At 53.7% G+C, this 57,671-nt stretch carries 53 protein-coding genes and 1 pseudogene (1 of these 54 running past the window's edge); 28 read left to right on the top strand and 26 right to left on the bottom strand.

Features of this window, described 5'->3' with window-relative positions; translation table 11 throughout:
- Positions 1-339: 339 nt before the first annotated feature.
- Both JKP81_RS19730 and JKP81_RS19735 read left to right on the top strand, forming a co-directional pair.
- Positions 340-615, top strand: a complete 276-nt coding sequence (locus tag JKP81_RS19730) for a flagellar transcriptional regulator FlhD (protein WP_200553059.1) — start codon at positions 340-342, stop codon at positions 613-615.
- A 496-nt stretch (positions 616-1,111) separates the two neighbouring features.
- On the top strand, positions 1,112-1,336 hold the full coding sequence (locus JKP81_RS19735; RefSeq protein WP_200553060.1) for a hypothetical protein: 225 nt from the start codon (positions 1,112-1,114) through the stop codon (positions 1,334-1,336).
- 230 nt (positions 1,337-1,566) lie between these two features.
- On the opposite strand, the gene JKP81_RS19740 is transcribed toward JKP81_RS19735, so the two are convergent.
- Positions 1,567-3,252 (bottom strand): aspartate:alanine antiporter, encoded by a 1,686-nt coding sequence (locus JKP81_RS19740; protein WP_017456129.1) that lies wholly within the window; start codon positions 3,250-3,252, stop codon positions 1,567-1,569.
- 281 nt (positions 3,253-3,533) lie between these two features.
- On the opposite strand from JKP81_RS19740, the gene ybjM reads away from it, so the two are divergent.
- The gene (ybjM, locus tag JKP81_RS19745; RefSeq protein ID WP_045506610.1) at positions 3,534-3,899 is read left to right on the top strand and encodes an inner membrane protein YbjM; all 366 of its coding nucleotides are present in this window, start codon (positions 3,534-3,536) and stop codon (positions 3,897-3,899) included.
- Positions 3,900-3,929: 30 nt separating this feature from the next.
- Here ybjM and JKP81_RS19750 read toward each other — a convergent pair whose 3' ends face one another.
- Complete coding sequence (locus JKP81_RS19750; protein WP_017456131.1) at positions 3,930-4,193, bottom strand: GrxA family glutaredoxin; 264 nt, start codon at positions 4,191-4,193, stop codon at positions 3,930-3,932.
- Positions 4,194-4,367: 174 nt separating this feature from the next.
- On the opposite strand from JKP81_RS19750, the gene nfsA reads away from it, so the two are divergent.
- From nfsA to JKP81_RS19805, 11 genes are all read left to right on the top strand, one after another.
- On the top strand, positions 4,368-5,090 hold the full coding sequence (gene nfsA / locus JKP81_RS19755) for an oxygen-insensitive NADPH nitroreductase (protein ID WP_200553061.1): 723 nt from the start codon (positions 4,368-4,370) through the stop codon (positions 5,088-5,090).
- 72 nt (positions 5,091-5,162) lie between these two features.
- Positions 5,163-6,065 (top strand): 30S ribosomal protein S6--L-glutamate ligase, encoded by a 903-nt coding sequence (rimK, locus tag JKP81_RS19760; protein WP_200553062.1) that lies wholly within the window; start codon positions 5,163-5,165, stop codon positions 6,063-6,065.
- Between the two features lie 85 nt (positions 6,066-6,150).
- Positions 6,151-6,630 (top strand): YbjN domain-containing protein, encoded by a 480-nt coding sequence (locus JKP81_RS19765; protein WP_200553063.1) that lies wholly within the window; start codon positions 6,151-6,153, stop codon positions 6,628-6,630.
- Positions 6,631-6,979: 349 nt separating this feature from the next.
- The gene (gene potF / locus JKP81_RS19770; protein ID WP_200553064.1) at positions 6,980-8,092 is read left to right on the top strand and encodes a spermidine/putrescine ABC transporter substrate-binding protein PotF; all 1,113 of its coding nucleotides are present in this window, start codon (positions 6,980-6,982) and stop codon (positions 8,090-8,092) included.
- A gap of 141 nt (positions 8,093-8,233) precedes the next feature.
- A complete protein-coding gene (gene potG / locus JKP81_RS19775; RefSeq protein WP_017456136.1) occupies positions 8,234-9,367 on the top strand; it encodes a putrescine ABC transporter ATP-binding subunit PotG in 1,134 nt (377 codons plus the stop codon).
- Positions 9,368-9,376: 9 nt separating this feature from the next.
- Positions 9,377-10,330, top strand: coding sequence for a putrescine ABC transporter permease PotH (gene potH, locus JKP81_RS19780; RefSeq protein WP_200553065.1), 954 nt, complete (start codon positions 9,377-9,379; stop codon positions 10,328-10,330).
- A complete protein-coding gene (gene potI / locus JKP81_RS19785) occupies positions 10,327-11,172 on the top strand; it encodes a putrescine ABC transporter permease PotI (protein WP_017456138.1) in 846 nt (281 codons plus the stop codon). Before potH ends, potI begins: the two co-directional genes overlap by 4 nt.
- A gap of 73 nt (positions 11,173-11,245) precedes the next feature.
- Positions 11,246-11,716 (top strand): YbjO family protein, encoded by a 471-nt coding sequence (locus JKP81_RS19790; RefSeq protein WP_200553066.1) that lies wholly within the window; start codon positions 11,246-11,248, stop codon positions 11,714-11,716.
- 41 nt (positions 11,717-11,757) lie between these two features.
- Entirely contained in the window at positions 11,758-12,888 is a 1,131-nt protein-coding gene (gene rlmC / locus JKP81_RS19795) for a 23S rRNA (uracil(747)-C(5))-methyltransferase RlmC (RefSeq protein ID WP_200553067.1), read from the top strand.
- Positions 12,889-12,969: 81 nt separating this feature from the next.
- Entirely contained in the window at positions 12,970-13,386 is a 417-nt protein-coding gene (locus JKP81_RS19800; RefSeq protein WP_200553068.1) for an Sbal_3080 family lipoprotein, read from the top strand.
- Positions 13,387-13,553: 167 nt separating this feature from the next.
- The gene (locus JKP81_RS19805; RefSeq protein ID WP_200553069.1) at positions 13,554-15,878 is read left to right on the top strand and encodes an FdhF/YdeP family oxidoreductase; all 2,325 of its coding nucleotides are present in this window, start codon (positions 13,554-13,556) and stop codon (positions 15,876-15,878) included.
- A 31-nt stretch (positions 15,879-15,909) separates the two neighbouring features.
- On the opposite strand, the gene artJ is transcribed toward JKP81_RS19805, so the two are convergent.
- The 6 genes from artJ to JKP81_RS19835 all read right to left on the bottom strand — a co-directional run bounded on the left by artJ (position 15,910) and on the right by JKP81_RS19835 (position 20,407).
- Positions 15,910-16,641: an arginine ABC transporter substrate-binding protein ArtJ gene (gene artJ / locus JKP81_RS19810; protein WP_200553070.1), complete on the bottom strand. Its 732-nt coding sequence runs from the start codon at positions 16,639-16,641 to the stop codon at positions 15,910-15,912.
- Positions 16,642-16,811: 170 nt separating this feature from the next.
- Complete coding sequence (artM, locus tag JKP81_RS19815; protein WP_017456142.1) at positions 16,812-17,480, bottom strand: arginine ABC transporter permease ArtM; 669 nt, start codon at positions 17,478-17,480, stop codon at positions 16,812-16,814.
- The gene (artQ, locus tag JKP81_RS19820) at positions 17,480-18,196 is read right to left on the bottom strand and encodes an arginine ABC transporter permease ArtQ (RefSeq protein ID WP_200553071.1); all 717 of its coding nucleotides are present in this window, start codon (positions 18,194-18,196) and stop codon (positions 17,480-17,482) included. The genes artM and artQ overlap by 1 nt, the downstream gene beginning before the upstream one ends.
- Positions 18,197-18,202: 6 nt before the next feature.
- Positions 18,203-18,934 carry an arginine ABC transporter substrate-binding protein ArtI gene (artI, locus tag JKP81_RS19825; protein WP_017456144.1) on the bottom strand — a complete coding sequence of 244 codons (732 nt, stop codon included), beginning with the start codon at positions 18,932-18,934 and terminating at the stop codon, positions 18,203-18,205.
- A gap of 19 nt (positions 18,935-18,953) precedes the next feature.
- Positions 18,954-19,682: an arginine ABC transporter ATP-binding protein ArtP gene (gene artP, locus JKP81_RS19830; RefSeq protein WP_200553072.1), complete on the bottom strand. Its 729-nt coding sequence runs from the start codon at positions 19,680-19,682 to the stop codon at positions 18,954-18,956.
- A 209-nt stretch (positions 19,683-19,891) separates the two neighbouring features.
- Complete coding sequence (locus JKP81_RS19835; RefSeq protein ID WP_200553073.1) at positions 19,892-20,407, bottom strand: lipoprotein; 516 nt, start codon at positions 20,405-20,407, stop codon at positions 19,892-19,894.
- A 102-nt stretch (positions 20,408-20,509) separates the two neighbouring features.
- Between JKP81_RS19835 and JKP81_RS19840 the strand changes: the two genes are divergently transcribed.
- Genes JKP81_RS19840 through JKP81_RS19850 form a run of 3 tightly spaced genes read left to right on the top strand, consistent with a single transcriptional unit; the run spans position 20,510 to position 22,261 of the window.
- Positions 20,510-20,833, top strand: coding sequence for a heavy metal-binding domain-containing protein (locus JKP81_RS19840; RefSeq protein ID WP_065368906.1), 324 nt, complete (start codon positions 20,510-20,512; stop codon positions 20,831-20,833).
- Positions 20,830-21,660, top strand: a complete 831-nt coding sequence (locus JKP81_RS19845; RefSeq protein WP_200553074.1) for an N-acetylmuramoyl-L-alanine amidase — start codon at positions 20,830-20,832, stop codon at positions 21,658-21,660. Before JKP81_RS19840 ends, JKP81_RS19845 begins: the two co-directional genes overlap by 4 nt.
- A gap of 34 nt (positions 21,661-21,694) precedes the next feature.
- Positions 21,695-22,261 carry a WG repeat-containing protein gene (locus JKP81_RS19850; RefSeq protein ID WP_234455732.1) on the top strand — a complete coding sequence of 189 codons (567 nt, stop codon included), beginning with the start codon at positions 21,695-21,697 and terminating at the stop codon, positions 22,259-22,261.
- 5 nt (positions 22,262-22,266) lie between these two features.
- On the opposite strand, the gene JKP81_RS19855 is transcribed toward JKP81_RS19850, so the two are convergent.
- From JKP81_RS19855 to poxB, 4 genes are all read right to left on the bottom strand, one after another.
- The gene (locus JKP81_RS19855; protein WP_200553075.1) at positions 22,267-23,280 is read right to left on the bottom strand and encodes an NAD(P)-dependent oxidoreductase; all 1,014 of its coding nucleotides are present in this window, start codon (positions 23,278-23,280) and stop codon (positions 22,267-22,269) included.
- Positions 23,281-23,374: 94 nt separating this feature from the next.
- Positions 23,375-24,811 carry an SDR family oxidoreductase gene (locus JKP81_RS19860; RefSeq protein ID WP_200553076.1) on the bottom strand — a complete coding sequence of 479 codons (1,437 nt, stop codon included), beginning with the start codon at positions 24,809-24,811 and terminating at the stop codon, positions 23,375-23,377.
- Positions 24,812-24,821: 10 nt separating this feature from the next.
- Positions 24,822-25,820: a low-specificity L-threonine aldolase gene (gene ltaE / locus JKP81_RS19865; protein WP_200553077.1), complete on the bottom strand. Its 999-nt coding sequence runs from the start codon at positions 25,818-25,820 to the stop codon at positions 24,822-24,824.
- A 38-nt stretch (positions 25,821-25,858) separates the two neighbouring features.
- Positions 25,859-27,577, bottom strand: coding sequence for a ubiquinone-dependent pyruvate dehydrogenase (poxB, locus tag JKP81_RS19870; protein WP_200553078.1), 1,719 nt, complete (start codon positions 27,575-27,577; stop codon positions 25,859-25,861).
- Between the two features lie 153 nt (positions 27,578-27,730).
- On the opposite strand from poxB, the gene JKP81_RS19875 reads away from it, so the two are divergent.
- Positions 27,731-28,159 (top strand): DoxX family protein, encoded by a 429-nt coding sequence (locus tag JKP81_RS19875; protein WP_017456154.1) that lies wholly within the window; start codon positions 27,731-27,733, stop codon positions 28,157-28,159.
- A 51-nt stretch (positions 28,160-28,210) separates the two neighbouring features.
- On the opposite strand, the gene hcr is transcribed toward JKP81_RS19875, so the two are convergent.
- From hcr to aqpZ, 4 genes are all read right to left on the bottom strand, one after another.
- Positions 28,211-29,179 carry an NADH oxidoreductase gene (gene hcr, locus JKP81_RS19880; protein WP_200553079.1) on the bottom strand — a complete coding sequence of 323 codons (969 nt, stop codon included), beginning with the start codon at positions 29,177-29,179 and terminating at the stop codon, positions 28,211-28,213.
- 10 nt (positions 29,180-29,189) lie between these two features.
- On the bottom strand, positions 29,190-30,842 hold the full coding sequence (gene hcp, locus JKP81_RS19885; RefSeq protein WP_200553080.1) for a hydroxylamine reductase: 1,653 nt from the start codon (positions 30,840-30,842) through the stop codon (positions 29,190-29,192).
- 147 nt (positions 30,843-30,989) lie between these two features.
- Positions 30,990-31,889 (bottom strand): lysine exporter LysO family protein, encoded by a 900-nt coding sequence (locus JKP81_RS19890; RefSeq protein ID WP_200553081.1) that lies wholly within the window; start codon positions 31,887-31,889, stop codon positions 30,990-30,992.
- A 126-nt stretch (positions 31,890-32,015) separates the two neighbouring features.
- Positions 32,016-32,711 carry an aquaporin Z gene (gene aqpZ / locus JKP81_RS19895; RefSeq protein WP_200553082.1) on the bottom strand — a complete coding sequence of 232 codons (696 nt, stop codon included), beginning with the start codon at positions 32,709-32,711 and terminating at the stop codon, positions 32,016-32,018.
- 372 nt (positions 32,712-33,083) lie between these two features.
- On the opposite strand from aqpZ, the gene JKP81_RS19900 reads away from it, so the two are divergent.
- Complete coding sequence (locus JKP81_RS19900) at positions 33,084-34,742, top strand: ATP-dependent endonuclease (protein ID WP_200553083.1); 1,659 nt, start codon at positions 33,084-33,086, stop codon at positions 34,740-34,742.
- On the opposite strand, the gene JKP81_RS19905 is transcribed toward JKP81_RS19900, so the two are convergent.
- On the bottom strand, positions 34,739-35,695 hold the full coding sequence (locus tag JKP81_RS19905) for a VirK/YbjX family protein (protein ID WP_200553084.1): 957 nt from the start codon (positions 35,693-35,695) through the stop codon (positions 34,739-34,741). The two genes, JKP81_RS19900 and JKP81_RS19905, sit on opposite strands and share 4 nt — an antisense overlap.
- A gap of 160 nt (positions 35,696-35,855) precedes the next feature.
- Here JKP81_RS19905 and macA point away from each other — a divergent pair, with 160 nt between their 5' ends.
- Positions 35,856-36,968 carry a macrolide transporter subunit MacA gene (gene macA, locus JKP81_RS19910; protein WP_200553085.1) on the top strand — a complete coding sequence of 371 codons (1,113 nt, stop codon included), beginning with the start codon at positions 35,856-35,858 and terminating at the stop codon, positions 36,966-36,968.
- Positions 36,965-38,911 (top strand): macrolide ABC transporter ATP-binding protein/permease MacB, encoded by a 1,947-nt coding sequence (gene macB / locus JKP81_RS19915; protein ID WP_200553086.1) that lies wholly within the window; start codon positions 36,965-36,967, stop codon positions 38,909-38,911. The genes macA and macB overlap by 4 nt, the downstream gene beginning before the upstream one ends.
- 64 nt (positions 38,912-38,975) lie before the next feature.
- Here the strand turns inward: macB and cspD are convergent, their stop codons facing one another.
- Positions 38,976-39,197, bottom strand: a complete 222-nt coding sequence (gene cspD / locus JKP81_RS19920) for a cold shock-like protein CspD (protein WP_007374119.1) — start codon at positions 39,195-39,197, stop codon at positions 38,976-38,978.
- Positions 39,198-39,525: 328 nt separating this feature from the next.
- Between cspD and clpS the strand changes: the two genes are divergently transcribed.
- Both clpS and clpA read left to right on the top strand, forming a co-directional pair.
- A complete protein-coding gene (gene clpS, locus JKP81_RS19925; protein ID WP_017456164.1) occupies positions 39,526-39,846 on the top strand; it encodes an ATP-dependent Clp protease adapter ClpS in 321 nt (106 codons plus the stop codon).
- A 30-nt stretch (positions 39,847-39,876) separates the two neighbouring features.
- Entirely contained in the window at positions 39,877-42,168 is a 2,292-nt protein-coding gene (gene clpA / locus JKP81_RS19930) for an ATP-dependent Clp protease ATP-binding subunit ClpA (RefSeq protein WP_017456165.1), read from the top strand.
- Positions 42,169-42,235: 67 nt separating this feature from the next.
- Here clpA and JKP81_RS19935 read toward each other — a convergent pair.
- From JKP81_RS19935 to trxB, 8 genes and pseudogenes are all read right to left on the bottom strand, one after another.
- Positions 42,236-42,792, bottom strand: a pseudogene (locus JKP81_RS19935) (GGDEF domain-containing protein); the annotation flags it as partial.
- Positions 42,793-42,799: 7 nt separating this feature from the next.
- Positions 42,800-43,264, bottom strand: a complete 465-nt coding sequence (locus JKP81_RS19940) for an RES domain-containing protein (RefSeq protein WP_200553087.1) — start codon at positions 43,262-43,264, stop codon at positions 42,800-42,802.
- On the bottom strand, positions 43,261-43,704 hold the full coding sequence (locus JKP81_RS19945; RefSeq protein ID WP_017456167.1) for an antitoxin Xre/MbcA/ParS toxin-binding domain-containing protein: 444 nt from the start codon (positions 43,702-43,704) through the stop codon (positions 43,261-43,263). The genes JKP81_RS19940 and JKP81_RS19945 overlap by 4 nt, the downstream gene beginning before the upstream one ends.
- A 156-nt stretch (positions 43,705-43,860) precedes the next feature.
- Positions 43,861-44,079 (bottom strand): translation initiation factor IF-1, encoded by a 219-nt coding sequence (gene infA, locus JKP81_RS19950; protein ID WP_001040187.1) that lies wholly within the window; start codon positions 44,077-44,079, stop codon positions 43,861-43,863.
- Positions 44,080-44,367: 288 nt separating this feature from the next.
- On the bottom strand, positions 44,368-45,069 hold the full coding sequence (gene aat / locus JKP81_RS19955) for a leucyl/phenylalanyl-tRNA--protein transferase (RefSeq protein WP_200553088.1): 702 nt from the start codon (positions 45,067-45,069) through the stop codon (positions 44,368-44,370).
- Positions 45,070-45,175: 106 nt separating this feature from the next.
- Complete coding sequence (gene cydC / locus JKP81_RS19960) at positions 45,176-46,897, bottom strand: cysteine/glutathione ABC transporter ATP-binding protein/permease CydC (protein ID WP_200553089.1); 1,722 nt, start codon at positions 46,895-46,897, stop codon at positions 45,176-45,178.
- Complete coding sequence (cydD, locus tag JKP81_RS19965) at positions 46,898-48,664, bottom strand: cysteine/glutathione ABC transporter permease/ATP-binding protein CydD (RefSeq protein WP_200553090.1); 1,767 nt, start codon at positions 48,662-48,664, stop codon at positions 46,898-46,900.
- Between the two features lie 115 nt (positions 48,665-48,779).
- Positions 48,780-49,745: a thioredoxin-disulfide reductase gene (trxB, locus tag JKP81_RS19970; RefSeq protein WP_200553091.1), complete on the bottom strand. Its 966-nt coding sequence runs from the start codon at positions 49,743-49,745 to the stop codon at positions 48,780-48,782.
- A gap of 552 nt (positions 49,746-50,297) precedes the next feature.
- On the opposite strand from trxB, the gene lrp reads away from it, so the two are divergent.
- The 5 genes from lrp to serS form a co-directional block, all read left to right on the top strand.
- Positions 50,298-50,792 carry a leucine-responsive transcriptional regulator Lrp gene (gene lrp, locus JKP81_RS19975; RefSeq protein WP_000228469.1) on the top strand — a complete coding sequence of 165 codons (495 nt, stop codon included), beginning with the start codon at positions 50,298-50,300 and terminating at the stop codon, positions 50,790-50,792.
- A 120-nt stretch (positions 50,793-50,912) separates the two neighbouring features.
- Positions 50,913-54,884 (top strand): DNA translocase FtsK, encoded by a 3,972-nt coding sequence (gene ftsK, locus JKP81_RS19980; protein WP_200553092.1) that lies wholly within the window; start codon positions 50,913-50,915, stop codon positions 54,882-54,884.
- A gap of 119 nt (positions 54,885-55,003) precedes the next feature.
- Complete coding sequence (lolA, locus tag JKP81_RS19985; RefSeq protein WP_200553093.1) at positions 55,004-55,615, top strand: outer membrane lipoprotein chaperone LolA; 612 nt, start codon at positions 55,004-55,006, stop codon at positions 55,613-55,615.
- A gap of 9 nt (positions 55,616-55,624) precedes the next feature.
- The gene (gene rarA, locus JKP81_RS19990; protein WP_200553094.1) at positions 55,625-56,968 is read left to right on the top strand and encodes a replication-associated recombination protein RarA; all 1,344 of its coding nucleotides are present in this window, start codon (positions 55,625-55,627) and stop codon (positions 56,966-56,968) included.
- A gap of 91 nt (positions 56,969-57,059) precedes the next feature.
- Positions 57,060-57,671, top strand: the start of a protein-coding gene (gene serS / locus JKP81_RS19995) for a serine--tRNA ligase (RefSeq protein WP_200553095.1). The gene runs 681 nt beyond the window's last position; only the first 612 of its 1,293 coding nucleotides appear in the window; its start codon is at positions 57,060-57,062; its stop codon lies off the right edge, out of view.

Below are 57,671 nucleotides of genomic sequence, written 5' to 3' on the forward strand. Positions count from 1 at the left end.
TCGAAATGTTTTATAACAGTAAGCGTCGGCATGGTTCTAGCGAACAGATGTCACCGACAGAATATGAAAACCAGTATTATCAACGGCTCGGAAGTGTCTAGATTATCCGTGGCGATTCAGCCGGAAAGGAAATAGTTATCATTTATAAGCGTAACTTGATAAAAATGATGGCATTTAAAATAAAAATGCAAGTTAATACTTTTTAATAAACTGAAATAACTTTACATTATTTTTGTGGATAAATGGTATTCTATATATATCATTGCTAGTAATGGAACATGCTGCCAAGGGAGGCGTAGATAATTTAGATATGTTAACGGGTATTCTCTGGTGCAAAAAATGATTGAACGCAACAACCTTCTTCATGAAATTTATCAACTTAATTTAGCATACCTTTTACTTGTTCAGCGGCTGGCAAACGAGTCAGATTGTGCCAGCAAATTAAGTAACGGCCTTAGTGAAGATATGATTGAAAAAATAGCAGGATTAACTCTTCCTCAACTTGTTTCTTTAGCAGAAACAAATCAAATTATCGTCAAGCCGTCTTTTAATTGTGCTTTACCAGAAAGGGGGCAATCATACGTAAGTCGTAAAATGAACGTGCGTTTTAAATAAATACTTTACGTCGCATTTTTTAAATTTCGCACCTCCTTTGAAAATGAGAATAATTCAATTTTATCCCACACTAAAATAGTATCGGACACAATTATAAGCCTGCTTAATGCACAAGAATATATCTTCCCATGCTTTTCCCGCTTAGAAATGGTGGGTGTTGAGATATGTTTTCACTTTTAGTTTTCTTAGCTTATATGGGTTTAAAATAACTGATAAATGCGATTTTCCATGTATTAACATAAGTTACTATAAGTCATGGTTGTAATGTTGGTTCTGCGCAGTCGAAGCTTTTAGTTGATTACTTAAGGGAAACTGGCAACGAGGTTTTCGACCAATAGTTTTAGAGGGTTGGTCATGGCAGACTAGAGTTTAAAATAAAAGAGAATGACAGACTTCCTAAAGAACATTGATATGGTTTATTTTCTCGTTGAAAAGCCTCTTGAACCATACCTCGCGTACACTCACAGTCACCCAATGCAGTGTAAAGGGATACAGGATGAAATCTGCAAAATCCTCGCAAAATAGCGTTTCTGAAAAAATATGGGTGCATGCGGTCAACATGTTCGATGCCCTGGGTACGGGGATCTTATCTATCGCGGCTTTTGCTTGTCTTGTTGTTCTTGATGGTTGGGTTCTTAAGTTGGGCGGGTTTTTAGGCTGCTTTGCATTGATTTGCCTTGTTATCTATCTGTCGGACAAACTCAAAGGCAAGGGTAAGTAATTTTTGTATGTCGCCACTTTGTCGCCTTTACTAAATTTCCACGACTAAAAGTCATTGATTGTAAAGCAAATAAAATCAAGGCAACAAAAAACCCATCAACCTTGAACCTAAGCGGCGGGGTTGATGGGCTCCACAAAATGGGGACATCAAAGAAAAGCAGTGGCACTAGTTATGACTGACGCCCCACAAAAAAGTTCTGCGCATAACTGAAATATTTCTCAGCTTCAGACTTATCCGAGACCCGGCCAGATAATGATGATTAATGTCCCCGCAAGCGTCAGCAGAACGTTAGCGATGGCGTAGGTTCCCGCATAGCCCAGCGCCGGGATATTGCTGCGCGCCGTATCGCTGATGATCTCCATTGCCGGGGCGCAGGTGCGTGCGCCCATCATCGCGCCGAACAGCAAAGCACGGTTCATTTTCAGTACATACGCGCCAAACAGAAAACAAATTAACACCGGTACCAGGCTGACAATAAGCCCGGCAATCAGCATCTGACCACCCACTGCGCCAAGACCGTTGCCGATACCGCTACCGGCGCTTAAGCCCACGCCCGCCATAAATACCATCAGGCCAAACTCTTTCACCATCATCAGCGCGCCCTGCGGGATATAGCCGAAAGTCGGGTGGTTGGCACGCAGGAAGCCGAGCATGATCCCGGCGAACAACAGGCCGGCAGCGTTACCCACGCCGAAGCTGAAGGAGCTGAACTGGAAGGTGATCATGCCGATCATCAGCCCGACAATAAAAAACGCGCAGAAGGCGAGCAGGTCGGTGACCTGGCTGTGAATAGAGATAAAGCCGATGCGATCGGCAATGGTTTTTACACGACGCGCGTCGCCGCTGACCTGCAAAACGTCGCCTTTGTTGAGCACAATATTGTCGTCAATCGGCATCTCGATCTGGCTGCGGATTACGCGGTTAAGAAAGCAACCGTGATCGGTCAGCTTGAGCTGCGCCAGACGGCGGCCCACAACGTTGTGGTTTTTGACGACCACTTCTTCGGTGACGATACGCATGTCGAGCAGATCGCGGTCGAACACCTCTTTGCCGTTGCGGAAACTCGGGTCAAGACGCGCGTGGGCATCCGGGTAGCCGACCAGCGAAATTTCGTCACCCATTTGCAGCACGGCATCACCGTCGGGGCTGGCGAGAATGCCGTTGCGACGAATGCGTTCGATATAACACCCGGTCTGGCGGTAGATCCCGAGCTCGCGCAGGTTTTTACCGTCGGCCCATGCCACCAGCTCCGGCCCCACGCGGTAGGCGCGGATCACCGGCAGGTAAACTTTACGGTGCGCATCGGTATCCAGACCGCGTTCACGGGCGATCTGCTGGGCGCTGGTTTGCAGATCCTGGTGCTGCAATTTCGGTAAATAACGTGCGCCGAAAATCAGGCTCACCAGACCAATCAGGTACGTCAGGGCATAACCGAGGCTCAGGTTATCCAGCGCGCTGGAGAGTTGCCCGCTCTCCATACCTGAATGGCGCAGCGTGTCGCCCGCGCCCACCAGAACAGGTGTGGAGGTCATCGAACCCGCCAGCATACCCGCCGTCAGGCCAATATCCCAACCGAACAGTTTGCCAAGGCCTAACGCAATTAACAGTGCGCTGCCAACTAATACCAACGCCAGCATGAGGTAATTCTTGCCGTCGCGAAAAAAAATAGAGAAAAAGTTTGGCCCGGCTTCAACTCCGACACAAAAAATAAACAGCATAAAGCCAAGGTTAAGTGCATCCGTGTTAATGCTGAAATGTTGCTGGCCTAATAATAATGAAACCACTAAAACGCCAATGGAATTACCGAGTTGAACAGAACCCAGTCGTAATTTACCGAGACAAAGTCCGAGTGCCAGAACGACAAACAATAACAGTATGTAATTCCCGTTTAACAAATCTGCGACGTTTATATTCACGGAGGCTAACTTCTTGTTTACTTGTAAGCTGTTGAAAGAAATGGTTATTTGAGCTAGTGTTTTGTTCATGCGCTGGCGTATGAAAAAAGCGGTGCAACACCAGACACTCCTCACAAAACAAAAACAGGCCGCTAGTTTAATCGTATTAGATTACAACGGCTAGTGAGAATCGCGTATTTACGTGGGTGCTTTTCTGGCACGGATTGCCGCAACGCTTTATCTGTCCGGACATTCTTTTGAACGAGTTGTTAGTGCGATAGAGAAAAAGTCAGGAGGCGTGTTTGAAGAACAGGCGAAGTCGGGTCGGCGTTATTTGCTGCGCATTACTTTTTATTGCGGTGTGTTTGTTGCTGGTCATAAATATGAATGGCGCACTACCCGTGTCCGGTAATCCTGAATTAGGCTTACTGCTTTTCACGCTTCCCGGCATTGTCGGTGGGTTGATTGCTCGCCGACGCAAAGCGATCGTGCCGCTTTTCGGCGCCGTGCTGGCGGCTCCATTCTGCTATGTACTGATTTACCTGCATTTAGCATCTTCGCAGTCGAACTGGCAGGTTATTGCCTGGTTGTTCAGCGCAATTTTCTGGTGCGGAATGGGCGGGTTATTCTATCTTTTTGTGCGCAAAATTCTGCGCTGCAAAAAATAAAACGCCCTCAGAAAGAGGGCGTTGCTCGGCTCAGGCAAACAGGCCGAAATGTTCTTTGGCGTAGGCTTCGAAATCTGTGCAGCCGCCAATGTGTTTCTGGTCGAGGAAAATCTGCGGCACAGTTTCTACCGGTTTCCCGACGGTTTTTTCGAGGTCGGCTTTGGTGATGCCTTCCGCGTGAATATCCACGTAGCGATAGTTGAAATCATCACGCTCGGCGGTCAGTTTTTCTGCCAGTTCTTTTGCGCGTACACAGTATGGGCAGCCAGGGCGGCCAAAAATTACAGCAAACATACTCTCTCCCAAATCTGAAGGTAACTGCCGGTTATCATGACCATAACTGCGCGTAATGAAAAGCAGGTTATGCCTGTTGCTTTAATCTTTACAACCTTTCAGCGCAAATTGCGGATACTGCGATGGCGCAGGCTTCGCCTATACTGAGGGACTTGTTTATTTGGGAGATTATTCATGACACCAACTATTGAATTGCTGTGCGCCCACCGCTCCATTCGCCATTTTACCGATCAGCCGATTAGCCAGGCGCAGCGCGAGGCGATTATCGCCAGCGCGCAGGCGACATCCAGCTCCAGCTTTTTGCAATGCAGCTCGATAATTCGCATCACCGATCCGGCACTACGCCAGCAACTGGTGACGCTTACCGGCGGGCAGCAGCATGTGGCGCAGGCGGCGGAATTTTGGGTGTTTTGCGCTGATTTCCATCGTAATTTCCAGATATGCCCAGAGGCGAATCCAGGTCTGGCGGAGCAGTTGCTGCTCGGCGTAGTCGATACCGCGCTGATGGCGCAAAACGCCTTCACTGCGGCAGAGTCGCTCGGGCTTGGCGGCGTTTATATTGGCGGAATTCGTAACAGCATTGAAGCCGTAGGTGAGTTATTGCAGGTGCCAAAACATGTGCTGCCGCTGTTTGGCCTGTGCCTTGGCTGGCCGGCGGATGCGCCCGATAAGAAACCGCGTCTGCCTGCGCAACTGGTGGTGCATGAAAACCGCTATCAGCCGCTGGATAAAGAGGTGCTGGCGCAATACGACGAGGAGATTGCCCACTACTATATGACACGCGACAGCAATACGCGGCGTGACACCTGGAGCGACCATATTCGCCGCACCATCATTAAAGAGAGTCGCCCGTTTATTCTCGACTATTTGCATAAACAGGGATGGGCGACACGCTAATTCCCGTTCATCCTGTACGTCGCTGCGTGTATCATACGCCTGCTTTGACAGGTCTTTATAGAGAGGTGCAGGGTGAAAATTGCCATATTGTCCCGGGATGGAACGCTCTATTCGTGTAAACGCCTGCGCGAAGCGGCGATGCAGCGCGGTCATCTGGTCGAAATCCTCGATCCGCTTTCCTGTTATATGAATATCAGCCCGGCGGCCTCGTCCATTCATTACAAAGGCCGCCAGTTGCCGCATTTCGATGCGGTGATCCCGCGTATCGGCTCGGCCATCACTTTCTATGGCACCGCTGCGCTGCGTCAGTTTGAAATTCTTGGCAGTTATCCGCTCAATGAGTCGGTGGCGATCACCCGCGCCAGAGACAAGCTGCGTTCGTTGCAGTTACTGGCGCGTCAGGGGATTGATCTGCCGGTAACCGGCATTGCCCATTCACCGGACGATACCAGCGATCTGATTGATATGGTCGGCGGCGCGCCGCTGGTGGTGAAGCTGGTGGAAGGGACGCAGGGCATCGGCGTGGTGCTGGCGGAAACCCGCCAGGCAGCGGAGAGCGTGATTGACGCTTTTCGCGGTCTGAATGCGCACATCCTGGTGCAGGAGTTTATTGCCGAAGCGAAGGGAACTGATATTCGCTGTCTGGTTGTCGGAAATGAAGTGGTCGCCGCCATTGAACGCCGGGCGAAAGAGGGCGATTTTCGCTCCAACCTACATCGCGGCGGCAAAGCGCTGGTGGCACATATTACCGAGCGTGAGCGTGAAATCGCGCTGGCTGCCGCGCAAACGCTGGGGCTGGATGTGGCTGGCGTCGACATCCTGCGCGCTGAACGCGGCCCGCTGGTGATGGAAGTTAACGCATCACCCGGGCTGGAAGGCATCGAAAAAGCCGCCGGCATTGATATTGCGGGTCGTATGATCCAGTGGATCGAACGCCAGGCAACGCCGGGTTTTTGCCTGAAAACCGGCGGCTGAGGCGATTTTTCCGCGCAATTAATGGTACGTTCTGGCCTTTTTGCGTAAGCTATGGCCAATTTTTTCGCTAAGAGAGCACTGCTTTATGGATTCACTCGTCGTTCCGGGTCTGGACACGCTGCGTCACTGGCTGGATGAACTGGGCATTAACTTTTTTGAGTGCGATAACTGTCAGGCGCTGCACCTGCCGCACATGCAAAATTTTGATGGCGTGTTTGATGCAAAAGTCGACCTTGTTAATGACGTTGTGCTGTTTACCGCTATGGCGGAAGTCAAACCGTCAGCACTGCTGGCGCTGGCCGCCGATCTCTCCGCCATCAATGCCAGCTCTTTAACCGTGAAAGCGTTTCTCGATATTCAGGATGATAATCTGCCGAAGCTGGTGGTGTGCCAGTCTTTATGCGTCGGGCCGGCCATTACGTTTGAACAGTTCGCCTGGTTTATGCGACAGAGTGAAGAGCAGATTTCAATGGTCATAATGGAAGCCAACGCACATCAACTGCTGTTCACACCAGGCGAAGAAGAGATGGCGGTAGATGAAGAGTCGCACAATTTTCTCCACTGACTCTGCGCAGCATTAACGCAGTCGCTGCCATGGCGGCTGCATAATAAATATTTTTATTCTGCTATTAACCTTTCCTTAAAGAATTTTTCACCGCTATTCCTCGCGTAACGGCTTATCACATAGACGTATCCTGCATAAAAAATTGATAAAAGGCGTTTTTTAATCTGACCTATAGCCTCAAACCCTGGCTACAGTTATTCTTGCGATGCTTAAAACAGCATGCGGTGTCAGCCGGAAGCGTTTTCTTCTCCGGGGCTGTGCAGAGTGACAAAATATGCATGATTCTTGCATATCTTATGATGCGTACATTTAGTTCGTATGTTAACGGGCTTTCCAGAAGGAATGAGATATGACCGCCTTGAGCAAAAAATGGGTATCAGGTCTTGTCGCGGGTGCGTTGATGGCTGTCTCTGCCAGCACGCTCGCAGCCGAGCAAAAGACACTGCATGTTTATAACTGGTCTGATTATATTGCGCCGGACACCGTCGCGAATTTTGAAAAAGAGACGGGCATTAAAGTCGTTTATGACGTGTTTGACTCCAACGAAGTGCTGGAAGGCAAACTGATGGCGGGCAGCACCGGCTTTGACCTGGTGGTGCCTTCCGCGAGTTTCCTTGAGCGTCAGTTGGCGGCCGGGGTGTTCCAGCCGCTTGATAAGAGCAAACTGCCGAACTGGAAAAACCTCGATCCGGACGTGCTGAAAATGGTCGCTAAGCACGACCCTGACAACAAATACGCTATCCCGTACCTGTGGGCGACCACCGGTATCGGCTATAACGTGGACAAAGTGAAAGCCGCGCTCGGCAAAGACGCGCCGGTAAACAGCTGGGATCTGGTGCTGAAACCGGAAAACCTGGAAAAACTGAAAAGCTGCGGCGTCTCATTCCTTGATGCGCCGGAAGAGATTTTTGCCACCGTGCTTAACTACCTCGGCAAAGATCCGAACAGCAGCAAAGCGGATGATTACAGCGTTGCCGCGACCGACCTGCTGTTAAAACTGCGTCCGAACATTCGTTACTTCCACTCTTCTCAGTACATTAATGACCTGGCAAATGGTGACATCTGCGTGGCTATTGGCTGGGCGGGCGATGTGTGGCAAGCGGCAAACCGTGCGAAAGAAGCGAAGAATGGCGTGAATATCAATTACACCATTCCGAAAGAGGGCGCGCTGGCGTTCTTCGACGTCTTCGCGATGCCGGCTGATGCCAAAAACAAAGACGAAGCGTATCAGTTCCTCAACTACCTTATGCGCCCGGATGTGATTGCCCATATCAGCGATCATGTGTTCTACGCGAATGGTAACAAAGCCTCTGTTCCGCTGATCAGCGCGGAAGTGCGTGATAACCCGGCTATCTTCCCGCCGCCGGATGTTTTCGCCAAACTCTTTACGCTGAAAGTCCAGGATCCGAAAATCGACCGCGTAAGAACCCGCGCGTGGACTAAAGTTAAAAGCGGCAAATAATTCAATCACCTGACAGGTGATAAGGCTGCACCGTGGCGGTGCGCCTGCCCCAAAAATGGACAGAGGTGATGCCGCCTCTGTCCAGTCATTTGTACGACAACCCGTTGAAACGGGTTGATGTTATTGCCGGAGAGCACTTGAGTGAATGACGCTATCCCCCGCCCACAGGCGAAGAGCCGCAAGGATCTGACGCCGCTGCTGGAAATTCGCAATCTGACCAAATCCTTTGATGGTCAGCACGCCGTTGATGATGTCAGTCTGACCATTTATAAAGGTGAAATTTTTGCCCTGCTTGGCGCGTCCGGCTGCGGTAAATCAACGTTGCTGCGCATGCTCGCCGGTTTTGAGCTGCCGACCCACGGGCAAATCATGCTTGATGGCGTAGACCTGGCGCATGTGCCGCCCTATCTGCGCCCGATCAACATGATGTTCCAGTCCTATGCGCTCTTCCCGCATATGACCGTGGAACAGAACATTGCTTTCGGCCTTAAACAGGACAAGTTGCCGAAAGCGGAAATCGCCAGCCGCGTGGCTGAAATGTTGCACCTGGTGCACATGAGTGAGTACGCCAAACGTAAACCGCACCAGCTTTCCGGCGGCCAGCGCCAGCGCGTGGCACTGGCGCGCAGCCTGGCGAAACGCCCGAAATTGCTGCTGCTGGATGAACCGATGGGCGCGCTGGATAAAAAGCTGCGCGACCGGATGCAGCTCGAAGTGGTAGATATTCTTGAACGCGTCGGCGTGACCTGCGTCATGGTGACCCACGACCAGGAAGAGGCGATGACCATGGCCGGGCGTATCGCCATCATGAACCGCGGTAAGTTTGTGCAGATCGGCGAACCGGAAGAGATCTACGAGCACCCGACCACGCGTTACAGCGCCGAGTTTATCGGTTCGGTGAATGTGTTCGAAGGGCTGTTGAAAGAGCGTCAGGATGATGGTCTGGTGATCGATTCGCCGGGGCTGGTGCATCCGCTGAAAGTAGACGCCGATGCGTCGGTCGTGGATAACGTGCCGGTGTATGTGGCACTGCGCCCGGAAAAAATCATGCTCTGCGAAGATCCGCCGGCCGACGGCTATAACTTTGCCGTCGGGGAAGTGGTGCATATCGCCTACCTCGGCGACCTCTCTATTTATCACGTGCGTTTGCAAAGCGGGCAGATGATCAGTGCCCAGTTGCAAAACGCGCATCGCTACCGTAAAGGCGCGCCAACCTGGGGCGATGAAGTTCGCCTCTGCTGGGATGCCGATAGTTGTGTGGTTCTGACGGTTTAAGGAGCGGCGATGAGTACACTGGAGCCACCGTCCCGCGTCGAAAAACCGGGCGGTTTCACTTTATGGCTGGGGCGCATGCAGATGCGTCACGGGCGCAAACTGGTTATTGCGCTGCCCTACATTTGGCTGACTTTGCTGTTTCTGCTGCCGTTTTTGATTGTGTTCAAAATCAGCCTTGCAGAGATGGCGCGGCAGATCCCGCCGTATACCGATCTTATCGAGTGGGCGGACAGCCAACTGACGGTAACGCTGAATATCGGCAACTTCCTGCAACTTACCGACGATCCGCTTTACTTCGAAGCGTATCTGCAGTCGTTACAGGTGGCGGCGATCTCAACGATTTGCTGTCTGCTGTTGGGGTATCCGCTGGCCTGGGCTGTGGCGCACAGCAAACCGTCGACGCGCAATATTCTGTTGCTACTGGTGATTTTGCCGTCGTGGACGTCGTTTCTGATCCGTGTGTATGCGTGGATGGGGATCCTGAAAAACAACGGCGTGTTGAATAACGTCCTGATGTGGCTGGGAGTTATCGATCAGCCACTGACGATTCTGCATACCAACCTCGCGGTGTATATCGGCATTGTTTATGCCTATTTGCCGTTTATGGTGCTGCCGATTTATACCGCGCTGACGCGTATCGATTATTCACTGGTAGAAGCCTCGCTGGATCTCGGTGCGCGTCCGCTGAAAACCTTTTTCAGCGTGATTGTGCCATTGACCAAAGGCGGGATTATCGCCGGTTCGATGCTGGTGTTTATCCCGGCGGTTGGCGAGTTTGTCATCCCGGAACTGCTCGGCGGTCCGGACAGCATTATGATTGGCCGCGTGTTGTGGCAGGAGTTCTTTAATAACCGCGACTGGCCGGTAGCCTCGGCGGTGGCGGTGATTATGCTGCTGTTGCTGATTGTGCCGATCATGTGGTTCCACAAACATCAGCAGAAACAAGGGGAGGACCACGCATGAACAACTTACCGGTAGTGCGCTCTCCGTGGCGCATTTTGATCCTCGTACTCGGCTTTACTTTCCTGTACGCGCCAATGTTGATGCTGGTGATCTACTCCTTTAACAGCTCAAGGCTTGTCACCGTGTGGGCAGGCTGGTCGACGCGCTGGTATGGCGAGCTGTTTCACGATGACGCGATGATGAGTGCGGTGGGGTTAAGCCTGACCATTGCCGCTTGTGCGGCGACGATGGCGGCGGTGCTGGGGACTATCGCGGCGGTGGTAATGGTGCGTTTTGGGCGCTTTCGTGGCTCAAACGGTTTCGCCTTTATGATAACGGCACCGCTGGTGATGCCAGATGTGATCACCGGCTTGTCACTGCTGCTGTTGTTTGTGGCGCTCGGTCATGCGATTGGCTGGCCTGCCGATCGCGGAATGCTCACTATCTGGCTGGCACATGTGACCTTCTGTACCGCGTATGTTGCAGTGGTTATCTCTTCACGCCTGCGTGAACTGGACCGCTCCATTGAAGAGGCGGCAATGGATCTTGGTGCGACGCCGCTAAAAGTGTTCTTCGTTATCACGCTGCCGATGATCATGCCGGCGATTGTTTCCGGTTGGCTTCTGGCGTTTACCCTGTCGCTGGATGACCTGGTGATCGCCAGTTTTGTTTCCGGACCGGGAGCGACGACATTGCCGATGCTGGTCTTCTCGAGCGTGCGCATGGGGGTGAACCCGGAAATCAACGCGCTGGCGACACTTATTCTGGGTGTGGTCGGGATTGTTGGTTTTATTGCCTGGTATTTAATGGCACGGGCGGAAAAACAGCGGATCCGTGATATCCAGCGTGCAAGACAAGGCTGAACTTATTAGAATCGTGAAATTGTGTTGCTGATGCCGCGCTTGTCGCGGCATTTTTCACAGGGAAATCATCGGATTGGGGTTCTTCAAGAAAACCGCTCATCACGCAAAATTGAATGTGCCGGCAGTGGTGCAGGTGGCGGCTATCGCCATTATTATGATTCGCTGCGTTGATGTATTGATGGTGTTTAATTTGCTTGGATGGCGCGGCCTGCTCGATTTTGTGCAGCGCAGCGCGCAGACCTGGAGCCTGACGCTGGTTTTCCTTGGCAGCCTGTTTTTAGTGTTTGTCGAAATACTCTGTGCTTTCTCGGTGGTGAAAGGGCGACGCTGGGCGCGCTGGCTTTATCTCGCCGCGCAAGTGGTGGCAACCGGTTATTTATGGGCCGCTTCGCTTGGGTATGGTTACCCTGAGCTCTTCAGCATTGCCGGTGGCTCCCGACGCGAGATTTTCCACGCATTAGTGATGCAAAAACTCCCCGATCTGCTGGTGTTATTCCTGCTATTTGTTCCCGCTCCCAGCCGACGCTTTTTCCGCCTGCAATAACGGTGGTACAATCCCGGCCCCGCAAAATGAAAGGCTTTACTATGCAGTGCGCTCTCTTTGATGCTGGTCGTTGCCGTTCCTGTCAATGGATAGAACAACCAGTTTCACAGCAACTTACCGCGAAAATGGACGATCTCCACACGTTGCTGTACGGCTTGCCTGTCGCACAGTGGTGTTCGCCAGTGAGTGGCCCGGAGCAGGGGTTTCGTAATAAAGCCAAAATGGTGGTCAGTGGCAGTGTGGAAAAACCGCTGCTTGGCATGTTGCATCGCGACGGTACGCCCGAAGATCTGACCGACTGTCCACTCTATCCACACGCTTTTGCCCCGGTTTTTGCCGCGCTCAAACCGTTTATTGCCCGCGCCGGTTTAACGCCTTACAACGTAGCGCGTAAACGCGGTGAGCTAAAATACCTGCTGCTGACCGAAAGCCAGCAGGATGGCGGCATGATGCTGCGCTTTGTGTTGCGCTCGGAGGCGAAACTCGCGCAGTTACGCGCGGCCTTGCCCGCGCTGCAGGCGCAATTGCCGCAACTGAAAGTGATTTCTGCCAATATCCAGCCGGTGCATATGGCGATCATGGAGGGTGAGACGGAGATTTTTCTCACCGAACAGCAGGCGCTGGCGGAAAACTTTAACGGCGTGCCGCTGTGGATCCGCCCGCAGAGTTTTTTCCAGACCAACCCGACCGTTGCCAGCGCATTGTATGCGACCGCCCGCGACTGGGTGCGAACGTTGCCGGTTAAGCATATGTGGGATCTGTTTTGCGGTGTCGGCGGTTTTGGTCTGCACTGCGCGACGCCGGAGATGCGCCTGACCGGTATTGAGATTGCCCCGGAAGCGATTGCCTGCGCGACCCAATCGGCGCAAGCGCTTGGCTTACAAAACATGCGCTTCCAGGCGCTGGATTCAACCCAGTTTGCTACCGCTTCGCACGATATGCCCGAACTGGTGTTGGTTAACCCGCCACGGCGCGGAATTGGCGCGGCGCTGTGCAACTATTTAAGCCGCATGGCTCCGCCATACATCATCTACTCCAGTTGTAACGCCAGCTCGATGGCGAAAGATATTCGCCTGCTGCCGGGTTATCGCATTGAGCGCGTTCAGCTGTTCGATATGTTCCCGCATACCGCGCATTACGAGGTGTTGACGTTGTTGGTTCGCCATCCCTAATTTTCGTCAATGCCATAACCGGACCCTAATGGCATAATGCTCCGGCATAAATAAAAAATGGATAATACGATGAAAATAAAAATGTTATTGCCGCTTATTGCGTTCGGCCTCGTGGGATGTACGTCTGTTAGGGTAACGCCGTTAGCGAAAACAGAAGCCATTAACCGGATCTGTATTCAAAAAAATGATGCAGTTAAGGTCAGCGATCTGCTGCCAGTTGTGCAGCAACGATTGACTTATCATCATATCCAGTCGGTGGTGTTCAATGGTGAGCGCCCGGATAACTGCCCCTATATCATGAACTATACGGCGCGCCGTACCTGGGATGTGGTGCCATATCTGTCCTCCGCCGAGTTTTCCATTAATCGCGACGGTGTGATTATTGCGTCGGCCGAATTCCATTTACGCGCGGGGGGCGGATTATCGCTGATGAAATGGCGCGGAACAGATTACAAAATCAATCCCGTTATCGACCGCCTGGTTGGCGCCTCCGACTGACGCTGCCTCTCCTCCAGCCACATCACTTTAAAGGTGTGGCTATTTGAAATCGCGCATTCTGCCGATTATTTACGTTTATACGAGATTATATTCCCACTCTCTGCCGCAATTTTTAGTTTTTATACCAGGCTTAAGCATTAGCAGGTCAACTGATAATGCGGGGCAACATGAAAGATCAAAATCGGACAACGGGTATCGCGCCGTATGGCGGTTCGGCAGGAGGCTGGGGCGCGCTGAAAGCGGTGGCGGATGCACTGCGCGGGCAAATGTCGGTGAAGCAGGACGTCATCGCGTTGTTCAAGGTTAATCAACCGCAGGGGTTCGACTGCCCCGGCTGCGCGTGGCCCGATCCGCAACATACCTCGTCGTTTGAATTTTGTGAAAATGGCGCGAAAGCGGTGTCGTGGGAAGCCACCAGTAAACGCACGACGCCGGAATTCTTCGCGATGCATACGGTCAGTGAGTTATGGAACAGGAACGCATTTGAGCTGGAAGGCGAAGGGCGTTTAACCCACCCGATGAAGTATGACGCCGCCAGCGATACCTATCAGCCTATCGACTGGGACACCGCCTTTCGCGAGATTGGCGAACATCTGCGCGGCTACGACGATCCCAACAGCGTCGAATTTTATACCTCCGGGCGCGCCTCCAACGAAGCTGCTTTTCTCTGGCAACTGTTTGCCCGCGAATATGGCACCAATAATTTCCCGGACTGTTCCAATATGTGCCATGAGCCGACCAGCGTGGGGTTGCCGGAATCTATTGGTGTCGGTAAAGGCACGGTGGAACTGGACGATTTCGACCACTGCGATCTGGTGTTGTGCATCGGCCACAATCCCGGAACCAACCACCCCAGAATGCTTGGCACGCTGCGCGAAGTCTCAAAACGCGGCGCGACGATTGTGGCTATCAATCCGCTGCGCGAAAGGGGGCTTGAGCGTTTCACGTCACCACAAAGCCCGATTGAAATGCTGGCGCTAAGCTCCACGAAGCTGGCATCGACCTACTACAAAGTGCGGGTGGGTGGTGACGCGGCGATGCTGAAAGGCGTGATGAAAATCCTGCTATCGATGCACGAAGAGGCACTGGCGAAAGGCGAGCCTGGCGTGATTGACGAGGCGTTTATTCGCCAGCATACGCAGGGGTTTGAGGCGCTGAAAGCCGATCTCGACGCGACCGACTGGCAACACATTCTTAAAGTCTCTGGCATGGAGCGTAAAGAGATCCAGAAGATCGCCCGGCTGTACGCCGATGCCGAACGCACCATTATCTGTTACGGCATGGGGATCACCCAGCACCAGTACGGTACGCAGAACGTGCAGCAGATTGCCAACTTGCTGCTGATGCGCGGCAACATAGGTAAGCAAGGGGCGGGTATTTGCCCGCTGCGCGGCCACTCGAATGTGCAGGGCGATCGCACGGTGGGCATTACTGAGATCCCGTATCCCGAGTTGCTGGACAATATTGAAAAAGTGTTTGGTTTCAAGCCGCCACGACAACATGGGCACTGCGCGGTGGCCGCTATCCAGGCGATGCGTGATGGAAAAGTGAAGGCGTTGTTGTGCCTTGGTGGCAACCTGGCGGAAGCGATTTCCGATCCGCAAACCACCTTCCCGGCGATGCGCAAGCTCGATCTGGTGGTGCATATGGCGACGAAACTGAATCGTTCGCACCTGCTGTTAGGTAAACATAATTATCTGTTACCGGTGCTCGGTCGTACGGAAACGGATATGCAGGCATCGGGCGCGCAGAGCGTGACGGTTGAAGATTCGATGTCGATGGTACATGCGTCGCGCGGGAGTTTGACGCCTGCCTCGCCGCATCTGAAATCCGAGCCTGCGCTGGTGGCCGCACTGGCGAAAACAACCCTGCCGGATAGCGTGGTGGACTGGGAAAAAATGGTCAGCGACTACAGCAATATTCGCGATGCTATCGAAGCGGTTTTTCCCGCATTTAGCGATTTCAACGAGCGGGTTAAAAAACCGGGAGGATTTCGTTTGCGTAATACGGCTTCGGAACGCGTATGGAACACACCGTCAGGCCTGGCGCAATTCAAAGTGATGCAGGGAATTAACGAAGATCCGCGATCGCTGAAATGTCACGATCTGGTGTTAACCACGTTGCGCAGCCACGATCAGTACAACACTACGCTGTACGGGCTTAACGATCGCTATCGCGGAGTGACCGGACGGCGCGATGTCCTGTTTATTAATGCGGATGAGGCAGAAACGCGGCAGTTACGCGTCGGTGACCAGGTGAATATTATCGCGCTCGATCCTGACGGTAACCCCACCTCGCGGCGCATGGATAACCTGACGATTGTGGTGCTGGATATGGCACCGGGTTCGGTCGGCGCGTATTACCCGGAAGCGAATATCCTGGTGCCGCTGGACAGCCACGATACCAAAAGCGGTATTCCAGCTTATAAAAGCATTCCGGTGGCGATGGAGCGTGTCGGGCGGGAAACGGAAACGTCGGGGGCGCTGCGTTAACAGGCCGGGAGCTACCCGGCCTGAAAGATAATTACTGCGGGAACCACTGATCGCTGATTTTCTGATAAGTGCCATCAGCTTTAATCGCTTTCAGCGCGGCGTTCAGTTTTTCCAGCAGCGCTTTGTTATCCGGGCGCACCGCAATGCCAAGACCCGTGCCGAAGTATTGCGGGTCGGTCACTTTCGGTGTCGCTACGCCCAGCTGCGGGTTGGTTTTCAGCCACTCGTTGACCACGGCGGTGTCACCGAACACGCCATCGATACGGCCATTTTTCAGGTCGATAATCGCGTTCTGGTAGCTGTCATAAGCCACGGTTTTCACTTCCGGGTGCTTATCCTGCAGGTATTTCTGGTGCGTAGTGCCGTTTTCCATGCCGATACGTTTGCCTTTCAGATCATCAAAAGATTTAAAGGCATCTTTTTTGGCGATCACCAGCGCGGAGTTAGCGTAGTACGGGTCGGTGAAAGCGACCTGTTTGCTACGTTCCGGGGTGATGTCCATACCGGAAATCACCGCGTCATATTTTTTGAATTTCAGCGACGGGATCAGGCTGTCGAATGCGTGATTGGTAAACGTACATTCGGCCTGCATCTGTTTGCACAGCGCGTTTGCCAGATCGATATCAAAGCCGACGATTTTGTTGCTCGCATCCATTGATTCAAACGGTGGGTAAGTGGCGGAAACGCCGAAATTAATTTTATCTGCTGCAGAGGCGCCAGCGGCGAACGAAGCGAGAAGGGCGGCGAGTATCAGTTTTTTCATTATCGAACTCCTGTCGGTCAATCTTATTGTTGTTGCCGTGTCTAAAGCGTGACGCTAACCATGCCATTAAATGAATTTATATTCAATAAAAATGCTTAAATATATTTTCAAGGGAATGAAAAAGGCGAGTAATGAAACCATTAGCTCGCCTTTGTTTACTATTTATGCAATTAATTGCGGCGTTCGAAAGCCAGCGCTTTACGCTCAATCAGACGCATCATCAGCGTTAACAGACCGTTGACCACCAGATAAATTAGCCCCGCGGCACCGAAAACGGTGACGTCATAAGTGCGCCCGTACAGAAGCTGACCGTGGCCCATCACCTCCATCAGCGTAATGGTGTAGGCCAGCGAGGTACTTTTAAACACCAGCACCACTTCGTTGGAGTAGGACGACAGCGCGCGTTTAAATGCATAAGGCAGCAAAATCGCCAGCGTGTCTTTCTTGCTCATGCCGAGCGCGCCGCAGGACTGCCACTGCCCGTCCGGAATGGCGCGAATCGCGCCATAGAATAGCTGCGTGGTGTACGCAGCGCTGTTCAGCGACAGCGCCAGCAGCGCGCACAGCCATGGCTCAGAGAGCAGATGCCAGATAACCGGATAGTTTTGCAGCGACGGGAACTGCCCCGGGCCGTAGTAAATCAGGAAGATCTGCACCAGCAGCGGCGTACCGGTGAACAGCGTGATATAGCCGCGCACAATGTGCGTCAGCACCGGCGTTTTCAGCGTTAACACAATGGTGAACAGCAGCGATAAGATCAGCGCCACAATCAGCGACGCCACCGTGAGCGTCAGGCTGGTGTGCAGGCCTTTGAACAGCTCTGGTAAAAACTCGAGCATTATTCCGGCCTCCGTTCAAAGCGGGTTGCGCGCAGATCAATACGTTTGAGGATCCACTGGCTTAATAGCGTGATGACCAGGTAAATCACCGCCGCCACGATATACCAGGTAAACGGCTCTTGCGTGCGGGTAGCAATGCTTTTGGTTTGCAGCATCAAATCGTTCACGCTAATCAGCGACACCAGCGCGGTATCTTTCAGCAGTACCAGCCACTGGTTACCCAGCCCCGGCAGTGCGTGACGCCACATTTGCGGCATCACCAGGCGGAAAAAGATAGCCCCTTTTGACAAACCCAGCGCCTGGCCGGATTCCCGCTGTCCGTCCGGTACGGCTTTCAACGCACCGCGCAAGGTTTGCGAGGCGTAAGCCGCATACAACAGGGAGAGCGCAATCACACCGCACAGAAACGGGCTGACATCAAAGTTCTCAATCTGCATCTGCATCGGGATCTGCACCACGCCCAGATTGATGGTGAAACCATCAGAGAGCGTCAGCAGCAGCTGTGACGAGCCGAAATAGATAAACAGAACCACCAGGATCTCCGGCAAGCCACGCAGTACGGTGACCAGCGCGGTGCCAATCCAGGCAATAGGGCGCCACTTAACGGACTCCCAAACGGCAAAGATCATCGCCAGAATCAGGCCGATGATCAGCGCACAAACGGCAAGGCCGACGGTCATCCCGGCGGCGCTTGCTAATGGAAACATTTCGTTCATTAAGGATTACTTCTGGAACCATTTGTTATAGATGGTCTGGTAAGTCCCATCTTTCTTCACTTTTTCCAGCGCGGCATTGAATTTCTGCTGCAGATCGGTGTTGCCCTGACGTACCGCGATGCCCAGACCGGTACCAAAGTACTCTTTGTCGGTTACTTTATCGCCAACTGCGGCCAGTTTCGCGTCCGCTTTCAGCCACTCTGTGACCACCGCGGTGTCACCAAACACGGCATCAATACGGCCGTTTTGCAGATCCAGACGCGCGTTCTGGTAGCTGTCGTAAGGAACGGTGGTGATTTCCGGGTGTTTGTCGTTAATGAATTTCTGGTGCGTGGTGCCGTTCTGCACGCCAACACGTTTGCCTTTCAACTGGTCAATGCTGGTGAATTTACCCTGCTGGCCGACAAACAGCGCGGAGTTGTCGTAATAAGGCGTGGTGAACAGAACCTGTTTTTCACGTTCCGGGGTGATATCCATACCGGCCATCACCGCGTCGAAACGGCGGAATTTCAGGCTCGGGATCAGGCTGTCAAACGCCTGGTTGGTAAAGGTGCAGGTCGCGTCGATCTCTTTACACAATGCGTTAGCCAGATCGACATCGAAACCGACGATTTTATTATTCGCGTCGGTGGATTCAAACGGAGGGTAGCTCGCTTCGGTGGCGAAACGGATAGTCTGGGCTGCGGTAGCGGTAAGGCTTACGCTTGCAAGTAGCGCGGCAATCAGTACTTTTTTCATTGTCATTAATCCCGATTCTTCAGTGAGATAGGTAATATTTAAACGCGTCGGTCTGCGGCGCGGCAAAGCAGCCCGCATCCCCTTGCTCAACAATGTGACCATTTTCCATGTACACCACGCGGCTGGCGGTTTTACGCGCCACTTCAACTTCGTGGGTCACGATAACTTGCGTGATGCCGGTTTCAGACAGCTCACGAATGATACTGACGATTTGCGCGGTGATTTCCGGATCGAGCGCGGCGGTAGGTTCATCAAACAACAGCACCTGCGGCTCCATCATCAGCGCGCGGGCGATAGCAACACGTTGTTGCTGACCACCGGATAAATGCAGCGGAAAACGGTCGCTATACGGTTTAAGGCGTAAACGCTCCAGCAGCTTCTCGGCGCGCGCCAGCGCCTGATCTTTGCTTAAACCGAGCACGCGGCACGGCGCTTCAATCAGGTTTTGCAGCACGGTCAGATGTGGCCAGAGATTATATTGCTGAAATACCATGCCCACGTTCTGGCGCAATTCACGGATCGCTTTATCAGACGGGGTTTTGGCAAAGTCGAACTGATTGCCTGCAATGCTTAACTGGCCGGAACGCGGCATTTCGAGCAGGTTGAGTACGCGCAACAGCGAACTTTTACCCGCGCCGCTTGGGCCGAGCAGCACCAGTGTTTCCCCTTGCGGGCAATCCAGTGTGATATCGAACAGCGCCTGGTGTGCGCCGTAAAAGCAATTGATGCTGTTTAATTTAATACTCATCGAAGCAGTCTGATAGCAATTGAGGCCGCAAATAGTAACGTTGACAGAATAGTTATGCAATATTTGTGCGTTAAAACTTAAAAATAAACCAACTTCCTACATAAAGTTAGCACAAAATACCGAGCGGTGCGGGAACCAGGCATAAATGTCGGCATTCACCGTGGAATGCCAGACATTTTACGGGGGTTATCTATTGCAGCATGAAATAATTACCGATGTTCTACCGACTGACGTAGCGTTCCGGCGGGCGCATGAACGGTGCCGCCGAGATAGCGCACATCGTCTACCGCCCAGCACTGGCCTTCGCGGATCATCAGCACTTCATCCCGCCAGCTTTGGTCACCTTTGGTGAGCGTGACGCGCAGCGGAATATTCCGTGCATCGGTATTCGGAATGGTCGATGCACTTGCGACGTCAGCCCTTTCAGGGGGGACGTTGCGGCTGGAGAACGGATCCGCTTTTAAAAGCGTGGCATTGCGTGAATCACGGCTGGCAGCGGTGAGCATTTTGCTCAGATCATCGCTCAGATAGGGGCGCAGCGTAGTCCAGTCGTTACCGGGGTGCGCGATGCGGTAGTCATAAAATTGCTGTGCTACGGAATCCGGGCCGCCTTCCACACACGAGCCAACGCGCGCGCCCGTATCCTTAAATGCCGGCGTTACCACGGTACAGGCGCTTAACAGCAGCGCGCATGGCAAGGCGAGAGTCAAAACTGAATAGCGCATATTGATTTCCTTATTTCTCTTCAGAAGTCACGACCTTTCAAGAATAGTGTATTGATCTGATAATGTGTGGTGTAACGCATTGAACGTTAAAAGGAGAAACCGATGCAGTTTTCAACCACACCGACGCTGGAAGGGCAACCGATTGTCGAGTACTGCGGGGTCGTGACCGGGGAAGCGATTCTCGGGGCGAATATTTTTCGTGACTTCTTTGCTGGCATCCGCGATATCGTTGGCGGCCGCTCCGGCGCTTATGAGAAAGAGCTACGCAAGGCGCGTGATATCGCATTTCGCGAACTCGGCGAGCAGGCTAAAGCGCTGGGTGCAAACGCGGTGGTGGGCATTGATGTTGATTACGAAACGGTGGGCAAGGACGGCAGTATGCTGATGGTGTGCGTCAGCGGTACGGCGGTGAAAACGCGGGCATGAAAAACATCGCGTTACTGCTGCTGGCGCTGCTGCTCGCAGGTTGCGTCAGTGAAAAAGGCATCATTGATAAAGACGGTTATCAGCTTGATACCCGTCGACAGGCGCAGGCGGCGTATCCGCGTATTAAAGTGCTGGTTATTCACTACACCGCCGATGATTTTGATGTGTCGCTGGCAACGCTTACGGATAAGCAGGTGAGCGCCCATTACCTGATCCCGGCGGAGCCACCGCTGCATCACGGTAAACCGCGGATCTGGCAACTGGTGCCAGAGCAGGAGTTAGCGTGGCACGCAGGGGCAAGTTTCTGGCGCGGCGCGACACGCATCAACGACACCTCTATTGGCATTGAACTGGAAAATCGCGGCTGGCAACGTACTTCTGGCGGAAAACAATTCGCACCTTTTGCGCCCGCGCAAATTAATGCATTGATTCCTCTGGTAAAAGATATAGTCTCGCGCTACAACATTGCGCCGCAAAATATCGTCGCACATGCGGATATCGCGCCGCAGCGTAAAGACGATCCTGGCCCGTTGTTCCCGTGGCAAACGTTGTTTTCCCAGGGGATTGGCGCCTGGCCGGATGCGCAGCGTGTGGCGTTTTACTTAAATGGTCGTTCTGCCCATGAGCCAGTAGATACGGCTTCTTTGCTTGATTTACTGGCGCGGTACGGTTACGACGTGAAACCGCAGATGTCGGCTGCAGAGCAAAAACGGGTAATTATGGCGTTTCAAATGCATTTCCGTCCGGGGCTGTGGAACGGCATTGCTGACGCTGAAAGCCTGGCGATTGCCGAGGCATTACTGGAAAAATATGGCCAGGCGGGATAATTCCCACGGCTTTTTTATGACGAGGTCAATGGAGATGAAGTTTCGCATCATATCAGGCGCGCTGCTGATGGTGGCTTTTTCTGCCCATGCCGCGCCAAACCCGGTGACGGTGTTCAGCTGTGCTTACTGGGATAAGTCCACGGATAACGTGGAAAAACTCGATAAATGCGTTGAAGTAAAAGAGGGTAAGCTCAGATTCTTGCCCGCGTTGTTTGCGAAAACCCGCGACGTCGAGGGGATGTCGTGGGTCGGTCTATATGACTATATGCGCGCAGCCGGGTTGATGGATGCCGATTACTATGTGCGTTCGCCAGACAGCTACCTTTCCGTTGTGCACTTTGATAATGGCCCGGACTGGTTTGTTGAAGGGCTGGTGCGCTCGCGCCAGAACGGCAAGGTAGGCTACTGGGACGACAATTTCCGTAACCGCATCGCACCGCAATTTGACTATGGCTGGCAGTTTAAAGAGGGCAGAGCGCTGGTGTGTAACGGCTGCAAACCGCAAAAGGATGGCGAGCATACCGCGCTGGTCGGCGGGGAGTGGTTCTATATCGATAAAAGCGGGCAGAAAATTTCTGACGTCAAATCCGGCCCGTTTTAAATCATTCAGCGGTGCAGTTTGCCGTGGTCTTTTAACCAGTACGCCGTGCGTTTGATGCCTTCATCCAGCGTCACAACCGGCGTATAGCCCAGTTCCTGCTGGGCGCGGCTGATATCCAGCGTGAAATCAAAATTGAGCTTCGACACGCCATAATGGGTAAACGCAGGCTCTTTGGCGCGTTTATCACCGAAATGTTCCATGCTGCGCGCTACCATATCCAGCATCGTGTAGGGCACCGAGCGAATCCGGCAGTGAATACCCAGTTCATCAATTAATGTCTGCACGATGCTGCGCAGCGAGCGCGGCTCGCCGTTAGTAATGTTGTACGCCCGCCCGGAAGGCAGCTTATCGCACTGAGGCTGGCTGGCGAGCCACATCGCCTGCACCGCGTTTTCATAATAGGTCATATCCACCAGCGCATCGCCGCCGCGCGGCAGCAACACGCTGCGGTAGTGGTGCATCATCTGCGCCAGACGCGGAATAAAGACTTTATCGTGCGGACCAAACAGGCTTTGCGGGCGCAGAATAGTGAAACGGGTGTTGGGGTTCGCCTGCGCCAGCAGATCGATCACCTGTTCCCCGGCCGCTTTGCTGCGGGCAAATTCGTTGGCGAAGCGCGCCGGACGAAAGTCTTCACTGATATCGCGATGGTGGTGATAGTCAAAATAGAGCGAAGGGGAGGAGATATGAATGAAATTTCGCACGCCCCAGGCGACGGCCCACTCACCGAGACGGCGAGTCGCGCGCACATTTGCCAGATCAAACGCTTCCTGTGTTCCCCACGGTGACGTGAAGCTTGAGCAGTGCCACAGCGTGTCGATCCCGGCAAGCATCACTTTTGCCTGAGAGGAGACCAGCTCGGTCAGATCGGCGTGTACAAATTCAGCGCCCATTTTACTGAGTAACTTGCCCATGGCTTCGTTACGACCAGTGGCCCTGACGCTAATTCCTTTTTGCCGCAAATACTCGACCGCGTTTCGGCCTAAACCGCTGGTTGCGCCCGTGACCAGTACTTTCATATCGATCCATTGTGTTGAAAAGGCTTTATCGCGGGCATTCTTCCGTGAATTACGCTCTGATGCAATGGGATGACGAAAAGAAAAGCGGTGAAGCTCAGACTTTTTCTCTATTTTGTTCTGCAAGATGGGCAATACGCTGCGCCATGCCGCGAAAAATAAACAGATGCGCCGGAAACATCAATAACCAGTACCACAGCCCTGGCATACCGTGCGGATGCCACCACGCGCGGACATCCAGCAGCCGGTGATCGCCTTTATCGGTCAGCGTAAAGCTGAGCCGCCCAAGCCCCGGTGCTTTCATACCAAACAGCAGCGCCAGTTGCTGCTCGGGCTCGACGATGATCACTTTCCAGCTGTCTACCGCGTCACCGGTTTGCAAAAACGGGCGCGCAGGTCGACCACGCGGCAATTTGTGGCCGATTAAATGATCCAGCGCCGCGCGGGTTTGCCACAGAATGTTGCCGAAGAAGTAACGTTCTTTGCCGCCGATGCGGTTAACCACTTCCCACAATGCGCTCAGGCTGGCAGTGGTTTTCACTGTGTAACCCGCTTGTTTTGGGTAGTAACCATATTGCGGGCGCCAGCGGGAAAACGCCTGCGGGTCGTAACCCCAGTCGCTGGAGTTGACCAGTTTTTCCTCCTCCTGCAGGGTGCGGCGCACCGCGTCGTCAAACGGGATCAGCGTCTGCGGGATCAGGCCGCGCAATTCGGTATCATCTGCCAGCAGATCATGCTTTAAGCCCTGAATTAACGCTTTGGCGATAGTCGGCGGCACCGAGGTGATGAGGTGTAAAAACCAGACGGAAATCAGCCGGGTGGGGAGGGGGATCGGGATCAGCGGGCGATGAACGCCGCTTACGCGCATAAAGTGAGCGAACTGCTGCTGATAGCTCAGCACTTCCGGCCCGGCGGCCTCAAACACCCGGTGTTCCTGCACGGGGTGCTGAAGCAGCTCGACCAGATAATGCAGTAAATTTTCCAGCGCAATCGGCGTGGTGCGCGAGCGCACCCAGCGCGGCGGCGTTAACACCGGCAGGTTAAACACCATGTCGCGCATGACTTCGAAGGCGGCGGAACCCGCACCAACGATGATGCCAGCGCGTAATTCGGTAACGGGAATGCCCGCCGCGCGCAGCAGATCGCCGGTGTATTGCCGGGCCAGCAGGTGGTCGGAATTCGTTTCGCCCTTCGCCTGTAACGAACTGAGAAAGATAACCTGCTTAACCGACGAGCCCTGCAGCGCATCGCGCACATTCAGCGCGATTTGCCGCTCGTGAGCGACGAAATTGCCGTTTTCGCCCATGCTGTGCACCAGATAGTAGAGCGTATCGATATCGTGCAGTAACGCGGGCAACTCCTGCGGCCACCAGAGATCAACGCGATGGCAGCTTACGCCCGGCAGTTGCTGCTTTTGCAGGCGAGTTAAGTTTCTCGCGACCGCTTTGATCTGATGACCTTGCTGGCTGAGCGCTTCGACCAGCCGTTGTCCAATATAGCCGCTGGCACCAAGCACCAGGATCCGCTGCGCCACGTTCCGCTCCTTAGTGCTGTAAAAAGGTCTGCCAGTGGCAAACCACTTCTTCCAGTTGCTGACGATTAACATCCAGATGCGTGACCAGGCGCACCACTGGCGAGGCGTTGATCAACACGCCGCGCTCGCGCAGATACGCGCCCAACGCTGGCGCGTTATCGCCCACCCGAATAAACAGCATATTGGTGTCGTGGCGCATCACATCTGCGCCAATCTCTTTCAGTTGCGCGGCCAGCCACGCGGCATTCGCATGGTCTTCTTTCAGCCGCGCGACATTGTTTTGTAATGCATAAAGGCCCGCCGCCGCCAGGATCCCGGCCTGGCGCATGCCGCCGCCGGTCATTTTGCGCCAGCGATTAGCGCGGGTGATATACACTTTATCGCCCACCAGCAGGGAGCCCACCGGTGTGCCGAGACCTTTCGACAGGCAAATGGTGAACGAGTCGCAAAATCGGGCGATCTCTTTCAGCTCGCAGCCATATTCCACCAGCGCGTTGAAGATGCGCGCACCGTCGACATGCAGCGACAATCCGCGTTCGCGGGTAAATTCCCACGCCTGTCGCAGGTAGTCGCGCGGCAACACTTTGCCGTTGTGGGTGTTTTCGAGGCTCAGCAGTTTGGTACGAGCGAAGTGAATGTCGTCGGCTTTGATTTTCGCCGCGACTTTGTCCAGCGGCAGCGTACCATCAGCGGCGGCATCGATCGGTTGCGGCTGGATGCTGCCAAGCACCGCCGCGCCGCCCGCTTCGTAGAGATAGTTATGCGCACCCTGGCCGACAATGTACTCTTCACCGCGTTCGCAGTGGCTGAGCAGGGCGACCAGATTGGCCTGGGTGCCGGTCGGCAAAAACAACGCCGCCTCTTTACCGCTGAGTTCGGCGGCGTAACGTTGCAGTTCATTGACCGTCGGGTCATCACCGTAAACGTCGTCCCCGACCGGGGCGGCCATCATCTGTTCCAGCATGGCGCGGCTCGGGCGGGTTACGGTATCACTGCGTAAATCGATCACGGCATTTCCTTCTCTTACGATGGGTAATGTCCTCTGTTTTACCTGAGCCAGTTGGTTTTCGCCAGTTCGATCACCTCATCGCCGCGCCCGCTGATGATGGCGCGCATCATATAGAGGCTAAAGCCTTTGGCCTGTTCCAGCTTGATTTGCGGCGGGATCGCCAGCTCTTCTTTCGCCACGGTAACATCCACCAGCACCGGGCCATCGATCGAGAAGGCGCGCTGTAGGGCATCGTCAACATCGGCCGATTTCTCCACGCGAATACCGGTAATACCGCAGGCCTCGGCGATACGCGCAAAGTTGGTATCCTGCAGTTCCGTGCCATCCGTCAGGTAGCCGCCCGCTTTCATCTCCATCGCCACAAAACCGAGCACGCTGTTATTAAAAACGATAATTTTCAGCGGCAGTTTCATCTGCACCACCGACAGGAAATCGCCCATCAGCATGCTAAAACCACCGTCGCCACACAGCGCAACCACTTGCCGTTGCGGGAATGTGGCCTGAGCGCCCAGCGCTTGCGGCATGGCATTTGCCATCGAACCGTGGTTAAAAGAACCAATCAGGCGGCGTTTGCCATTCATTTTCAGGTAACGTGCCGCCCAGACGGTCGGCGTGCCGACATCGCAGGTGAAAATGGCATCGTCGTCAGCGAAGTGGCTAATTTGCTGCGCCAGATATTGTGGATGGATCGCTTTGTCGCTCGGTTTTGCCAGATCATCCAGCCCTTTGCGCGCCTGGCGATAATCCTCCAGCGCTTTGTCGAGGAATTTGCGCTCGGTTTTTTCCTCCAGCAACGGTAACAGAGCGGCAAGCGTGGCTTTGATATCGCCCACCAGCGCCATGTCTACTTTGCTGTGTGCGCCGATACTCCCCGGATTAATGTCGATCTGAATAATTTTCGCATCGGTGGGGTAGAACGCGCGGTAAGGGAATTGGGTGCCGAGCAGCACCAGCGTGTCGGCATTCATCATGGTATGGAAACCCGATGAGAAGCCAATTAAGCCCGTCATTCCCACGTCAAAGGGGTTGTCGTATTCCACATGCTCTTTACCGCGCATGGCGTGAACAATCGGAGCCTTTAGCTTACCGGCAAACGCCAGTAACTCTTTATGCGCTCCGGCACAGCCGCTACCGCACATCAGCGCAATGTTATTGGAATAACGCAGGAGTTGCGCCAGTTTGTGCAACTCCTGCTCTGTGGGGGTAACAACCGGCTGCGGTGCGCTATACCAATGGCTGCTGGCGCTTTCCGGTGCAGGTTTCAGCGCGACATCACCCGGCAGTACCACCACTGACACACCTTTGTTGAGAATGGCTTTGCGCATGGCGATCGCCAGCACCTGCGGGATCTGTTCCGGGTTTGACACCAGCTCGCAGTAGTGGCTGCATTCGCGAAACAGCTCCTGCGGATGGGTTTCCTGGAAATAACCGCTGCCGATCTCGCTGGAAGGGATATGTGCGGCAATTGCCAGTACCGGAACATGGTTGCGGTGGCAGTCGAACAAGCCGTTAATCAAATGCAGGTTTCCTGGCCCGCACGAACCTGCGCAGACAGCCAGCTCGCCGGTGAGTTGCGCTTCTGCGCCTGCGGCAAAAGCGGCGACTTCTTCATGACGGGTCGGCATCCAGTCGATGGTACCCATGCGGTTCAGGCTGTCACTTAAGCCGTTAAGGGAATCGCCGGTGACTCCCCAAATGCGTTTTACGCCTGCCTGCTCCAGCGTTTTGGCGATATACGCGGCCACTGTCTGTTTCATCTATGACGCTCCTTTTTGTGATCTTGCCTACAAGCTTAGACAATGAATGCGTCACAAAGCGGATTTAGAATGAGCTTTTATAAAACAGGGGTTTATTTTTGTTACAGATCGGAATAGTCTGACACAGGTAGATGAAAACAGGAATCATTTCAAATGGTTAAATCATTGTTAAACTCAGTTAATAAGATGTTTTCGCATGAAGATTTTGGCCGTCTGCTGCTGCGTTTGATGGTCGGCGGGCTGATGTTATTCCACGGGCTGCACAAATTAATCGGCGGTATTGATGGGATTGCAGGAATGCTGGCGGCGAAGGGGCTTCCCGGTTTTATCGCTTATGGCGTGCTGATTGGTGAAGTGCTGTGCCCGATCCTGATTATCCTCGGCGTACTGACGCGTCCTTCTGCGCTGGTGCTGGCATTCACCATGATTGTGGCCTGGCTGCTGGTCGGCGTGGGTAAAACCGGATCGCTGGATGCGACTGGCGCATGGGCGATTGAGAGCATGGTGTATTACTTTATTGCGGCGCTGGTGATTGCGTTTATTGGTGCGGGTCGTTACTCCGTCGCACCTGCCTGGAAGTAAAGGGTTTAAAAAAAAGCGCCCTTCGGATGAGGGGCGCTTTTTTATTGCGGATTATGCCAGTACTAAATCACCTTGCGGGTGGCAGGAGCAGGCCAGCACGAAGCCGTCGGCAATCTCTTGTTCCGTCAGCGTCATGGTGCTGCTGACGGTATATTCACCGGAAACTACCTGCGTTTTACAGCAACCGCAGACACCGGCACGGCAGGCAGCATTGACCGGCATTTTATTGCTTTCCAGCGCATCCAGTAGCGTGCTGCCCACTGGCGCGTAGAAGGTTTTCATCGGCGAGAGTTTGCTGAATTTCAGCCCGCTGGTCGCGGCTTCAGCCACTGGCGTAAAGAATTTCTCTTTAAAGAAACGCGTCACGCCAAGCGCTTTGACTTCGCTTTCAACCCAATCCATATACGGTGCCGGACCGCAGGTCATTACCGTGCGCGCCGCCAGTTCCGGGACCTGGCTCAGCAACTCGCGGCTCAGACGGCCAGAGGCAAATCCCGCCGTGGCGTTATTTTCCGCCACCAGCGTGACCGGGTAATCCCGCCATTCGTCGGCAAAAATCACGTCTTCCGGCGAACGCACGTTAAAGATCACCTGTACGTCAGCATGCGGACGGTAATGTGCCAGCCAGCGACGCATTGACATAATCGGCGTCACGCCGCACCCTGCCGCCAGCAGCAACAATTTATCGTTCGGTTCGTTATCGCAGGTGAATTCTCCCTGCGCATCGGAAAGCCATAGATAATCACCGCGTTTTACTTCCCGTGTCAGCCACTGAGAACCTGCGCCATCATCAATACGGCGTACGGTCAGCGTGATGTATTCGCTAACGCCCGGCGTGGACGAAATGGTGTAGGCCCGCAGCGTGTCCGCGCTGTTGCGGATACTCACCAGCGCATATTGCCCGGCGCGATAGGGGTAGTAATCGTGGCACAACAGCGACAATGTCCAGACATCCGGCGTTTCCTGCTGGATATGGTGAACCTGCATACGCCACGGGCATTGAGGGGTTGGCATGGTCATGGTTAGCTCCTTACGCGCTCAGCAACTGCTGCATATCCTGTTCCACGGTCGTCACCTGGCGCAGGCCGAATTTCTCATTCAGCACAGCCAGCAGATCCGGCGTCAGGAAGCCCGGTGCCGTCGGCCCGGTGACAATATTTGTCACACCCAGCGAGAGCAGGGTCAGCAGGATGACAATCGCTTTTTGTTCGAACCAGGAGAGCACCAGCGACAGCGGCAGATCGTTAACGCCACAGCCCAGTTTTTCCGCCAGCGTCACCGCCAGGATGATGGCTGAGTAAGCATCGTTACATTGACCCGCATCAATCAGGCGCGGCAGGCCTTCAATGTTGCCAAAGTCGAGTTTGTTGAAGCGGTATTTACCGCAGGCCAGCGTCAGGATCAGGCAGTCATCCGGCACCTGGGTGGCGAAATCGGTAAAGTAGTTACGCTCGCCGCGCGCACCGTCACAGCCACCGACGAGGAAGACGTGACGCAGTTTTTCACGGCTCACCAGATCAATCAGTGAATCCACCGCGCCAAGCAGCGCCTGGCGACCAAAACCGACGGTGATCAGGTGTTCGATTTCGCTGAACGGGAAGCCGGACATTTGTTGCGCCTGGCGGATCACCTGGGCGAAATCGTCGCCTTCCAGATGGTTAACACCCGGCCAGCCGACGATGCTGCGCGTCCAGATACGGTCGTCATAAGAACCAACGGTCGGATCGATAATGCAGTTGGAAGTCATGACAATGGGACCCGGGAAGCGGGCGAATTCCACCTGCTGATTCTGCCAGCCGCTACCGTAGTTACCAACCAGGTGTTTGAATTTGCGCAGTTCCGGGTAGCCGTGTGCCGGCAGCATTTCACCGTGGGTATAGACGTTTACGCCAGTACCTTCGGTTTGTTGCAGCAAGTTGTAGAGATCTTTCAGGTCGTGGCCGGAAATCAGGATACATTTACCGGCAACGGCTTTGACGTTGACCTGAGTCGGCGTCGGGTGACCGTAAGTGCTGGTTTCACCGGCATCCAGAATGCTCATCACGCTGAAGTTCATCTGGCCAATTTCCATTGAACATTCGAGCAGGGCATTCATATCTGCAGGCCAGGTGCCCAGCCACGCCATGATTTTGTGATAACGGGCGTAGATATCGTTGTCGTACTGGCCCAGCACATGGGCGTGTTCCATATAGGCTGCCGCGCCTTTCAGGCCGTACAGGCAGAGCAGACGCAGACCAAGGATGTTTTCGCCAATCGCCGCTTTGTCTTTGTTCGGCGTGAATTCCGCCGCCTGGCGTTGCAGATCGCCGAGATCGTCGCTGACCAGTTGCAGGTCGGCCATCGGGTTATCGACGCAGGCATTCGGATCGATAGCGAGGCAGAGAGCTTTCAGCGCTTCACGTTTGGCAATCGCCTCGCGCGCGTAGCCGACAATACGCACGGAATCGAAGTTAACGTTGGTGAGGGTAGAGAAGAAGGCGCGCGGCGCGAAGTTATCGATCTCGTGGTCAATCAGATCGTACTCACGTGCTTTGCTGGCCCAGGCGGAGAGCCCTTGTAACGCGGCAATCAGTAGATCCTGCAGGTCGGAGGTTTCAGCGGTTTTACCGCACATCCCCTGCGCGTACGCACAGCCGTTGCCCGCCGGAGTTCGGATGGTTTGTTCACATTGCACACAAAACATGGTCACACCTTTATGTTAAAGTTATATTTTAAATACATGTTTAAGATTATGCTGCTGTCGGGAGGCTTAAAAGCGATTTTGTCGGCAATTTAAGGGGATATTGATTTAGCGCAAGTTTGGCGGCTGACATCTACCGCCAATGAAGTATCAGGCAGAGAAAAAGGCCATTAATAGCGGCACCAGCAAGCTGAGAATAAAACCGTGCACAATGGCGGCGGGCACCAGTTCCAGACCACCGGAGCGCTGGAGAACCGGCAGGGTGAAATCCATTGATGTCGCCCCCGATAACCCAAGTGCGGTAGAACGGCTTCGTTGTACCAGACCGGGGATCAGCATGATGGCAATCAACTCGCGCGCCAGATCGTTAAAGAAGGCGGCGCTGCCGATCACCGGGCCGAACGATTCGGTAAGCAGAATGCCCGACAATGAGTACCAGCCAAATCCCGACGCCATTGCAAGGCCCGTTTTCAGCGGCAGGCCGAGGATCAGCGCATTAATCACGCCGCCAATCAGCGAGCTGGCGGCAACTACCACGGCAATAATCATTCCCCGGCGGTTGAGGACAATCTGTTTCAGCGTCATACCGCTGTTACGCAACTGAATTCCCACCAGCAGCAACAGGAAGATCAATGTGTATTCGCTGGCTTCCGTGGCATAGCGTAAAAACGCCAGCCCGGAAAGCCCAATGGCGAAACCGATCACCACCACACCGCACAGACGCAGGGATTCCAGCGCCATCGCAATACGCGAAGGCAATTTTTCTTGCTGGTGTTGGTGATGCCACGGCAGTGTGCGCTCCAGCCACAGCAGCGCAGCGGCGTTACACAGCAGGATCACCACCACGCTGACTGCCGAATAGTGCAATATTGCCAGTAAGTTCGCGCTGAGATTATCGAGAAAGGCGAGGCTTATCCCCATAAAAAAGAGGATCAGATAGACAATCCAGCTAAGTAATTTATTGATAAGTTTGAGCGCAGCAGTGTGACGCAGGGGAACCAGATAACCGATGACCAACGGCAGAAGAATAATTAACAGTCCTGAAAGCATGAAGCGCCTGAATCCTTGCAAAGTGAAAACACCGGGGAACACACTACCCAAAGGTGGAAAATGAGTAAAGCTGCAAAAAATAAGAAAGATTATGCAAAAGACCCGGCACAAAACCGGGTCTTTATATTAAGTGCGTTTTTCCAGCAGCGTACGGTAGATAACACCACCGAGGAGGCCGCCGATAATCGGCATCACCCAGAACAACCATAATTGCTCTAACGCCCAGCCGCCCTGGAAAATTGCCACGGCGGTGCTGCGCGCCGGGTTAACCGAGGTGTTGGTGACCGGGATGCTAATCAAATGGATTAACGTCAGCGCCAGGCCAATGGCGATGGGCGCAAAGCCGGCAGGTGCATTTTTATCTGTCGCACCGTGAATAACCAACAAGAAACCACAGGTCAGGACAATCTCAATAATAATGGCGGAATACATTGAGTAATGCCCTGGTGAATGTTCTCCGTAGCCGTTGGAGGCGAAACCGCTGGTTGCCGCATCGAAACCGCTTTTACCGCTGGCAATTAAATAGAGCACTGCTGCGGCAATAATGCCGCCAACCAGTTGCGCGAGAATATATCCCACCACCTCTTTTGCCGGAAAACGGCCGCCAGCCCACAGGCCGAGCGTCACTGCCGGATTAAAATGACCGCCGGAAATATGCCCGACGGCAAATGCCATGGTCAGGACCGTTAAACCGAACGCCAGCGCCACCCCGGCAAAACCAATGCCGGTTTGCGGAAACGTTGCCGCCAGCACTGCGCTGCCGCAGCCGCCAAATACTAGCCAGAATGTGCCAAAACATTCCGCCGCTAATTTTCTAAACATAGCCACCTCAATAAAAACAGAAACGGGCCCGCGCCCGCACTATGTGTCAAACATCAATGGATGCGTGAATAAAAGCGTGCGTATTGTAGGGAGTAACAAAATAAAACAACCAGTTATAAAAACCAGTAAATTGATTTCATGTAGATAATAAGTTGTAAGTTATTGCTTTTTACTGGTGTGAGATTTTTACTTAACTCAATAAATAAGAAATATATGCTATTTAATGTCGTGGTTCATTTTTTAAATATAACAATGATGGAGCCATCGCATATATTTCAATGAAATATTGCACTTAGCGCGTGTTCTGCCGCTTTTCGTCCCGCTATACTCCTTCAAGAATAGACGGAAAAGCCCAGAGATGCCGGAGGAAGAATGATTCTGGAGCGCGTGGAAATTGTCGGCTTTCGTGGCATTAATCGTTTATCGCTGATGCTTGAGCAGAACAACGTGTTAATTGGGGAAAACGCCTGGGGTAAATCGAGCCTGCTGGACGCGTTAACTTTGCTGCTGTCACCGGAAACGGATCTCTACCATTTTGTCCGCGATGATTTTTGGTTTCCGCCGGGGGATCTGCAAGGACGCGAACATCATTTGCATATTATTCTGACTTTCCGTGAATCCGAACCCGGTCGCTACCGCACGCGGCGTTATCGCCCGTTGGCGGATTGCTGGGTTGCCGGAAATGACGGTTATCGTCGCTTGTTCTACCGGCACGAAGGCGAGCTTTCCGACGATGGCAGCGTAATGACGCTACGCGGTTTTCTCGATGCGCAAGGGGATTTGCTGCCGCTGGAAGACATTGATGAAAGTGCCCGACACCTGGTGCGGCTGATGCCGGTGCTCCGGCTGCGTGATGCGCGCTTTATGCGCCGCATCCGTAACGGCAGCGTGCCGGACACGCCGTTGCTGGAAAACACCGCGCGTCAGCTTGATTTCCTCTCCCACGAATTAATCTCCCGCCCGCAAAATTTAACCGACGCGCAGATACGCCACGGGCTGTCAGCGATGGTGCAATTGCTTGAGCACTATTTTGCCGAGCAGGGCAGTGGCGCTTCACATCAGCGCCTGATGCGCCGCCGCTCTCATGACGAGCAACGCAGCTGGCGCTATCTCGACATTATTAACCGCATGATCGATAAGCCCGGCGGGCGGATGTACCGGGTTATCCTGCTGGGTTTTTTCGCCACGCTGTTGCAGGCGAAAGGTTCTGTTCATCTCGACCGTGACGCGCGGCCGCTATTGCTGGTGGAAGATCCGGAAACGCGGTTGCATCCGATCATGCTCTCTGTGGCCTGGCAATTGCTGAACTTGCTGCCGTTACAAAAGATAACCACCACCAACTCCGGTGAGCTGCTGTCGTTAACACCGGTTGAACATGTTTGTCGCCTGGTGCGTGAGTCTTCGCGCGTGGCGGCCTGGCGTCTTGGCCCTGGCGGTTTAAGTGCCGAAGATGGGCGGCGCATTGCGTTTCATATTCGCGTTAACCGACCTTCTTCACTGTTTGCCCGCTGTTGGTTGCTGGTGGAAGGGGAGACGGAGAACTGGGTTATTAATGAGCTGGCGCGCCAGTGCGGCCATCATTTTGATGCCGAAGGGGTGAAAATTATTGAGTTTGCCCAGTCAGGCTTAAAGCCGCTGATTAAGTTTGCGCGCCGCATGGGTATTGAATGGCATGTGCTGGTAGATGGCGACGAAGCCGGGAAGAAGTATGCCGCCACCGTACGCAGCCTGCTCGATAACGACAGAGATCAGACGCGCGAGCATTTGACGGAGCTGCCGGCGCTGGATATGGAACACTTTATGTACCGCGAAGGGTTCGCCGATGTCTATCACCGTGTCGCGCAGTTACCGGAAAATGTGTCGATGAATATGCGGCGTGTGATTATCAAAGCAATTCACCGCTCGTCAAAACCGGATCTGGCAATTGAGGTGGCACTGGAAGCGGGCAGACGCGGCGTGGAGTCGGTGCCGCATCTGTTTCGGAAAATGTTTTCCCGCGTGCTCTGGCTGGCACGCGGACGGGCAGATTAGTTCTGGCAGTGAGCGGCAGTCTGCGCCTGCAGGCTGTCGAGCAGCTCGTAGCGGCGGCGATACTCAGAACGCTTTTTGCTGGCGATCTCTTCCATCGGTTTGCGCGGCATCACCAGCGGCAGAACAAAGTCGCCGTGCTGGTCGGCAACGGCACCCAGCGATTCCCAGAAGCTGTTGTAATCGGCATGCAGCAGCCCCTGTTTTTTCTTGCGATAACGCGCGTTGCGGTAGATATGCGTTTCATTGCTGACGGCGCGGATCTCTTCCACTTGCAGAAATTTCGCCATTGTCATAGCGGTTTCCACCAGCAGACGTTTCGGGAATAGCCCATGACACGCTTTGGTCGCTACCTGAATCGCCTCATGCGGAACATGCGCTTTTGCGCCCTGCAGCCCACCAATATAGAGCGTGGTTTTTCCGGTGAACTGGCACAAAGCAAAGGTCAGTTCCGCAAGTATGGTGTCTTGCGCGTCGCAGAATACCAGTGTCGCTTCGCCCTCTTTATCCAGCATGAAATCTGAACGCAACCGCAGCGAATAGGCCTGCTCATCTTTACCGGTTAGCACTGCAAGCGTGAGGCCGGCTTTGCTGAGATAGCTATTGATGAGTGAAGCTGGCAACAGGCGAATCATGTTTTCATAATGCCAGCAAATAGCTTGCGCCGTTTGCGTACGATTCATATTGATTGACAGCCACGGGCGGTGTAAACGGCACGGCAGCCCAGGCTGAACGTGCAGCATCTGCGCCAGGAGAGGTTGGTGGACCAGGCGTGCCAGATAGCGCGCAGTGCTGACCGGCGTGGTCAACGAACGCAGCAAAAATTTACGGCGATAAGCTGGGTTATGCCAGGCGCGGCCTGGCATTAGTTCACCGGAGATTAAACAACGAAAGAGCTGCCCGGCGGTTTTCGGCAAAGGTAGTTCGGAATGGGAGAGATCGGCAATGGTGGACATGGTGCAATCCGGAGGTAACAAGAATTAGCACATTTCAGCACAAACAAACTCAACGGCAGCTAAATGAAATATGGAGAAAATAAGAATTTTCTGTTTCGTTGGTATTTTGTTTAGTTAAAAATGATTTGATAAACCGCATGTCCGATTATCTGGGATTTTTATGAAACTGAAGGGAAAACGCAGGACGGTAATGATTGTGCTGGCAGTGGTGGTTTTACTGGCGGTATTTTGGTTGTGGGGCAAACTTAATGCCCCGGTGGTTCAGTATCAGACGCTGATTGTGCGGCCGGGTGAATTACAACAAAGCGTGCTGGCGACCGGGAAACTGGATGCGCTCCGTAAGGTTGATGTTGGTGCCCAGGTAAATGGCCAGTTAAAAACGCTGTCGGTAAATATCGGCGATAAGGTAAAGAAAGATCAGCTCCTGGGCGTAATCGACCCCGATCAGGCGGAAAACCAAATCAAGGAAGTGGATGCGACCTTAATGGAACTGCGGGCGCAGCGCCGACAGGCGCAGGCTGAACTGAAGCTGGCTCAGGTGACGTTAGCGCGCCAGCAACAACTGGTGAAAAGCAATTTGATCTCCCGTCAGGATCTGGACACCTCGGCGACGGATGTGGCGGTAAAAGAAGCGCAAATCGGTACCATTGATGCCCAGATCAAACGTAACCAGGCCACGCTGGATACCGCGAAAACCAACCTTGATTACACACGCATTCTTGCCCCGATGGCCGGTGAAGTGACGCAAATTACCACGTTGCAGGGTCAGACGGTGATTGCCGTGCAACAAGCGCCGAACATCCTGACGCTGGCTGATATGAGTACGATGCTGGTGAAAGCGCAGGTTTCCGAAGCGGATGTCATCCACCTCAAACCGGGGCAGAAAGCGTGGTTCACCGTGCTTGGCGATCCGGGAACGCGTTATGAAGGCGAACTGAAAGATATTCTGCCGACACCGGAAAAGGTCAACGATGCGATTTTTTACTATGCGCGTTTTGAAGTGCCAAACCCGGAGGGCGTGCTGCGCCTTGATATGACCGCGCAGGTACATATCCAACTCACCGGTCTGAAAAACGTGATCACCATCCCGCTGGCGGCACTTGGCGATCCGGTGGGGGACAACCGTTACAAAGTGAAGGTGCTGCGTAATGGTGAAACCCGCGAGCGCGAGGTGACGCTGGGCGCACGTAATGATACGGAAGTGGTGGTGACGAAAGGCCTGGATGCAGGTGAAGAAGTGGTGATTGGCGAGAAAAGCGGAGCGGCGCAATGACCGCATTGCTGGACCTGAATAATATCCGCCGCAGTTATCCGTCCGGCGAAGGCCAGGTCGAGGTGCTAAAAGGCATCACGCTGCGCATTAATGCCGGCGAAATGGTGGCGATTGTTGGTGCATCCGGCTCCGGTAAATCCACGCTGATGAACATTCTGGGTTGCCTGGATAAACCCACCAGCGGCACTTACCGGGTGGCGGGAACAGATGTGTCGTTGCTCAGTAGCGATCAGCTTGCGCAGCTGCGCCGCGAACATTTCGGTTTTATCTTTCAGCGTTATCATCTGCTTTCTCATTTGACGGCTGCACAGAACGTCGAAGTTCCGGCGGTATATGCGGGGACGGAACGCAAAGCACGCCTGGAGCGCGCAAAAGCATTACTGACCCGCTTAGGGCTGGGCGAGCGGGCTGATTATCAACCATCGCAGCTCTCCGGCGGCCAGCAACAGCGCGTGAGTATTGCCCGCGCGTTGATGAATGGTGGCCAGGTGATTCTGGCCGATGAACCGACCGGCGCACTCGACAGCCACTCTGGCGAAGAGGTAATGGCAATCCTGCATCAGCTGCGCGATCGCGGGCACACGGTAATCATCGTGACGCACGATCCGCAGGTAGCCGCGCAGGCTGAGCGAGTGATTGAAATTCGTGATGGCGAGATAATCAGTAATCCGCCAGCCAAAACGGAAGCCGCCGCGCCCGCAAACCATGATGCGATCATGACGCACGCCGGGGGCTGGCGGCAGTTCGCCAGCCGTTTTCAGGAAGCGCTGACCATGGCCTGGCGCGCTATGGCGGCCAACAAAATGCGCACCTTGCTGACTATGCTTGGCATTATTATCGGTATTGCTTCGGTGGTCTCCATTGTGGTGGTCGGTGATGCCGCTAAACAGTTGGTGCTGGCGGATATTCGTTCGATAGGCACTAATACTATTGATGTCTATCCCGGCAAAGATTTTGGCGATGACGAACCGCAATATCAGCAGGCGCTGAAATACGACGATCTGCAGGCGATTCAAAAACAGCCCTGGGTTAAATCTGCCACACCTGCCGTTTCACAAAACCTGCGTTTGCGCTACGGCAATATTGATGTGGCGGCGAGTGCCAATGGCGTGAGCGGGCAATATTTTAATGTGTATGGCATGACCTTCAGCGAAGGCGCCTCGTTTAATGACGAGCAACTGAAAGGCCGGGCGCAGGTGGTGGTGCTCGACAGTAACACCCGCCGTCAGTTATTCCCCAATAAAGCCAGCGTCGTCGGCGAGGTGATCCTGGTTGGCAACATGCCGGCGACGGTAATTGGCGTGGCAGAGGAAAAGCAGTCGATGTTTGGCAGCAGCAAGATCCTGCGCGTCTGGCTGCCGTATAGCACCATCTCCGGGCGTATTATGGGGCAGTCCTGGCTAAACTCTATTACGGTGCGGGTGAATGAGGGCTACAGCAGTGAACAGGCGGAACAGCAGCTCACGCGATTGCTCAGTTTGCGCCACGGTAAGAAAGATTTCTTCGTCTGGAATATGGACGGGGTCTTGAAAACGGCGGAAAAGACCACACGTACTCTTCAGCTGTTTTTGACGTTGGTAGCGGTCATTTCGTTGCTGGTTGGCGGTATCGGCGTGATGAATATTATGCTGGTGTCGGTCACCGAGCGGACGCGTGAGATTGGCATCAGGATGGCAGTTGGTGCCCGGGCGGGGGATGTTTTGTCGCAGTTTCTGATTGAGGCGGTATTTGTTTGCCTTGTCGGTGGCGCGCTCGGCGTCACGCTATCCATGCTGATTGCCTTTACCTTGCAGCTCTTTTTACCGGGCTGGGAGATTGGTTTTTCTCCGGTGGCGCTGTTAACGGCGTTTTTATGTTCGACGTTTACCGGTGTGCTGTTTGGCTGGTTGCCTGCGCGTAATGCCGCGCGGCTTGACCCGGTGGATGCGCTGGCTCGCGAGTAATAAAAATGCCAGCCGATTGGGCTGGCATTTTGACTGCGGCATGTACACAATATGATAACAGGCTTCAGGCCATGGCTTCCACTTCTACGGGCACGATGACGCTGGCGTGATTGCCTTTAGGGCCCTGGTGTACATCAAACCGGACAGTCTGCCCGGCTTTTAACGTTCTGTAACCATCCATTTGAATGGTGGAGTAATGCGCGAAGATATCTTCGCCGCCGCCTTCAGGGCAGATAAAACCAAACCCTTTGGCATTGTTGAACCACTTAACAGTACCCGTTTCCATGCTTCGACATCCTTCGTAAATCTTATTTAAGTAAGATGGAATGAACCGGTGGTAGAGCAAGCGGGCTGTTCAAAACCTCGCCAACTCTCGACTGTACAATTTAGATAATTCGTATAACGCGTCAAGCATTTGGCAGGGGTTCTGGGAGGCGGCGCATCAAAATTTTGAAGCAGTTAACGCTATTACAAAGGAATGTGACAGCCGTCGCGAATGACAACGATAGATGATTGTTATCTGACATCTGATGTAGATTGAAAATACATCTAGACTCATGTAATCGGCCGATTAAACGCTGCCGGAAACTGTAACCTAAGATGAAACGCTAACGATGGGTAAGAGTAATAGCTGGCTGGATTTCGACCAATTGGCGGAAGATAAACTGCGCGACGCGCTGAAACCGCCATCCATGTATAAAGTTATGTTAATGAACGATGATTACACGCCGATGGAATTTGTTATTGACGTGCTACAAAAGTTCTTTTCTTATGATGTAGAACGTGCAACGCAACTGATGCTTACGGTTCACTATCACGGCAGGGCCATTTGTGGTGTTTTCACCGCCGAGGTTGCCGAGACGAAAGTCGCAATGGTGAACAAGTACGCCAGGGAGAACGAGCATCCGTTGCTGTGTACGCTGGAAAGAGCCTGAATGCAGGCATAAAACTTGGGGGAGGTGCCTATGCTCAATCAAGAACTGGAACTCAGTTTAAACATGGCTTTCGCCAGAGCGCGCGAGCACCGACATGAGTTTATGACCGTCGAGCACTTGTTACTGGCGCTGCTCAGTAACCCATCTGCCCGCGAAGCGCTGGAAGCGTGTTCAGTGGACCTGGTGGCGCTGCGGCAGGAACTCGAAGCCTTCATCGAACAAACCACACCCGTTCTACCCATGAGCGAAGAGGAGCGCGACACGCAGCCGACGCTCAGCTTCCAGCGTGTTCTTCAGCGCGCGGTGTTTCACGTTCAGTCATCCGGGCGCAGCGAAGTGTCCGGCGCGAACGTGCTGGTTGCCATTTTTAGCGAGCAGGAGTCGCAAGCGGCTTATCTGCTGCGCAAACATGAAGTAAGCCGCCTTGATGTGGTGAACTTTATCTCTCACGGCACGCGTAAAGACGAGCCAGGCCCATCATCTGACGCCACTGGCAGCAGCAGTAGCGGGCAGGTGAACAGCGAAGAGCAGGCAGGAGGGGAGGAACGTATGGAAAACTTCACCACCAACCTTAATCAGCTTGCTCGTGTGGGAGGAATCGACCCGCTGATTGGCCGTGGTAAAGAGCTTGAGCGTGCGATTCAAGTTCTGTGTCGCCGTCGTAAAAACAACCCGCTGCTGGTGGGCGAATCCGGCGTAGGTAAAACTGCCATCGCCGAAGGGCTGGCGTGGCGTATTGTGCAGGGTGATGTGCCGGAAGTTATGGCTGATTGCACAATTTACTCGCTGGATATCGGTTCCTTGCTGGCCGGTACCAAATACCGTGGCGATTTCGAAAAACGCTTCAAGGCGTTGCTGAAACAACTTGAGCAGGACAATAACAGCATTCTGTTTATCGATGAGATCCATACCATCATCGGTGCAGGCGCTGCGTCTGGTGGGCAAGTGGATGCCGCAAACCTGATCAAACCGCTGCTTTCCAGCGGTAAAATCCGCGTCATGGGTTCCACCACTTATCAGGAATTCAGCAATATCTTTGAAAAAGATCGCGCACTGGCGCGTCGCTTCCAGAAAATTGATATTACTGAACCGTCCGTTGAGGAAACGGTGCAGATTATCAATGGCCTGAAACCGAAATACGAAGCGCACCACGATGTACGTTACACGGCAAAAGCGGTGCGTGCGGCGGTAGAGCTGGCGGTGAAATACATCAATGATCGCCACCTGCCGGATAAAGCGATTGATGTTATCGACGAAGCGGGCGCGCGGGCGCGTCTGATGCCGGTAAGCAAGCGCAAGAAAACCGTTAACGTGGCGGATATCGAATCGGTGGTGGCCCGTATCGCGCGTATTCCTGAGAAGAGCGTTTCTCAGAGTGACCGCGACACGCTGAAAAATCTTGGCGATCGTCTGAAAATGTTGGTGTTCGGTCAGGATAAAGCCATTGAGGCGTTAACCGAAGCCATCAAAATGAGCCGTGCAGGGCTGGGGCAGGACCATAAACCGGTCGGTTCCTTCCTGTTTGCTGGCCCAACCGGCGTGGGTAAAACCGAGGTGACAGTGCAACTGTCGAAAGCGCTGGGCATTGAGCTGCTGCGTTTTGATATGTCCGAGTATATGGAACGTCATACGGTCAGCCGCTTGATTGGTGCGCCTCCGGGCTATGTGGGCTTTGATCAGGGCGGTCTGTTGACCGATGCGGTGATCAAACATCCGCACGCGGTGCTGCTGCTTGATGAAATCGAAAAAGCGCATCCGGACGTCTTTAACCTGCTGTTGCAGGTGATGGACAACGGAACGCTGACCGATAACAACGGGCGCAAAGCTGATTTCCGCAATGTGGTGCTGGTCATGACCACGAACGCCGGGGTGCGAGAAACCGAGCGTAAATCCATTGGTCTTATCCACCAGGATAACAGCACCGATGCGATGGAAGAGATCAAAAAAATCTTTACGCCAGAGTTCCGCAACCGTCTGGACAACATTATCTGGTTCGATCACTTGTCGACTGAGGTGATCCATCAGGTGGTCGACAAATTCATTGTCGAACTCCAGGTGCAGTTGGATCAGAAAGGCGTATCGCTGGAAGTCAGCCAGGAAGCTCGCGACTGGCTGGCAGAGAAAGGATACGACCGCGCAATGGGCGCTCGCCCGATGGCGCGTGTTATCCAGGACAACCTGAAAAAACCGCTGGCCAACGAGCTTCTGTTCGGTTCGCTGGTTGATGGTGGACAGGTCACGGTAACGCTGAATAAAGAGAAAAATGAGCTGGAGTACGGCTTCCAGAGTGCGCAGAAGCACAAACCTGAAGCGGCACATTAATCTTTGCGGTTCACGTCTAAAAACCGGGTGATATCAGCCCGGTTTTTTTATGTCTGCAAAAGCAGCTTCAAATTTCTCTGGTTTCAATACGACTGCGCCCGTGGCTTTTAGCGGCATAAAGCGCACGATGAGCTTTATCAATTAAGCGTTTGTAATCCGGGTGGTAATCGAACCCGGCGACGCCGATGCTAACGGTGACTGAAACATGATGTGCCGGTGCAACTTCAATCGTCAGCGCGGTGATTTTCTGCCGTAGCGCTTCCAGAATGATCTTCGCCTGTAATAGGTCAGATTCGACCAGCAGCACCATAAACTCTTCGCCGCCGTAGCGGAAAATATAATCACTGCTGCGGAAATGATCGTAGATGACAGCGGCTACCGTTTTGAGCGTGGTATCGCGCACGCTATGCCCAAAACCGTCATTGATTCTCTTACAGTGATCAATATCCAGCATCGCCAGAATAAAGGGTTTACGCACATTCAGTGCCAGCGAGATCTCCTGGCGCATGATGGTGTGAATAAAGCGTCGGTTAAGCAGCTGCACCGGCGGATCTTTACCATTTCAAGCTCTCCCAGCGCATCGAACATCGCGGCTAGCAGGTGGTGGATTTGTCCGGTAAGCTGCCAAAAATTACGCGTTTGCCAGGCGTGGATCGAAAGAGAAAGGAAGCTCTTTTACGGTTTTTAGCAGCTTATTAAAAGCAGGATGAAGCGGGTTCAGAATCGCATTATTCTCAAGCGGAACAACGCATGACGGCAGCACCAGTGCGACGGCGCTGTTGGCTTCCAGCCAGGTGGTACCTAAATCCATTGTCGAAAGCGGTGCCGGGTTTTCCTGCCAGTCTGGCGGTAGCCATTGCTTATCCAGATGTTCAATATCCTTGTCAGGGATCTCAATACTGAACAGCCCATACTGGTTCAGAACCGTGTCGCTGTGCACATGTACCAGCATTTCGAGTGCGGCAAGTGAAACGGACGAAGCGACGTAAACCGCCGGATGACCTTTGTGATTCCAGCGCCCGCCATAAAGATTTGCACCGCTGCCTGTCCAGGCCTCGCTGGCGTAGCGGCGCGTTACCAGTCGATAGAAGATCACGCAAATACTCCGTGCTCCAGCCTGCCGAGCAGGTCGGTCACTTCCAGCGCGCCACTTTCGGTGGCAATCAGCGAAATCGGCGCTACGTTGCCAAGGCCGCGAATGGGGGTTTCCAGCCAGTCCCACGCCATCTTTTTGCTACCGAAAAACTGTACCGCAGCATCAACAACTCTGACTAAACGCGCAATGCGCTCACTTTCTTCCGGCGTGAGTGTGCGACCGGCGCTTTTGCGACGCGCAACGTTGCGTTCATTGATACCTGTGACGCGCAGAATGTCGGAGCGGGACATTTCTGTCCATTCATGAATATTGTCAAGAATGCTAACAGGCAAACCTTCGTTCAGCATCTGAACGAGCTTTAAACCTCTGTTAGCGGGGAAACCGGCAAAGCGCCAAAGCGCATTTTCGACCGGTTTTTGATCCGGACTCCAGGTTCTCATTTTTCCTCCCGTATGATGACATTTGTCAGGTTTTATTATAGACAATTGTCGTTATTGGTTAAAGTCTAATCAGGAAGGATAGGCGTAAGAAAAACAAAAGGCCGGGGGTTACCCGGCCTTCAAAATAGGTGCACTTAGCTGTGCTGATGGAAGATCTTAGCGGCTACGGAAGACAATGCGGCCTTTGCTCAGGTCGTACGGGGTCAGTTCCACAGTCACTTTATCGCCCGTCAGAATGCGGATGTAGTTTTTACGCATTTTACCGGAGATATGCGCAGTGACCACGTGACCGTTTTCCAGTTCTACGCGGAACATCGTATTAGGTAACGTTTCAAGAACGGTACCCTGCATTTCAATATTGTCTTCTTTGGCCATCTAATCCTCGGGGGTATCACTACCATAATTTTTGAACCGGCAAGATAATGCCGAAGTTCGTCTGTTAAGTAAAGATTTGCGCTGATAAAACGCAGCAAAACGACTTTTGCCAGTTACCCTCATGCCACAGCCAGGACGCGCTAAAAGCGCAACCGTAAAGGGGAGCGGTGGAGTAAAGCGAAGGGCATCCCTGATACGAACAACTCCCGGGTGGGGCGGGGCAACAGGCAAAAGCTGCTCTGAGCGTCCATTATAACACCCTGATAAAAAATGTGCCGAAAACATTCTTCAGAGCGATGAAAACAGCGTTCGGGGCACCCAGAAGTGGGAAGGAAGAGGCAGTTTGCGCATTTTCTCGAGATGTAAAAGATAATCCCGACGCGGGATCTCAATAGCGCCGAGCGAAGCAGTATGGCTGTTCAGTACCTGGCAATCAATTAACTCGCCGCCCATGCGTACAAATTCGCCACTGAAAACAAGCAATGCTGTCTTGGAGGCATTTACACGGCGACTAAACATTGATTCACCACAGAACAGCGCACCTTGCGATACGCCATACATACCACCCACCAGCTCGTTACCTTCCCACACTTCAATTGAGTGCGCATGCCCAAGCTCATGGAGACGATGATAAGCCATTACCACATCAGGCGTGATCCACGTGCCCTCATCGCGATCCTGCGAGCAGCCATCGATCACCTGGCCAAAAGCATGATTCAGCGTTACGCGATAGGGAGAGGTTTTATGAAAACGCTTCATACTGCGGCTGACATGGAATGTGTCCGGCCACAGCACGGCACGCGGATCGGGTGACCACCACAGGATTGGGTCGCCAGGCGAGAACCAGGGGAATATGCCGCGCTGGTAGGCCATCAACAGACGCGCCGGGCTGAGATCACCGCCCAGCGCCAGCAGTCCATTGGGTTCACGCAACGCCGCTTCGGGCGAAGGAAAAGCGATAGAATGACGAGAGAGCTGCACCAGGCGCATGACTTCTGTGCTCCACAACGCGACAAGGGACCCTACTTACTATCGTCATTTTGGCCGTTCCACTTTAGCGTTGCCGTTACAGAAACGGCAAAATGACGAATAGCCACTACAGACGCTGCTTAAACTGGTAGTACCGACCCTGTTTCGCCATTAACGCTGCGTGATTACCTTGCTCAATTATTTGCCCGTTGTCCATCACAATTATCCGATCGCAACGCGCCAGCCCGCGCAGACGGTGCGTGACCATCAGCAGAGTTTTGCCTTTCATCACTTCGCCCAGTAATTCAAGGATTTGGCTCTCGGTTGCGGCATCAAGACCTTCCGTCGGTTCGTCCAGAAGCACCAGCGGTGCATCATGCAATAATGCGCGAGCAATCGCCAGACGGCGTAGTTCACCACCGGAGAGCTGGCGTCCACCTTCCCCAAGCCAGGCATTTAGCCCATTATCCTCAAGCAGTTTTTCCAGCCCGACGCGGGTTAGCATCGCACTCAGTTTATCGTCATCGGCCTGTGGTGACGCCAGCAACAAGTTATCACGCAGTGTCGCGCTGAACAGGTGTACGCGCTGGGGCACCATACTGATAAGTTTGCGTAAATCAGCTTCCGCAAAGCTAGCAAGCGGCTGGTCATTGAGACGAATCTCACCTTGCTGCGGATCCCATGCGCGCGTCAGTAATTGCAATAACGTGGATTTACCGCACCCGGTTCGGCCAAGGATTGCCACATGTTCTCCGGCGGCAATCGATAAAGAAATTGAGTCCAGCGCACGCTGCGGCTGGCCGGGATAGTTAAACGTCAGGGCATCGAATTGCACGGCGACATCTGTTGGCGTGGCGACACTATTTTGCGGGAACGTCACTTCCGGCTGGCATTCCGTTACCTGCGTGATGCGTGTGGCGGAAGCAATAACCTGCCCCAGGTGCTGGAATGCACCGGTTACCGGAGCCAGCGCTTCGAAAGCCGCAAGGGCACAGAAGACAAACAGCGCAATCAATGCGCCGGGCTGCGTGTTACCACCAATATCAGCGGACGCAAACCACAGCATAACCAACACTGCCGCGCCGCTGATGAGTAGCATTACGGCTTGCGAGACGGCACTCAGATCGGACTGACGGCGCTGGGCGTCATGCCAACTAAGCTCGGTGTTTTCTAACTGAGCACGATACCGCTGGCTGGCGCCAAAAATGGTTAACTCAGCCTGGCCCTGCAACCAGCTGGTTAATTGCTGGCGATACTGCCCGCGCAAAGCAGTCAGACTTTCGCCGGTCGGTTTGCCCGCGCGGTAAAATAACGGCGGCAGGATAATTAAGGTTGCCAGCATGATACCGCCCAACATCAGCGCCAGCGGTATGTCCAGTACGCTTAAACCCAGGGTGACAACGATGATGACCACCAGTGCGCCGATCAACGGGGAGATCACGCGCAGATAAAGGTGGTCAAGCGTGTCGACATCGGCGACGACGCGGTTGAGCAATTCGCCCTGGCGAAAACGCGCCAGCCCGGCAGGGGAGAGGGGAAGCAATTTACTGAATGTCGAAACACGCAAATGTTCCAGTACGCGAAACGTCGCATCATGGCTGACCAGCCGTTCAAAATAGCGCCCGGCCGTACGAATAATCGCTGCGCCACGCACACCGGCGGCGGGCAGCATATAGTTAAAACTGTAGATGCCCGCGACGCCAATCACGGCGCACGCAGAGAGGAACCAGCCGGAGAGCGTCAACAGGCTAATGCTGGCCAGCAAAGTGATAACGGCGAGGATAACGCCGAGCATCAACATCCACTTGTGGCGCTTATACAGTGCGAGATAAGGCAGTAATGCGCGCATTTAAATCTCCTCCTGGCGATGGGCAAGGAGATCCGCAAAAATCCCCTGCGCAGCAGCGAGTTCGGCGTAGCTGCCTTGTTCCATAATCTGGCCATCCTGCATTACCCAGATAGCATCCCAGTCGGCCAGGTTTTCTAACTGATGCGTCACCATCAGGGTCGTTTGGTGGCGCGAAGCATCGGTAAGTGCCTGCATCACGCGTTGCTCACTGTGGGCATCAAGGCTGGCGGAAGGTTCGTCCAGTAGCAGCAGTTTGCAGGGAGAGAGCAGCGCACGGGCAACGGCTACGCGCTGCGCCTGACCAACAGAGAGACGTACCGCCTGATCGCCAGGCTGTGTCTCCAGCCCCTCTGGCAGCAGTGGCAGAAACTCGCTGACCCAGGCTTTATCCAGAACGGCTTGCAGCTCTGCATCGCTGGCAGTGGGGCGTGACAGCAGCACATTTTCACGCAATGTGGTGGCGGGAAGTTGCGGATTTTGCCCAACCCAGCTTATCGCTTCGCGCCAGCTATCGGGATCTAACTCGCTCAGTTCGACGCCGTTAACACGCAATGAACCTTCATAAGGCAGAAAACCAGAAAGCACATTGATCAGCGAACTCTTGCCGGAGCCGCTTCTTCCTACCACCACGACGCGCTGACCGGCAGGCAGGGAAAAGTTGAGCGGCCCGGTGAGTACTGCGCCTTCGGGGGATTTCAGCAGCAAATCACTCGCCGTTAACGTTACTGGCTCATCGGTTTTCAGCGTGATATCCCCTCGCTGCGGATGTGCGAGCGGTGCTTCCATAAATGTTTTCAGGCTATCCGCTGCGCCAATCGCCTGGGCTTTAGCGTGATAAAAGGTACCGAGATCGCGCAGCGGCTGGAAGAACTCGGGCGCCAAAATTAGCGCGAGAAAACCGGCGAACAAAGTTACACCAGCCCCGTAGTGACCAAAATTCAGCTCGCCAAGATAGGAGAAACCGAAATAGACCGCCACCAATGCAATCGATAACGAGGTGAAGAACTCCAGCACACCGGAAGACAAGAAGGCCATGCGCAGTACTTCCATGGTTCGGCTGCGAAAATCCTGCGAGGCTTGACGAATATTTTCTGTTTCCGCCGCGCCCCGGCCAAAAATGCGCAATGTTTCCATCCCACGTAAGCGGTCAAGGAAATGACCGCTCAGGCGCGCCAGCGCTTTAAAGTTACGGCGGTTGGCGTCCGCCGCGCCCATACCAACCATTGCCATAAAGAGCGGAATTAACGGAGCTGTACCCAGCAATATGAGCGCTGCTGCCCAGTTAATTGGGAACAGGGTGATAACAATCAGCAGCGGTACGCTCGCCGCCAGCGCCATTTGCGGCAAGTAGCGGGCATAGAAATCATGCATATCATCGATTTGCTCAAGTATCAGCGTGGCCCAGCTTCCGGCGGGTTTCCCCTGAATCCACGCCGGGCCGGCCTGATGCAGGCGATCAAGAACCTGACGACGGATTTCGAAGCGAATATGCGCACCTGCATGGAAACCGATACGTTCTCGCAGCCAGATCACCCAACTGCGCAGGATAAAAATCAGGACCAGCAAGATGAACGGCAGTAACAGGGCTTCGCGCGGGATATTCTCCACAATCATATGGTTCAGGATACGCGCCATAATCCAGGCTTGCGCGACGATCAGTACGCCGCTGACCACGCCGAGCAGGCGGGAGAGCGTCAGCCAGCGACGGGAAATAATACTTTGCTGTTTTAACCAGCGGGTCAGTTCTTGTTGACGGGTTTTATTCATTGCGCGCTTTGCAGGTGAAGTTATCGGATTTTTGAGCTGGCGCAATGTTACATCGGGGCAAAAATAAAGGCGACTTATAGTCGCCTTTTTTACCTTTGTTACTGAGTTGTAAAGATTATTTACGTTCAGCAAGCCCGTCGAGATAGCGTTCTGCATCCAGCGCGGCCATACAGCCTGTGCCCGCAGAAGTGATCGCCTGACGGTAAATATGATCCATGACATCACCGGCAGCAAAGACGCCAGGAACGCTGGTTTGCGTGGCATTGCCATAAATACCGGACTGCACTTTGATGTAGCCGTTTTCCAGCGCCAGTTGACCTTCAAAGATGGCCGTGTTCGGACTGTGACCAATAGCCACAAACAGACCTGCAACTTCCAGCGATTCAACGTTGTCCGCATTCTGCGTATCACGCAGGCGCAGACCGCTAACGCCCATCTGGTCTCCCGTTACCTCTTCCAGCGTACGGTGGGTGTGCAATACGATATTGCCGCTTTCCACTTTATCCATCAGGCGCTTGATGAGGATTTTTTCCGCGCGGAAGGTGTCACGGCGATGGATCAGATGCACTTCAGAGGCAATATTTGCCAGATACAGCGCTTCTTCCACTGCGGTGTTACCGCCGCCAATCACCGCGACTTTCTGGTTGCGGTAGAAGAAACCGTCGCAGGTTGCACAGGCGGAAACGCCGCGGCCTTTGAACGCTTCTTCAGACGCCAGACCCAAATAACGCGCAGACGCGCCCGTGGCAATAATCAATGCGTCGCAGGTGTACTCGCCGCTGTCGCCAGTCAGGCGGAACGGGCGATTTTGCAAATCCACGCTGTTGATATGATCGAAAATGATTTCGGTATCAAATTTGGTGGCATGCTCATGCATGCGTTCCATTAGCAGTGGCCCGGTCAGATCGTGCGGGTCACCCGGCCAGTTTTCCACTTCAGTGGTGGTGGTGAGCTGGCCGCCTTTTTCCATACCGGTAATCAGCACCGGCTGCAGGTTTGCGCGCGCAGCATAGACCGCAGCGGTATAACCGGCAGGGCCTGAACCAAGGATAAGCAGCTTACTGTGTTTGGCCGTACCCATGAGATCCTCATTGTTGTTTGGCAGACATTGGGCTGGATTGTAGGGAATTTACCGGCGTAAAAAAAGGGTGCAGCGATTTTGTTAACAATATGTGTAATAGAAAGGACCGATGGCTGAAGGGCTGGTAACCGCCTAAATATAATAATTCCTACTGAAAAAGGGGCAGTTATAAGGTGATAAAATGATGATTAGGGAACGACCCTGATGAATATCTGGCATGTTGTACTAAAAAAAGATGTTTTGCTTTGACAATCCCCTGCGCATTTGCGAAAACATCAAAGGAAGAAAAAAAGCAGTGTTTCGCGCGTGATCCAAATTCATGCATGTAAATGCCATTTTTACCGGGCTAGCGAAATCTACGTATGGCGTGGACAGACGCCATTCGTGATATCGATAGCTGCCTCCGGCAACGGTCTTCTCAATACTGCCCCTGGGATTACGTGACGCGCTAATTTAATTACGCGCCGCGTAGCGCGACGGGCAAAGACTCTGAACAGTGAAGTGCACAGGGTCAAGACAGGAGTAGGGAAGGAATACAGAGAGACAATAATAATGGTAGATAGCAAGAAGCGCCCTGGCAAAGATCTCGACCGCATCGATCGTAACATTCTGAACGAATTGCAAAAAGATGGGCGTATTTCCAACGTCGAGCTTTCTAAACGAGTGGGGCTTTCCCCAACGCCATGCCTTGAGCGTGTGCGCAGGCTGGAAAGACAAGGGTTTATTCAGGGCTATACGGCGCTGCTGAACCCGCATTATCTGGATGCATCACTTCTGGTATTTGTTGAGATTACTCTGAATCGTGGCGCGCCGGATGTGTTTGAACAATTCAATGCTGCCGTGCAAAAACTTGAAGAGATTCAAGAGTGTCATCTGGTTTCAGGCGATTTCGACTACCTGTTGAAGACGCGTGTGCCGGATATGTCGGCTTACCGCAAACTGTTAGGGGAAACCCTGCTGCGTCTGCCAGGCGTTAACGACACCCGCACATATGTGGTAATGGAAGAAGTCAAACAGAGCAATCGTCTGGTAATTAAGACGCGCTAATACGGAACAGGTGCAAAATCGCTGTTTTTTGATTACACTCCTGTTAATCCATACAGCAACAGTGCCGGGGAGACCCGGCGCTGTTGTCCGTTTTAGCATCAAGGACCTGGAGAGCCTGTCTTGAGCCAGGAATACACCGAAGACAAAGAAGTCACACTGACCAAGTTAAGCAGCGGACGTCGACTCCTGGAGGCGTTGCTGATCCTCGTTTCACTTTCTGCCGTCTGGTTAATGGCAGCGCTTCTCAGCTTTAACCCGTCCGATCCCAGTTGGTCGCAAACGGCCTGGCATGAGCCTATCCATAATCTTGGCGGCGTGCCTGGCGCATGGCTTGCCGATACGCTGTTTTTCATTTTTGGCATCATGGCTTATACCATTCCGGTGATCATTATCGGCGGCTGCTGGTTTGCCTATCGCCATCGGGCCAGTGAAGACTATATTGACTATTTTGCCGTATCGCTGCGCATAATTGGCGCGCTGGCGCTGATACTCACTTCTTGTGGTCTGGCGGCGATTAATGCGGATGATATTTGGTATTTTGCCTCCGGCGGCGTCATTGGCAGCTTGCTCAGTACCACGTTACAACCCTTGTTGCGTAGCAGTGGCGGCACACTGGCGCTGCTCTGTATCTGGGCCGCCGGTTTGACGTTATTCACCGGGTGGTCATGGGTGACCATTGCCGAAAAAATCGGCAGTGTGATCCTTAACATTCTCACTTTTGCCAGTAATCGTACCCGTCGTGATGACACCTGGGTCGATGACGAAGAGTATGAAGAGGATGATGAAGATAACGGTGATATGGACGCGCCGCGTGAATCTCGTCGTACCCGTATTCTGCGTGGCGCACTGGCGCGGCGAAAACGCGTTGCCGAAAAGTTTGCGAATCCGATGGGGCGCAAAACGGATGAGGCGTTGTTCTCCGGTAAGCGGATGGATGATGATGAAGACGATATTGCTTATAGCGCTCGCGGCATCCCTGCGGATGCTGACGACGTGTTGTTCTCCGGGCATCGCGCAACTGAATCTGAACAGGAATACGATCCGCTGCTCAATGGTCGCAGTATAACGGCACCTGTTGCCGCCGCTGCGGCCGCGACGACTGTCGCTGCGCAGGCTTATGCCGCGCCGGTTGATCCGGTTGCGCAGGCGCCGCAGGAAATTGAATGGCCTTATGCGCAGCCGTCTGTACAGCAGGCCGCTGCATATCATCCAGCTCCAGATGAACAGAACTCTCTTGCTTCTTACCAGCCTGTATCAAACTCGTCGGTTTCACAGGAGGCTGCATATCCGTCTGCTCAATGCGCAGAACCACAGTGGCAGCAGCCTGTCGCACAGGATAGATGGGAGCCAGAAGCTCCGGTGACGGCACAGCCGCAAGAAGATATTTATACGCAGCCAGTACACGATCCGTTGCCATGGCAGGCTGAGCCACAGCCGCAGATCTCCCCTGCGCCAGAACGCGTAGTTGAGCCTGAACCTGTAGTTGAAGAAGTCAAACAGACTCGTCCACCGCTCTATTACTTCGAAGAAGTAGAGGAGAAGCGTGCTCGCGAGCGTGAGCAACTGGCGGCGTGGTATCAGCCGATTCCTGAGCCCGAAAATATTGAAGCGGTTTCGAAACCCGTTGCGCCGACTATGCCATCTATACCGCCGGTTGAAGCCACTGTTGCACCAGTAGCAGCCGGAGTACAGCAGGCCGCCAGTAGTGTCGCCGCGGCAACCGCTGCCGCAGGTCCGGTATTCAGCCTTGCAGCTGGCGGTACACCGCGTCCGCAAGTAAAAGAGGGAATTGGCCCGCAGCTTCCGCGTCCGAACCGGGTCCGTGTACCGACGCGCCGTGAGCTGGCTTCTTATGGTATTAAACTACCGTCTCAGCGGATGGCCGAAGAGCGCGCGCGCGAAGAAGATGAAACGCGCCATCATAACGATCAATTCACCGAAGACGATGCTGACATGTTGCAACAGGATGAACTGGCTCGCCAGTTTGCCGCCACGCAGCACGATCGCTACGGTAACGGATTCCAGCATGAGACGCCGCAATTCCAGTCGCAGCATGCTGTATCGAGTGAAGAAGACGCCGAAGAGGCGGAACTCGCGCGTCAGTTCGCTGCGTCGCAGCAGCAGCGGTATGCGGGTGAGCAACCTGCCGGGGCTCAGGCGTTTATGCCAGAGGACTTTGCGTTCTCACCAATGAAGGCGCTGGTGGATGATGGCCCAGGCGAACCGCTGTTTACACCTGGCGTAATGCCGGAGCAGGAATCTCTTGCGCATCATCATCAACAATCGCAACAGCATTATCAGCAGCCAGCTCACCAACCTGTTGCACAGCCGCAGCATTATCAGCAGCCGGCGCATCAACCTGCTGCACAGCCGCCACAGTATCAGCAGCCGGCGCAGCAATCTGCTGCACAGCCGCAGCATTATCAGCAGCCGGCTCACCAACCTGTTGCACAACCGCAGCAGTATCAGCAGCCGGCGTATCAACCTGTTGCACAACCTCAGCAATATCAGCAGCCGGTTCAGCAACCTGTTGCACAGCCGCAAGATAGCCTGATTCACCCGTTGCTCATGCGTAATGGCGACAGCCGCCCGATGCAAAAACCGACGACACCGCTGCCGTCGCTGGATTTGCTGACGCAGCCGCCAGCGGAAGTTGAACCGGTAGATACGTTTGCACTGGAACAGATGGCACGCCTGGTGGAAGCGCGGCTGGCGGATTTCCGCATCAAAGCTGATGTGGTCAATTATTCTCCAGGCCCGGTTATCACCCGTTTTGAGTTGAATCTCGCCCCGGGCGTGAAAGCTGCGCGTATTTCGAACCTCTCCCGCGACCTGGCGCGTTCGTTGTCGACTGTTGCAGTGCGTGTGGTGGAAGTTATTCCGGGTAAACCGTACGTGGGTCTGGAACTGCCGAATAAGAAACGACAAACCGTTTACCTGCGCGAAGTGCTGGACTGCGTGAAATTCCGCGAAAATCCGTCACCGCTGACTGTGGTGCTGGGTAAAGATATCGCGGGCGATCCGGTAATAGCCGACCTGGCGAAGATGCCGCACCTGTTGGTTGCGGGTACGACGGGTTCTGGTAAATCGGTGGGCGTGAACGCCATGATCCTCAGCATGCTGTATAAAGCGACGCCGGAAGAGGTGCGCTTTATCATGATCGACCCGAAAATGCTCGAGCTATCAGTGTATGAGGGGATCCCGCATCTGCTTACCGAAGTCGTCACCGACATGAAAGATGCGGCTAACGCCTTGCGCTGGAGCGTCAACGAAATGGAGCGTCGCTACAAGCTGATGTCGGCGCTCGGAGTGCGAAACCTGGCGGGTTACAACGAGAAGATCGCTGAAGCAGCGCGGATGGGCCGTCCGATCCCGGATCCTTACTGGAAACCGGGTGACAGCATGGATGTCGAACATCCGGTGCTGGAAAAACTGCCGTATATCGTGGTTCTGGTGGATGAATTCGCCGATTTGATGATGACCGTCGGTAAGAAAGTGGAAGAGCTGATTGCGCGTCTGGCGCAAAAAGCGCGCGCTGCGGGCATTCACCTGGTGCTGGCGACCCAGCGTCCGTCAGTGGATGTCATCACCGGCCTGATTAAAGCCAACATCCCGACACGTATCGCGTTTACCGTTTCGAGCAAAATTGACTCGCGTACCATCCTCGATCAGGGCGGTGCAGAATCGCTGCTTGGGATGGGGGATATGCTCTATTCTGGCCCTAACTCGACCTCTGCACCCGTGCGTGTACATGGTGCATTCGTTCGCGACCAGGAAGTGCACGCCGTTGTGCAGGACTGGAAAGCGCGCGGGCGTCCACAGTATGTCGATGGCATTACCTCGGATAGCGAAAGCGAAGGCGGTGCAGGTGGCGGTTTTGAGGGGGGAGAAGAGCTGGATCCGTTATTCGATCAGGCTGTTAATTTCGTGACCGAAAAACGTAAAGCTTCTATCTCCGGCGTACAGCGCCAGTTCCGTATCGGCTATAACCGCGCAGCGCGTATCATTGAGCAGATGGAAGCGCAGGGGATTGTCAGCGAACAGGGGCATAACGGAAACCGTGAAGTGCTGGCTCCGCCGCCCTTTGACTGATTGCAAGGATATGTAACGCAATAGAAATTCAGTCTTTTCTTCTGTTGCTCCTGGTACACGGTGCTTAGAGTGACAGAAGTATTCTCCCATGTCGGGAGTGACGTATTTAAGGAACAGCAATGAAAAAAGTCGCTTTGGTTTGTGCATTAATGGGGAGTTTTTTGGTCAGCAATGTGTGGGCTGATGCTTCCAGCGACCTGAAAAGCCGTCTCGATAAAGTCAGCAGCTTTCACGCTACCTTCACTCAAAAAGTGACCGACGGCAGCGGCGCTGCGGTGCAAGAAGGCCAGGGCGATCTGTGGGTGAAACGCCCGAACCTGTTTAACTGGCATATGACCCAGCCGGATGAAAGTGTTCTGGTGTCAGATGGTAAAACGCTGTGGTTCTATAACCCATTTGTTGAGCAGGCAACAGCGACCTGGCTGAAAGACGCCACGGGTAACACGCCATTTATGCTGATTGCCCGTAATCAGGCAAGTGACTGGCAGCAGTACAATATTGAGCAGAAGGGTGACGATTTTGTGCTGACGCCGAAAGGCAACAACGGCAACCTGAAACAGTTCACTATCAACGTGGGGCGCGATGGCACTATCCATCAATTTAGCGCCATTGAGCAGGACGATCAGCGCAGCAGCTATCAGCTGAAATCGCAGCAAAACGGCACCGTTGATGCGTCTAAATTTACCTTTACCCCGCCGAAGGGCGTAACGGTTGACGATCAGCGCAAGTAAGAGGCGTGCATGAGTAACATGTCGCTCGACTTTTCCGATAATGCGTTTCAACCTCTGGCCGCACGTATGCGGCCAGAAAATTTAGCGCAGTACATTGGTCAGCAACATCTGTTTGCGCCGGGTAAGCCGCTCCCGCGCGCGATTGAAGCCGGACACTTGCACTCCATGATTCTATGGGGACCGCCTGGAACGGGCAAAACCACGCTCGCCGAAGTGATAGCGCGTTATGCCAGTGCAGATGTGGAACGTATCTCTGCGGTGACCTCCGGGGTGAAAGAGATCCGCGAAGCCATTGAGCGTGCGCGTCAAAACCGCAATGCCGGGCGCCGTACCATTCTGTTCGTCGATGAAGTTCATCGCTTTAATAAGAGCCAGCAGGACGCTTTTCTGCCGCACATTGAAGATGGCACCATTACTTTTATTGGCGCGACGACGGAAAACCCCTCTTTTGAACTCAATTCTGCATTGCTGTCTCGTGCGCGCGTTTATTTGCTTAAATCGCTGACCACTGAGGATATCGAGCAGGTTTTAACGCAGGCGATGGAAGACAAAGCACGCGGTTACGGCGGGCAGGATATTGTTCTGCCGGATGAAACCCGGCGAGCGATTGCCGAGCTGGTTGGCGGTGATGCGCGCCGGGCGCTTAATACGCTTGAGATGATGGCGGATATGGCGGAACTCGACAGTTCCGGCAAGCGTGTATTAAAGCCAGAACTGCTCACGGAAATTGCTGGTGAACGCAGCGCCCGCTTCGACAACAAAGGCGATCGTTTTTACGATTTGATTTCCGCATTGCACAAATCGGTCCGCGGCAGTGCGCCGGATGCTGCGCTTTACTGGTATGCGCGAATTATTACTGCCGGTGGCGATCCTTTATATGTCGCGCGGCGCTGTCTGGCGATTGCCTCTGAAGATGTCGGTAACGCCGATCCGCGTGCGATGCAGGTCGCTATTGCCGCATGGGATTGTTTTACACGCGTTGGTCCTGCAGAAGGCGAACGTGCCATCGCGCAGGCGATTGTCTACCTCGCTTGTGCGCCGAAAAGTAATGCGGTTTATACCGCCTTCAAAGCGGCGCTGGCGGATGCGCGCGATCGCCCCGATTACGACGTACCGGTTCATCTGCGTAATGCGCCGACAAAACTGATGAAAGAGATGGGCTACGGGCAGGAGTATCGCTATGCACATGACGAACCCAATGCCTATGCCGCCGGGGAAGAGTATTTCCCGCAAGAACTGGCACAGACACGCTATTATCATCCCTCGACAAGAGGCCTTGAAGGTAAGATTGGTGAAAAGCTCACCTGGCTTACCGAACAGGATCATAAAAGCCCTATAAAACGCTATCGCTAGTGCGGGCGTTGCGGTAAGGTTACGACTTACACCATCGACCGCAGGCTGCGGTCGTATTCTTTTATTTCAATTCGATAAGCACAGGAAAAGCATGCTCGATCCCAATCTGCTGCGTACCGAGCCAGACGCAGTCGCTGAAAAACTGGCACGCCGGGGCTTTAAGCTGGATGTAGATAAATTACGCGCTTTAGAAGAGCGTCGTAAAGTCTTGCAAGTTAATACAGAAAACCTGCAGGCGGAACGCAACTCGCGATCGAAATCCATTGGCCAGGCGAAAGCACGCGGGGAAGATATCGAGCCTTTACGCCTGGAAGTGAACAAACTGGGTGAAGAGCTGGACGCGGCTAAAGCGGAGCTGGAAACCCTGTTGGCGGAGATCCGCGACATCGCGCTGACAATCCCTAACCTGCCAGACGATTGTGTTCCAGTCGGCCGTGACGAAAACGACAACGTTGAGGTCAGCCGTTGGGGTACGCCGCGCAAGTTCGATTTCGATATTCGCGATCACGTGACGCTGGGTGAGATGCACAGCGGGCTGGATTTCGCCGCAGCGGTGAAACTTACTGGCTCTCGCTTTGTGGTGATGAAAGGGCAGATTGCGCGTATGCACCGTGCGCTGGCGCAGTTCATGCTGGATTTGCACACCGAACAGCACGGCTACGCAGAGAACTATGTTCCGTATCTGGTCAACCAGGATACGCTG

The organism is Kosakonia sp. LAM2021 (assembly GCF_016620385.1).
Lineage (GTDB): Bacteria > Pseudomonadota > Gammaproteobacteria > Enterobacterales > Enterobacteriaceae > Kosakonia > Kosakonia sacchari.

What these genes read in the sequence shown, in the direction of transcription:
- potI (WP_017456138.1), top strand. Translation starts at nt 10,327, where the DNA reads ATGAACAACTTACCGGTAGTGCGCTCTCCGTGGCGCATTTTGATCCTC.
- artI (WP_017456144.1), bottom strand. Translation starts at nt 18,934, where the DNA reads ATGAAAAAAGTACTGATTGCCGCGCTACTTGCAAGCGTAAGCCTTACC.
- JKP81_RS19905 (WP_200553084.1), bottom strand. Translation starts at nt 35,695, where the DNA reads ATGTCCACCATTGCCGATCTCTCCCATTCCGAACTACCTTTGCCGAAA.
- clpA (WP_017456165.1), top strand. Translation starts at nt 39,877, where the DNA reads ATGCTCAATCAAGAACTGGAACTCAGTTTAAACATGGCTTTCGCCAGA.
- lrp (WP_000228469.1), top strand. Translation starts at nt 50,298, where the DNA reads ATGGTAGATAGCAAGAAGCGCCCTGGCAAAGATCTCGACCGCATCGAT.
- cydC (WP_200553089.1), bottom strand. Translation starts at nt 46,897, where the DNA reads ATGCGCGCATTACTGCCTTATCTCGCACTGTATAAGCGCCACAAGTGG.
- macB (WP_200553086.1), top strand. Translation starts at nt 36,965, where the DNA reads ATGACCGCATTGCTGGACCTGAATAATATCCGCCGCAGTTATCCGTCC.
- nfsA (WP_200553061.1), top strand. Translation starts at nt 4,368, where the DNA reads ATGACACCAACTATTGAATTGCTGTGCGCCCACCGCTCCATTCGCCAT.
- artM (WP_017456142.1), bottom strand. Translation starts at nt 17,480, where the DNA reads ATGCTCGAGTTTTTACCAGAGCTGTTCAAAGGCCTGCACACCAGCCTG.
- potF (WP_200553064.1), top strand. Translation starts at nt 6,980, where the DNA reads ATGACCGCCTTGAGCAAAAAATGGGTATCAGGTCTTGTCGCGGGTGCG.
- rlmC (WP_200553067.1), top strand. Translation starts at nt 11,758, where the DNA reads ATGCAGTGCGCTCTCTTTGATGCTGGTCGTTGCCGTTCCTGTCAATGG.
- JKP81_RS19845 (WP_200553074.1), top strand. Translation starts at nt 20,830, where the DNA reads ATGAAAAACATCGCGTTACTGCTGCTGGCGCTGCTGCTCGCAGGTTGC.
- clpS (WP_017456164.1), top strand. Translation starts at nt 39,526, where the DNA reads ATGGGTAAGAGTAATAGCTGGCTGGATTTCGACCAATTGGCGGAAGAT.
- potH (WP_200553065.1), top strand. Translation starts at nt 9,377, where the DNA reads ATGAGTACACTGGAGCCACCGTCCCGCGTCGAAAAACCGGGCGGTTTC.
- trxB (WP_200553091.1), bottom strand. Translation starts at nt 49,745, where the DNA reads ATGGGTACGGCCAAACACAGTAAGCTGCTTATCCTTGGTTCAGGCCCT.
- JKP81_RS19850 (WP_234455732.1), top strand. Translation starts at nt 21,695, where the DNA reads ATGAAGTTTCGCATCATATCAGGCGCGCTGCTGATGGTGGCTTTTTCT.
- artQ (WP_200553071.1), bottom strand. Translation starts at nt 18,196, where the DNA reads ATGAACGAAATGTTTCCATTAGCAAGCGCCGCCGGGATGACCGTCGGC.
- poxB (WP_200553078.1), bottom strand. Translation starts at nt 27,577, where the DNA reads ATGAAACAGACAGTGGCCGCGTATATCGCCAAAACGCTGGAGCAGGCA.
- artJ (WP_200553070.1), bottom strand. Translation starts at nt 16,641, where the DNA reads ATGAAAAAACTGATACTCGCCGCCCTTCTCGCTTCGTTCGCCGCTGGC.
- hcr (WP_200553079.1), bottom strand. Translation starts at nt 29,179, where the DNA reads ATGACCATGCCAACCCCTCAATGCCCGTGGCGTATGCAGGTTCACCAT.
- aqpZ (WP_200553082.1), bottom strand. Translation starts at nt 32,711, where the DNA reads ATGTTTAGAAAATTAGCGGCGGAATGTTTTGGCACATTCTGGCTAGTA.
- JKP81_RS19890 (WP_200553081.1), bottom strand. Translation starts at nt 31,889, where the DNA reads ATGCTTTCAGGACTGTTAATTATTCTTCTGCCGTTGGTCATCGGTTAT.
- JKP81_RS19840 (WP_065368906.1), top strand. Translation starts at nt 20,510, where the DNA reads ATGCAGTTTTCAACCACACCGACGCTGGAAGGGCAACCGATTGTCGAG.
- hcp (WP_200553080.1), bottom strand. Translation starts at nt 30,842, where the DNA reads ATGTTTTGTGTGCAATGTGAACAAACCATCCGAACTCCGGCGGGCAAC.
- JKP81_RS19900 (WP_200553083.1), top strand. Translation starts at nt 33,084, where the DNA reads ATGATTCTGGAGCGCGTGGAAATTGTCGGCTTTCGTGGCATTAATCGT.
- JKP81_RS19735 (WP_200553060.1), top strand. Translation starts at nt 1,112, where the DNA reads ATGAAATCTGCAAAATCCTCGCAAAATAGCGTTTCTGAAAAAATATGG.
- lolA (WP_200553093.1), top strand. Translation starts at nt 55,004, where the DNA reads ATGAAAAAAGTCGCTTTGGTTTGTGCATTAATGGGGAGTTTTTTGGTC.
- cspD (WP_007374119.1), bottom strand. Translation starts at nt 39,197, where the DNA reads ATGGAAACGGGTACTGTTAAGTGGTTCAACAATGCCAAAGGGTTTGGT.
- JKP81_RS19875 (WP_017456154.1), top strand. Translation starts at nt 27,731, where the DNA reads ATGGTTAAATCATTGTTAAACTCAGTTAATAAGATGTTTTCGCATGAA.
- JKP81_RS19945 (WP_017456167.1), bottom strand. Translation starts at nt 43,704, where the DNA reads ATGAGAACCTGGAGTCCGGATCAAAAACCGGTCGAAAATGCGCTTTGG.
- JKP81_RS19800 (WP_200553068.1), top strand. Translation starts at nt 12,970, where the DNA reads ATGTTATTGCCGCTTATTGCGTTCGGCCTCGTGGGATGTACGTCTGTT.
- aat (WP_200553088.1), bottom strand. Translation starts at nt 45,069, where the DNA reads ATGCGCCTGGTGCAGCTCTCTCGTCATTCTATCGCTTTTCCTTCGCCC.
- JKP81_RS19805 (WP_200553069.1), top strand. Translation starts at nt 13,554, where the DNA reads ATGAAAGATCAAAATCGGACAACGGGTATCGCGCCGTATGGCGGTTCG.
- JKP81_RS19855 (WP_200553075.1), bottom strand. Translation starts at nt 23,280, where the DNA reads ATGAAAGTACTGGTCACGGGCGCAACCAGCGGTTTAGGCCGAAACGCG.
- rarA (WP_200553094.1), top strand. Translation starts at nt 55,625, where the DNA reads ATGAGTAACATGTCGCTCGACTTTTCCGATAATGCGTTTCAACCTCTG.
- JKP81_RS19730 (WP_200553059.1), top strand. Translation starts at nt 340, where the DNA reads ATGATTGAACGCAACAACCTTCTTCATGAAATTTATCAACTTAATTTA.
- JKP81_RS19750 (WP_017456131.1), bottom strand. Translation starts at nt 4,193, where the DNA reads ATGTTTGCTGTAATTTTTGGCCGCCCTGGCTGCCCATACTGTGTACGC.
- cydD (WP_200553090.1), bottom strand. Translation starts at nt 48,664, where the DNA reads ATGAATAAAACCCGTCAACAAGAACTGACCCGCTGGTTAAAACAGCAA.
- macA (WP_200553085.1), top strand. Translation starts at nt 35,856, where the DNA reads ATGAAACTGAAGGGAAAACGCAGGACGGTAATGATTGTGCTGGCAGTG.
- JKP81_RS19765 (WP_200553063.1), top strand. Translation starts at nt 6,151, where the DNA reads ATGGATTCACTCGTCGTTCCGGGTCTGGACACGCTGCGTCACTGGCTG.
- infA (WP_001040187.1), bottom strand. Translation starts at nt 44,079, where the DNA reads ATGGCCAAAGAAGACAATATTGAAATGCAGGGTACCGTTCTTGAAACG.
- artP (WP_200553072.1), bottom strand. Translation starts at nt 19,682, where the DNA reads ATGAGTATTAAATTAAACAGCATCAATTGCTTTTACGGCGCACACCAG.
- JKP81_RS19835 (WP_200553073.1), bottom strand. Translation starts at nt 20,407, where the DNA reads ATGCGCTATTCAGTTTTGACTCTCGCCTTGCCATGCGCGCTGCTGTTA.